Source organism: Nonomuraea sp. IBHARD001 (assembly GCF_056106265.1).
Genome location: NZ_JBWBBW010000002.1, coordinates 1 through 56,587 on the forward strand (window position 1 = coordinate 1; position 56,587 = coordinate 56,587).

Genomic DNA, 56,587 nt, shown 5'->3' on the forward strand with positions numbered 1-56,587 from the left:
ATGAACGCCGTCGACCTCGGCACGGTCTGGGCACGGGCGTTGGGCAACTTTCTCAACGAGAGCGTGCCCGTTCAGCAGCGAACCTGGCTCTCCATGGTCCGTCCGCTGGCGATGGCGGGCGACGACACCATCCTTCTGGGTGTCCCCAACGACTTCGTAAAAGACCTCATCGAGGGCAAACTACGCCCTTTGGTCGCACACGCGATCTCGCAGGAGCTCGGCCGGCCGATGCGGCTGGCGGTGATGATCGACACGACGGTCACCGAACGCCCTGTGGCCGAGCAACATCCACAGCCTGTGGGTAACGGCTATCCCCAATCCCCAGACGGCCAGCAAAGTTATGCACAGGCCGCTCCGCCCCAGCACTACGCCGCTTCCGAGCCAGTTCAGCGCTACTCTCCACAGGCCGCGCCGGGTCAGGTATCCACAGACTATCCACAGAGACCGTTCGGTTATGAACAGGCTCAGTCGTACCCACAGCCTGTGGACGGAGCCGGATCGGGCGAGCAGTATCCGGGTGCGCAGCCGCCCCAGCAGGCCCAGCAGCAGCTGTCCGCGACGCCCGCTCAGCAGCCGAACATCCAGCCCGCGCTGATGAACCAGCCGCTCCCGGCCAATAGGTGGGAGACCAAGGCCAGCAAGTCCAGCGAACCGGCCAGGCTCAACCAGAAGTACACCTTCGAGACGTTCGTCATCGGGTCCAGCAACAGGTTCGCGCACGCGGCGGCGGTCGCGGTGGCCGAGGCTCCGGCCAAGGCGTACAACCCCTTGTTCATTTACGGGGACTCGGGCCTTGGGAAAACTCACCTTTTGCATGCGATTGGGCACTATGCCCAGAGCCTGTACGACGGAGCCAGGGTGCGTTATGTGAGCTCTGAGGAGTTCACCAATGACTTCATCAACAGCATCCGCGACCACAAGGCCGACGGTTTCCGCAGCAGGTACCGCGCGATCGACATTCTGCTTGTGGACGACATCCAGTTCCTGGAGGGCAAGGAGCAGACGCAGGAGGAGTTCTTCCACACCTTCAACACGCTGCACAACGCCAACAAGCAGATCGTCATCTCCAGCGACCGGGCGCCCAAGCAGCTCATCACGCTGGAGGACCGCCTCCGCAACAGGTTCGAGTGGGGCCTGATCACCGACGTCCAGCCGCCCGAGCTGGAGACGCGCATCGCCATCCTCAGGAAGAAGGCCATCCAGGAGGGCCTGGCCGCGCCGCCCGAGGTGCTGGAGTACATCGCCAGCCGGATCTCCACCAACATCCGCGAGCTGGAGGGCGCGCTGATCCGCGTCACCGCGTTCGCCAGCCTGAACAGGCAGGGTGTGGACCTGCAGCTGGCCGAGGTGGTGCTCAAGGACCTCATCACCTCCGAGTCAGGCCCCGAGATCACCATCGCCACGATCATGGCCAAGACCGCCGAGTACTTCGGCATCACGATCGACGACCTGTGCGGCAGCTCCAGGAGCAGGGCGCTCGTCAACGCCAGGCAGATCGCGATGTACCTCGCCCGCGAGCTCACCGACCTGTCGCTACCCAAGATCGGCCAGCAGTTCGGCGGACGTGACCACACCACCGTCATGCACGCCGAGCGCAAGATCCGCTCTCTCATCGCCGAGCGCCGATCGATGTACAACCAGGTCAACGAGCTGACGATGCGCATCAAGCAGACGTCCAAGGCCCCTTAATACACAGCCTGTGGATAACTCTGTGGATCACCCGAAGAGCCCGGAACGCCGGGTTTACAAGATCGAAGCCGGATCGGGCCAAAAAAGTTATCCACAGAACCTGGGGATAAAGCTGTGGAAAGGTTGGGGAGAACCTGGGGACTACCGGTGGATGACTTGTGGACGGCCTGTGGGCAACGCTCCGACGGGTCCGCGACAGGGGTCTCTACCCTGTGGGTAACCGGTGGAAACCTCGTGGATAACCGGTGGACAAAGGCTCCATGATCTGGGGATGGCCTGTGTGTAAAGGTTCGTCGTCCACAGGGCGCGGAGTTGTCCCCAGGCGTTACCCACAGGGACGGTGGGTAACGCCACGCGGTGTGAGCTGGGAAAACTCAAGTCATCCACAGTATCCACAGCCCCTAAGAAGATGACTTCACAGATATCTAACCTAGAAACTCAAGACCCATAGAGGGGTTCCGCCCGAGCTTCGGTGCGGGACAGTGAACACTTGAGTCAGCGACGACAAGGACAAGCAGGAGGCTGATCGCCGTGATGTTCAGGATCGAGCGAGACGTGCTCGCCGAGGCGGTCGCGTGGACGGCACGCAGCCTTCCGGCTCGCCCGTCGGTGCCCGTCCTCGCGGGCATGCGCATGGAGGTGACCGAGGACAGGCGGCTGAAGCTGTCCGGCTTCGACTACGAGGTCTCGGCCGAGGTGACGCTGGAGCTGCAGACCGGCGAGCCCGGCGTGGTGCTCGTCTCGGGCAAGCTGCTCGCCGAGATCACCCGCGCGCTTCCCGCACAGCCTGTGGATTTCGTCGTCGAAGGCGCCAAGGCGGTGGTCACCTGTGGCAGTGCCAGGTTCACCCTGTTGACGATGCCTGTGGAGGACTACCCGTCCCTGCCGACGATGCCTCCGGCCGCCGGCCGCGTGAGCGCCGACGTGTTCGCCTCCGCCGTCGGCCAGGTCGCCGTCGCCGCGGGCAAGGACGACACGCTGCCCATGCTGACCGGCGTCCGGATGGAGATCGAGGGCGAGACCGTCACGCTGGCCGCGACCGACCGCTACCGCCTGGCCGTGCGCGAGCTGCGCTGGAGCCCCGGCCAGCCCGACTTCTCGGCGATCGCCATGATCCCCGGCCGCACGCTCGCCGACACCGCCAAGGCCCTCGGCACGACCGGCGCCGAGGTCGAGATCGCGCTCAGCTCCGCCGGAGGCACCGGCGAAGGCATGATCGGCTTCTCCAGCGCGGGCAGGCGCACCACCACACGCCTGCTCGACCCCGAGTTCCCCAAGTACCGCTCGCTGCTGCCGACGGAGTTCTCCTCGCACGCCGACCTGTCGGCGAGCTCGTTCGTCGAGGCCGTCAAGCGCGTGGCCCTGGTCGCCGAGCGCAACACCCCTGTGCGTCTGGCCTTCCGCGGCGGCGAGGTCGTGCTGGAGGCGGGTAGCGGCGACGAGGCGCAGGCCGTCGAGGTGCTGCCGGTCGAGTTCGAGGGCGACGACATCAACATCGCCTTCAACCACCAGTTCCTGCTGGAGGGCCTCGGCGCGATCGACTCCGACGTGGCCAGGCTGCAGTTCACCACCTCGACCAAGCCCGCCATCCTCACCGGCGGCAAGCCCACCGACGACGGCGCCACGCCCGACTACCGCTACCTGATCATGCCGATCCGCCTGTCCAGCTAGCCCAGGGCGCCCTCCTCGGCCTCGTTGTGGAAGGATCTCCCCCGCCTCGTCGTGCCTGCCGTACGGCGTGCGGGCTCTGTGGTTGCCGCTGAGGGGCGTGCGGGTGGTGTTCGCCCCCCTCGGGTGGGTGGCGGCGGTCCGGCGTGTCTGGGGGCCTCTCAGGCGGGTGCTGTGTGGAGATCGGTTGCGGGACCCGAGCCTGGGTAATGCGTGGGACGGGGCGTTGTGGAAGATGGAAACCCTGAGGGGGGTGCTCATATGCAGATCGGCATGATCGGGCTCGGCAAGATGGGCGGCAACATGGCCGAGCGGCTGCGCCGCGGCGGTCACGACGTGGTCGGGTACGACCGCGATCCGGCCGTGAGCGACGTCGGCAGCCTGAAGGAGCTCATCGAGCGCCTGGAGGCGCCGCGTGCCGTGTGGGTGATGGTCCCGGCCGGTGATCCGACGCAGCAGACCGTCAACGAGCTCGGCCGGCTGCTGAGCGAGGGCGACCTCGTCGTCGACGGCGGCAACTCCCACTATGTGGACGACCAGAAGCACGCCAAGGAGCTGTCCGCGCACGGCATCGGCTTCGTCGACTGCGGCGTCAGCGGCGGCGTGTGGGGCTTGCAGAACGGCTACGCGCTCATGTGCGGCGGCACCGACGCCGACGTGGCCAGGCTGATGCCGGTCTTCGAGACGCTCAAGCCCGAGGGCGAGGACGGCTTCGTGCACGCGGGCGCGGTCGGCGCCGGGCACTTCGCGAAGATGGTCCACAACGGCATCGAGTACGCCATGATGCAGGCGTTCGCCGAAGGCTGGGAGCTGCTGGAGGCCTCCGACGTCGTCGAGGACGTGCGCGGCTCGTTCAAGAGCTGGCGCACCGGCACCGTGATCCGGTCCTGGCTGCTCGACCTGCTGGTCAACTCGCTGGAGAGCGACGAGCACCTCGAGGAGCTGCGCGGGTACGCCCAGGACTCCGGCGAGGGCCGCTGGACCGTGCAGGCGGCCGTCGACCACTCGGTGCCGCTGCCCGCGATCACCGCCTCGCTCTACGCCAGGTTCGCCTCGCGTCAGGACGACTCCCCCGCGATGAAGGTCATCGCCGCGCTGCGCAACCAGTTCGGCGGGCACGCCGTGGAGAAGGGCGCCGACTCCCCCGGCGCCGATGTGGTTCCGCCGCGCGAAGCTCAGTGACGTCCTCTGCCGGGCCTTGTCCACAGGGCCCGGCGCCGTCATGCCGTTTTCCACAGGTGTGAGTCGCGTGTCCCCGGTGACGGGCGTGGCCCACTAACCTTCGTGGGATGCACGTTGCCCATCTGTCGCTGACCGACTTCCGGTCCTACCCGTCCGTCGAGCTGGGGCTCGAGCCGGGCGTGACGGCGTTCGTCGGGCCCAATGGGCAGGGCAAGACCAATCTCGTCGAGGCGCTCGGCTATGTGGCGACGCATGCGAGCCATCGGGTCGCCAACGACGCTCCCCTGGTCCGTCAGGGGGCCGCGCGGGCCATCGTGCGCTGCGCCGTCCACAGGGAGGACCGGCGGGCGCTGGTCGAGCTGGAGATCAATCCCGGCAAGGCCAACAGGGCCAGGCTCAACCGCTCGGCGCTGTCGCGGCCGCGTGACGCGATCGGCCTGCTGCGCACGGTGCTGTTCGCGCCCGAGGACCTCGCGCTGGTCAAGGGCGACCCTTCGGAGCGGCGGCGCTTCCTCGACGACCTGCTGGTGGCGAGGGCGCCGAGGTTCGCCGGGGTGCGCGCCGACTACGACAGGGTGCTCAAGCAGCGCAGTGCGTTGCTGCGCACGGCCGCTCAGGCCAGGCGCGGCCGTGGCGGCCCGCGCCGGGCCGAGAGCGAGTCGGCCTTCGCCGCGGCGGGCGCCGGAGACGTGCTCAGCACGCTGGAGGTGTGGGATCAGCACCTCGCCAGGCACGGCGCCGAGTTGCTGCGGGCCCGCCTCGATCTGATCGAGGAGTTGCGTCCTCTGGTCGCCGGAGCCTATGCCTCGCTGGCCCCCACATCGGCCGCCGCGACCCTCGCTTACCGGAGCACGTTGTCCACAGGGTCGGAAGATCATGAGGACGAAGTGGCCGATGAGAGCGGATCTTCTGCTATGCAGACGTTATCCACAGGCCTGGGGAAAACTCTTGAGGAGCAGCTGCGCGCCCGACTGCTGGAGATGCGTCAGAGCGAGATCGAGCGGGGCGTCACCCTCGTCGGACCGCACCGCGACGACCTGACGCTCGGGCTCGGCGAGCTGCCCGCGCGCGGCTACGCCAGCCACGGTGAGTCGTGGTCGTTCGCGCTGGCGCTCAGGCTGGCCGCCTACGACCTGCTGCGTGCCGACGGCGGCGACCCCGTGCTCATCCTCGACGACGTCTTCGCCGAGCTCGACAGCCAGCGCAGGAAGCGGCTGGCCGAGATCGTCGCGCCCGCCGAGCAGGTGCTCATCACCGCCGCCGTGGCCGACGACGTGCCCGGTGAGCTGATCGGCTCGCGGTTCGACGTGGCGGGCGGGAGCGTGACCCGTGTCAGGTGACGGCGGCCCGCCGTCCACACCTGTGGACAACTCCGAAGGCAATCCCGCCGCGCGCGGGGCGGCCATGGCCAGGGAGAAGCTGGCCCAGGCCAAGGCCGATGCCGCTAAGCGCGGTCAGCTCCCCCGCCGTGAGCCCCGGCGCAGGGCCGGAGGCGCCAGGCGTGACGCGAGCGACCCCCAGCTCTTCGGCCGCGCGATCACGGATCTGCTGTCCGACAGGGGCTGGGAGCGCTCGGCCGCGGTCGGTGGCGTGTTCGGCCGGTGGAAGGAGATCGTCGGCCCCGACCTCGCCGCCCACACCAAGCCGGAGACGTTCGAGGACGGCGAGGTGCTCATCGCCGCCGACTCCACGGCCTGGGCGACCCAGGTCAGGCTGCTGGCCCGCACGCTGGTGCGCAGGCTCAACGAGGAGCTCGGCGACGGCACGGTGCAGCGGGTCAAGGTCCGGGGGCCGCAGAATGCGCCGCGCCCGACCGGTGGATTGCGCGTGACCGGAAGCCGAGGTCCGGGCGACACCTACGGATGACCGCCTCTCCCAGGAGCGGCGCATCAGATCGCGTCTGACGCGATGACCCCCCTTCCTGTGGGGGGATGCTTGCCAAGGGGGAAAACGAGCGACAGGCCATCACAGGCGCGTTCAATGCCACTTTGGGGGCTGAGACCCGGTAGAATGAAAGCGGATTCCGGACACGTCCGCTTGCGCGTCACCCCCGGCCTGCTAGAGGCCGACTCCCCTGGGTGATCGCATCGGGGCACTCACGACGGTGACGGGCACGGCGGGGGCAGTTGGCGATGGTCGCTTCCCCGGCCGCGTGTCCGCGGCAGGAGGATTTCGCACTTGTCCTACGACGCTAGCTCAATCACCGTACTCGAGGGGCTCGAGGCAGTCCGCAAGCGCCCGGGTATGTACATCGGCTCGACCGGTGAGCGCGGACTGCACCACCTCGTCTACGAGATCGTGGACAACGCGGTCGACGAAGCCCTCGCCGGGCACGCCGACACGATCAACGTCACCCTGCTCGCCGACAACGGCGTGCGCGTGGTCGACAACGGTCGTGGCATCCCGACGGGCATCCACCCTGTCGAGAAGATCTCGGCCGTCGAGCTCGTTCTCACCACGCTGCACGCAGGCGGCAAGTTCGACGGCAAGTCCTACGCCGTCTCCGGCGGCCTGCACGGCGTCGGCTCCGCCGTCGTCAACGCGCTGTCCACCCGCATGGACGTCGTGGTCAAGCAGAACGGCAGCTACTGGCGCCAGACCTTCGACCACTCCAAGCCCGTCGCGCCGCTCGCCCAGGGCGAGGACACCGACGAGACCGGCACGACGATCACGTTCTGGGCCGACCCCGAGATCTTCGAGACCACCACGTGGAACTTCGAGACGCTCTCGCGGCGCTTCCAGGAGATGGCCTTCCTCAACAAGGGCCTGACGATCACGCTGGCCGACGAGCGGCCCGACCACGTCAACGGCGAGCCCGTCGAGGTGAAGTACCTCTACGAGGGCGGCCTGTCCGACTTCGTCAAGCACCTCAACTCCAAGAAGGAGCAGGCGCACGCGTCGATCATCGACTTCGAGGAGCACGGCGAGGGCATCTCCGTCGAGATCGCCATGCAGTGGAACAACTCCTACAGCGAGTCGGTCTACACCTTCGCCAACACCATCAACACGGCCGAAGGCGGCACCCACGAGGAGGGCTTCCGCGCGGCGCTGACGTCGATCGTCAACCGCTACGCGCGCGAGCAGAAGTTCCTCAAGGAGGGCAAGGACGACAACCTCTCCGGCGAGGACGTCCGCGAAGGCCTGACCGCGATCGTGTCGATCAAGCTGGCCGACCCGCAGTTCGAGGGCCAGACCAAGACGAAGCTGGGCAACACCGAGGCCAAGTCGTTCGTGCAGAAGGCCTGCAACGACCACCTGCGCGACTGGTTCGAGCGCAACCCCGGCGAGGCCAAGGACATCATCAACAAGTCCCTGCAGGCCTCGCGCGCCCGCCTCGCGGCACGCCAGGCCCGTGACCTGACCCGGCGCAAGTCGCTGCTGGAGTCGGGGTCCGGCCTGCCGGGCAAGCTGGCCGACTGTCAGTGGAACGAGCCTGAGAAGTGCGAGCTGTTCATCGTCGAAGGCAACTCGGCCGGCGGCTCGGCCAAGGGCGGCCGCGACTCGCGTTTCCAGGCGATCCTGCCCATCCGCGGCAAGATCCTCAACGTCGAGAAGGCCCGGATCGACAAGGTCCTGCAGAACACCGAGGTCCAGTCGCTGATCACCGCGATGGGCACCGGCGTGCACGACGAGTTCGACGTGTCCAAGCTGCGTTACCACAAGCTGATCCTGATGGCCGACGCCGACGTCGACGGCCAGCACATCACGACGCTGCTGCTGACGCTGCTGTTCAGGTTCATGCGCCCGCTGATCGAGGGCGGCCACGTCTACCTGTCGCAGCCGCCGCTGTACAAGATCAAGTGGGACCGCAAGGGCGAGGACGCCTCCTACGCCTACTCCGACCGTGAGCGTGACGCGGTCATCGAGGAGGGCATCGCCAGGGGCAAGCGCGACCCGCGCGCCCACGACGGCGTCCAGCGGTTCAAGGGTCTCGGCGAGATGAACGCCAACCAGCTGTGGGAAACCACGATGAACCCTGACACGCGCATCCTGCTGCAGGCCACGCTCGACGACGCGGCCCAGGCCGACGAGATGTTCAGCGTCCTCATGGGCGAGGACGTCGAGGCACGCCGCGCGTTCATCATCCGTAACGCGAGAGATGTCCGCTTCCTGGACGTGTAGCGCCGGCCGTACCGAGAAAAGGATCTTTTACACGTGACGGAAGTGAACACCCCGCCGGTGCCTCCGGAGCAGCGCATCGAGCCGGTCGACATTCAGACCGAGATGCAGCGCAGCTATATGGACTACGCGATGTCGGTCATCGTCTCGCGTGCGCTGCCCGATGTCCGTGACGGGCTCAAGCCCGTGCACAGGCGCGTGCTCTATGCGATGTACGACGGCGGCTACCGCCCCGACCGCGGCTACTTCAAGTGCTCGCGCGTCGTCGGTGACGTCATGGGTTCCTACCACCCCCATGGCGACACCTCCATCTACGACGCCCTGGTACGGCTGGCGCAGCACTGGTCGCTGCGGCACCCGCTGGTCGACGGGCAGGGCAACTTCGGCTCGCCCGGCAACGACCAACCGGCCGCCATGCGCTACACCGAGTGCAAGCTCGCGCCCATCGCCATGGAGATGCTGCGCGACATCGACAAGGAGACCGTCGACTTCCAGCCGAACTACGACGGCCGCTCCCAGGAGCCCGTCGTGCTTCCGGCCAGGTTCCCGAACCTGCTGGTCAACGGCTCGGGCGGCATCGCGGTCGGCATGGCGACCAACATCCCCTCGCACAACCTGCGCGAGGTCGCCGAGGCGGTCAGGTGGGCTCTGGAGAACCCTGACGCCTCCGAGGAGGAGCTGCTCGAAGCGGCCATCGCCAGGGTGAAGGGTCCCGACTTCCCCACGGCCGCGCTGATCGTCGGCCGCAGGGGCATCGAGGACGCCTACCGCACCGGCCGGGGCTCGATCACCATGCGCGCGGTGGTCGAGGTCGAGGAGGACAACAAGGGCAGGCACGCCCTCGTCGTTACCGAGCTCCCCTACCAGGTGAACCCGGACAACCTCGCACTCAAGATTGCCGACCTGGTCAAGCAGGGCAAGGTCACCGGCATCGCCGATGTACGCGACGAGAGCTCCTCGCGGGTCGGCCAGCGCCTGGTCATCGTGCTCAAGCGCGACGCCGTCGCCAAGGTCGTGCTGAACAACCTCTACAAGCACACCCAGCTGCAGGACACCTTCGGTGCCAACATGCTGGCGCTCGTCGACGGGGTGCCGCGCACGCTGCGTCTCGACCAGTTCATCACGTACTACGTGGCGCACCAGGTCGAGGTCATCGTCCGCCGCACGCGCTACATGCTGCGCAAGGCCGAGGAGCGGGCGCACATCCTGCGCGCGCTGCTCAAGGCGCTCGACCGCCTCGACGACGTGATCGCGCTGATCAGGGCCTCCGACTCGGCCTCGCACGCGCAGCAGGGCCTGATGAGCCTGCTCGACATCGACGAGGTCCAGGCGCAGGCCATTCTGGACATGCAGCTGCGCAAGCTGGCCGCCCTTGAGCGGCAGGCGATCCAGGACGAGTTCGACGTGCTGATGACGCAGATCGCCGACTACAACGACATCCTGGCCTCGGAGTCACGTCAGCGTCAGATCATCGGCGACGAGCTCGGCGAGGTGGTCGCCAAGTTCGGCGGCGACCGCAGGACCGAGATCATCGCCTACGACGGCGACATGTCGATCGAGGACCTCATCGCCGAGGAGGAGATGGTCGTCACCATCACCCGCGGCGGCTACGCCAAGCGCACCCGCACCGACCTCTACCGTGCGCAGAAGCGCGGCGGCAAGGGCGTACGCGGTGCGCAGCTGCGCCAGGACGACATCGTCGACCACTTCTTCGTCACCACGACACACCACTGGCTGCTGTTCTTCACGAACAAGGGCCGTGTGTACCGGGTCAAGGCCTACGAGCTGCCCGACGCCGGTCGCGACGCCCGCGGTCAGCATCTGGCGAACCTGCTGGCCATGCAGCCGGACGAGACGGTCATGGAGGTGCTGGACCTGCGCGACTACGACGCGGCGCCGTACCTCGTGCTCGCCACGCGCAGCGGGCTGGTGAAGAAGACCAGACTCTCGGAGTACGACTCCCCCAGGTCCGGCGGGCTCATCGCGATCAACCTGCGTGACGACGACGAGGTCATCGGCGCCAGGCTGGTGTCGGAGGAGGACGACCTGCTGCTCGTCTCGCGTGGCGCGCAGTCGATCCGCTTCACCGCGACAGACGAGGCCCTGCGTCCGATGGGCCGTGCGACCAGCGGTGTGATCGGTATGCGATTCCTCGACGGTGACGAACTTCTGGCCATGAATCGCCTGGCCGATGGCGAAGATGTGCTTATCGCCACCGAAGGCGGGTATGCGAAGCGAACCCCGATCGACCACTATCCGTTGCAAGGACGGGGTGGCAAGGGCGTGCTGACGGCGAAAATCGTCAGCGCCCGTGGCAAGCTGGTCGGAGCGGTCATGGTGAACCCCGAGGATGAGGTCTTCGCGATCACGTCCAACGGCGGTGTCATCAGGACCAGCGCCGGGGAGATCAAGCAGTCCGGCCGCCAGACCATGGGAGTGCGCTTGATGAATCTCGCTGAAGGCGACAGCGTGGTTGCCCTCGCGCGCAACGCCGAGTCGATGGAGACTCAGGTGGATGGCGAGGAAGACGGGGGAGGAGAGTAGGGCATGAGCGCCGCCAAGGGTGGACCCGCGAAAACGACGCCGACCGGCGAAACGCAGTCCTTCGACGCTGTGGACGAGGACAAGAGCGCCTCGGCCGCCGCAGGCACGAACGGCAAGGCTCCGGCCGCCAAGGGCCCTGGAGCCTCCGGCGGTCCGTCGTCGGACAACGGCTCCTCGTCCGGCAACGGCTCGGGCCCGAAGCCGCCGGTGGAGCGTGCGTCCACACCACTGAAGGAGTCGCCGGCATCGAGGGAGTCCGACGCCGGTGAGACGGTGCGCCTGCGCCCCTCGCTGACCTCGGAGGCTCCCCCGCCGCCCGTCGTCTCCTTCCCCGACAAGTCCAAGAAGTCGTCCTCAGGCGGCCCGCGACTCCCCCGCAAGGCCCACCTGGTCCTGCGGCGCATCGAGCCGTGGTCGGCCATGAAGTTCAGCTTCGTGGTCTCCCTGGTCTGCTTCGTCGTCCTGTTCGTCGCCGTGGCCGTGCTGTACGGCGTGCTGTCGGCGCTCGGTGTGTTCGACTCGGTCGTCCAGACGGTCAACCAGCTGACCAACGCCGACGGCCAGAACACCAGCACGATCGACATCGCCTCCTGGTTCGAGCCCGTCCGCATCCTGGGCTACACGGCCCTGATCGGCGCGGTCAACGTCGTCCTCATCACCGCGTTGTCCACACTCGGCGCGGTCATCTACAACATCGCCTCCGACCTGGTCGGCGGCGTCGAGGTCACCTTCAGCGAGGCCGAGTAGCCGTCCCGCTTGCGCCGTATCCTCCGGGGTACGGCGCAAGCTGGGTCCTGGAGGCGGTAAGCTTTTCCTCATCCGAACGAAACGGTTCGCGTTCCCCGCTGGGGATGCGGTAGCGTTTGGTGCGCGGGGCTATAGCTCAGACGGTTAGAGCGCTTCCCTGATAAGGAAGAGGTCCCAGGTTCAAGTCCTGGTAGCCCCACTCGTTTGACCAGCTTTGAGGCCAGATTCCGTGATCGCGGATCTGGCCTTTTGTCTTCTGGGTGGCTGTGCTGCCCACTCTGACGTGTGCAGGCGAATGTGCCGACCTTCCTGCGGCGAGATCCACCACGTTGCCCGAAGGGAAGCTACCTGGGGTGTGACGACCCCGAAGCGTCTGGGCATCGGACGCCGTGCGCACGCAGGTCTTCCGTACGTAGTTGGCGGGCTCTCGTATCGTCATGAGGAGTGATGGCGTTGTGAGTAGGGTGGTCGCGTTTCCATGTTCCGGTGGATCTCCCCGAAGTTTTTCAGCCTCGTCGACCCCGCCCGCTATGAGGAGGCGTTTTTCCGGGCATTGCTGAACAGAATGGCGAAGGCCGTGCCTGCGGCGCCGGAAGCGAGATCTGATCCATCGGCGCCGACGGCGCGTAGGTCCTTCAGTGGTCACTACGACATTCGGCGAGGAGCGGCAGCCTACTCCCCCATCGTCGGATCCTTGGCGGCATTCACAGTTCCGACAATCATTGTTCTTTTCACAATGGCACCGCACGACGATGTCAGAGTAGCTACCGCAGCCGCCTTGATTGTTGTCGCTATGCTGGCCGGCCTGGCGTCCGCCTTCGCCCTCGGGGCGGTTGGCGCGGAGACCGAAGAGACGCCGAACCTGATCCCGGCGACCATGCTGCTGGCTGTGGCCATCGTGATCGCACCGTGAATATCCTCGCCGCTTTCCAAATATTGGCCAGCATATACCTGCCGGTTACGGGCTTGCTGTTCTCCTTTGTCGCTGCCGGTGGCGGCTGGTTCGGCGTCTATTTTATTGCGCTAACAATCGCCGACGGCTGGAGAATCGAGCCAGGTGATCCGAACGTTCGTGCTTCCTTAGGTTGGTGGCATCGCCATCGGCGAATGCCCGGTACAGCATGCGGAGGGGCCGGGACGGCGAGGGCGTCCCGGCCCTTCTTGGCGATTTGCTAGTGGCAGTTCGTTCCTGGTGCGCAGGGTGTGCACTTGGTGAAGTCGGCCTCCCACAGGGGGCGGTCGATCTCGAAGCCGTTGTCGGCGATGACAAGGGCGGTCTTCTCCACCGACCCGTCGTACTTGAAGTCGATCTCCGGAACGTGGTGCAGGAAATGGCCGCCGAAGTGCTTTGAGCAGAAGTCGGCGTAGTTGCGGGTGTCGAGGATGAACTGGTGCACCCCTGTGTCCACCAGTGGGCCGCAGCCGATGCCGAGCCTCTGTCCCCACTTCTCCATCGCGGTGATGAGGTAGGCCACGGCCTGGCCGAAGACACGCTCGGCCATGACGCGGTCGAACGGGTGGTCGCGGGTCAGCAGCATGATCTGCCGTTCCCACACCTCGGGTGTGACGAATGCGCGCGGGTCGCGCCGGCCGTTCGTGGGCGGGGCGGTTGTCATGAGGACCTCCTTCGGCCGTGGGCCGCCTTGGCGTTCGCCGTTCGGCTGGTATGCCCTGGGCCTGCTTGTTCACCGTCCGTCGTGCCGACGGCGCGGATCAATGTCGTGCCCCGGTCAGATCATTGCCGTCGTCATTGCCCTGCCCGGCAATGTTCCGATCGCACACACCGGGTTACGCTCAAGGCCGGCCGCGCTGCTGGAAGGCGGTGCCCATGGCACGGACCAGGATCAGCCGCCCTCGGCGTGCCGAACTCGCCAGGGCGGCGCATCAGATCAGGGCGGCCGGGCAACGCTCCGGCTGGCCGGTGTCCCGCATCGCCGCGGCCATCCTGCACGAGCTCCCCCAGGTGCTGCCGTTGGAGGCGTGGCGGTGGGCCTATGGCTGGTCGCGTAGTCAGGTGGTCGAACAGGTCGATCGCTTCTACGTCACCCACCGGCTGGGCAAACCGGGCCTGAACGCCTCCATGCTGTGCCGCTACGAGCATGGCGAGATCACTCCGAGCCCGGTCTACGCTGCCGCGTTGTGCGACATCTACCAGGCCGCGCCCGCACAGCTGCAACTGCTGCCCTCGTGGCACCCATTAGCGATCATCCCGAGCGGGTACGGTGCCTGCACGGCAATGGCTCCGAATGGGAACGGGCGGTTCCGGATGACCGACAACAACGTCAGCCAGTTGGAAGCCTTGCGCGAGTCCGTCGCGCTCGCCCGCGAGACCGAGGGCCCGGCCGGTGGTCCACAGACGATTGCCACCTTGCAGGCCGCTATCGCCTACTACGACACCACCTACTCGCGCTGGCCCGTGGCCGTACTGGCCGATGAGGTGCACCGGACCCGTTCCATCGTCGGGCAGATGCTGCGGAGCAATCCGTCCGACAGCCTGCGCGCGGAACTGCTGGCGGGGGCGGGCTGGCTGAGTGCCCTGGTCGGGAACCTGGCTCTCCATCTGGCCGACCACGACGCCGCACAGATCCACCTGGCCACCGCTGCCCGGCTCGGCCATGCGGCCACCGATCGGCGCCTGAGCTGTTGGGCACTCGCGGCGCGAGCCTGCGTCTCGTACACCCAGCGGCGTTACCCGCAAGCGTTGGAGTTCGCCCACCAGGCGCAGAGTTATGCCGACACCCCGCTGCAGCGCGCGCAGGTCCTCGCGTGGGGTCGGCTGCGTGCGCTGGCGCACCTGCGTGACGGTCATGGCGCCGGCCGGGTCGCGCGTCAGGCTCAGGACGAGATGGCCGCGGCCGGAGAGGGTACTTCCGGCCGGTTCGGATTCGACGCGGCCGAACTGCTCCTCCATCTTGCCGAGGCGTCGCTGCTGCTCGGCGACTTCGCCGAGAGTCGTCGGCACGCCTCCGCCTCCCGGGCCGAGACCGCGATCGGTCGGCCGTCGTGGGCCGCGGCGACATTGGTGCTCGCCCGTGCCGAGGCCGGACGCGGTCGGCCCCATGACGCGGTCGGACTCGCCTATGAGGTACTCGACACCGTGCCACCGGCCGGGCTCAGAGATACCTCCCGCCGTCGGCTCGTCGCCCTCGATCATGAGTTGAACGCCATCGAAAGCTCGCCCGTACGTGAGCTTCACGATCGGCTTGTTGCCCTTCCGGCGCTGGGCCCGGCGGCGAGCACGAGCGACGAGCCGAATGGCGTGTAGCGAGGTCTGAGGTGGTTGAGCAGGAGGGAGCGTCTGTCTGTTCAGGTATGCGGGGCGGTGTGGATGCGCTGTACAAGGCCAGGGCCAGGGTTGTTGTGGTGAGGGCGGCGTTGAGGGGTGGCCAGAGGTGGGGGACTAGCCAGACCAGGAGGGCGGTGGTGGTGCTCAGGGTGAGGCAGGTGGCGAAGGGGCCGAGGGGGAGGCGGTGGGTGGGCATGGGGAGGGGTCCTTGGGGAGGGGGTTTGGGGGGTGTCTCTACGGTCTGGTGGGGAGGGGGGCGGGTTCAAGGTGGGTTGGTGAAGGCGGATGGAGGGGTGGGGGTGGCCAGGTGGCGGGGGGTGGTGTACAGGTGGGGTCCGGATGATTCCGAATGCCCGGGGTGGAGCCGATGGCCTCGATCGAACCGGAACGGATTCGCACCAGTCGGCAGTTGGCCGAGCAGTTGGCTGTGTTGTTCGACCGGGATCCTCGTGGGCTGCAGAGGCTGGCCGCCGATGCGGGGCTGGGAGCCTCGACGGTTCATGAGCTGATCACGGGGCGTACGGCGGTTCCCAGGGCGTCGACGCTGGAGATGTTCGTACGGGCATGTGGGCAGCGGGTGGAGCCGTGGTTGGAGGCCAGGGGGCGGGTGGCGGCCGCGGCTCGTACGGCTCAGGCCGAGCGGGCTCCGGCGGGGCCGCTCGGGCGGGTGATCAGAGGGCTGGACGAGCGGGACGCATTGGCACTTGAGGTGCATCAAGCCTTCGGAACCGATGGAACCGAAGGAACAGAAGGGGCGGTGTTGCCGGCGTACCTGTGGCGGGTGGGGTTTGATGACAGGTTGCGGGCGGCGGTGGCGGGGGCGGCTGTGCGGAGTCGGCTGGTGATGGTGGTGGGCGGCTCGTCGACGGGCAAGACGCGGGCCTGCTGGGAGGCGATCAGGGCGGTGCTGCCCGGCTGGCGGGTCTGGCATCCGTTGACGCCGGAGCGGCCGATGGCCGTGGTGGAGGCGTTGCGCGGCGGCGGGGTGACCGGGCGGGTGGTGATTTGGCTGAACGAGGCGCAGTTCTATCTGCAGGCGGCCTCTCCCGTGGGGGAGAGTGTGGCGACCGAGCTGCAGGCGCTGCTGGGTGATGCCTCGCGGGGGCCGGTTCTGGTCCTGGGTTCGATGTGGCCCGACTACTGGCGCCTGCTGACCGAGGCCCCGGCCGATGCCGTCGGGCATGATCCGCATCGGGCGGCCAGGGCGCTGCTCGGCGGCGCGGAGGAGATCACCTGTCCGCATCGCTTCACCGACGGGCAGCTGGCCGCCCTGGCCGGGACCGTCGAGGCCGACCCCCGGCTGCGGGCGGCCGTACGGCGGGCGGCCGGTGGGCAGATCACCCAGGAGCTGGTCGGCGGGCCGGAGTTGCTGCGCAGGTACCGGCATGCCGAGCCGGTCGAGCGGGCGGTGCTCCGGGCCGCGATGGACGCCCGCAGGCTGGGCGGCGGCCCGTACCTGACCGAGGCGTTCCTGCGGGACGCCGCGCCGGGGTACCTCGACGACGAGGACGCTTGGGACGAGGCAGGCGGGCAGGAGAGCTGGTTCGGGATCGCGCTGGATCGGCTGACCGCAAGGCACAGGCGGCTGCCGGGGCCGTTGACCGAGCACCGGCCTCGCCCTGGCCGGCAGCCTTTCCCGCAGCCGAGGTACCGGCTGGCCGACTACCTCGAACAGCACGGCCGGGAGGAACGCCGAGGCAAGCACCCGCCCACGACGTTCTGGGAGGCGGCGATTCGTCATGTCCATCCCTTGGCCGACCTGACGGCCCTGGCCGAGGCGGCGCAGCGGGGAGGCCATCACCGGCATGCCGATCGGCTCGCCGTACGGGCAGCCGAGACCGGCGATCCCGGCGTGCTGCGGAGGCTGTCGCAGCTGCGTGAGGAGGAGGGCGACCACGACGGCGCCGAGCGCCTCGCCCACCAGGCCGCGTGCGACGGCGACACCTACGCGCTGCGCATGCTGGTACGGATGCGCGAAGGGGCGGGCGAGCGGGAGGAGGCCGAGCGCCTGGCCCTGCAGTTCGCCCAGGCGGGGAACACCGACGCCTTGCGGATGCTGGTACGGCTGCGCAGGTGGGCGGGCGACGGGGAGAGCGCCGAGCGCCTCGCCCGGCAGGCTGTCGACGTCGGCGACACCGACGAGCTGGAGAGGTCGGTTCAGGCGCGGGAGCGTACGAGGGACCTGGCGAGTGCCGAACGGCTCGCCGGGCAGGCGGCCGATGCCGGAAATCCCGACGGGCTGCGGATGCGGGCCTGGCTGCGGGAGCTGGTGGGGGATCGGGAGGGCGCCGAAAGGCTGTATCGGCTGGCTGTCGACGCAGGCGACCCTGAGGCAATGTGGATGCTGGACCTGCTGCTGGGGCACAAGCCGGACACGGGTGAGGGTCCGACCGTCGCCGGGCGTCCTGTTCGGTTCGACCTGTCCGCCGAATGGAGGGCGGGCGTGCTGTGGGGCCGGTGAGACGGTTGCGCGGCGGCAGCGGGGGCCGCGGGGCAGGGCGTCGAGCCCGTGAGAGGGGTGTCCGGTGGCAGGGGCTGTGTGGCGTGGAGCCGGTGGAGGCACGGATGGCGGCAGTGGGAGTGAATGCACGCATGGCGGCAGTGGGACGGGGGTGTCGTCCCACTGCCGGTTAGCGAAGGGCTGCCTGGATGGCCAGGTCAGGTGACCAGGACTCGGTTGGCGACGCTGCCGACGCCCTCCACGGTGACCGTGACCACGTCTCCGTCCCGTACCAGGAGGGGAGGAGTGCGGACGAAGCCCACGCCGGGTGGGGTGCCGGTCAGGATGAGGTCGCCGGGCTCCAGGGTCAGGTAGCGGGACGCGTAGGAGATGATCTCGGCAACCGAGAAGATCATCTCTGCTGTGGAGCAGTCCTGGACGAGTTGGTCGTTGAGGTGGGTGGTGATGCGCAGGGACTGGGGGTCGGCGATGTCCTCGGCGAGTACCACGACGGGGCCGACGGGGCAGAAGCCGTCCGCCGACTTGCCGCGTAGCCATTGGCCGTCGGAGAACTGGGCGTCCCGTGCCGACAGGTCGTTGGCCACCACGTAGCCGAGCACGTGGTCGAGCGCCTCGTCGGGGGTGACGTGGCTGGCCCGGCGGCCGATCACGACGGCCAGTTCGCCCTCGTAGTCGAGTTCGCCCGACAGGTCGCCCGGTACTTCGACGACGGCGTCGTCGGCGAGCAGGGTGTTGGGGAACTTGGCGAACAGGAGGGGCCTCGCGGGAGGCTGTACCCCTGACTCGTCGGCGTGGTCGAGGTAGTTGAGGCCCACGCAGAGGATCTTCGACGGGTTCGCGACGGGCGCGAGCAGTTCGAGATCCTCGACCGCGACCGTGGCGCCGTCCGGCCCGGCACGCCAGGCCCCGGTGTGCAGCGCCTCCCGCAACACATCGGCCGCGGGATGGGCGGACTCGGTCGCGAGGACCGTCGCCCGGTCCTGCGCGATCCGGACGAGCACGACCTGCCCGTCGAGGCGGGCACGCGCCAAGCCTCGTACGCTCGTCGCCCGGTTCCGGCTGTGTGCCAGGTCCTGTACGGTCATCGGCTCACTCCGGCGATGCGCCTGGCCTCTTCGACGTTCGCGATCGGGCGGCCGATCTGCTTGGCCATGGTGACGGCGACCTCGACCAGTTCGGCGTTGCTGCGCGACAGCTCGCCGCCGGGCAGGTACGGGTTGTCCTCCCAGCCGACGCGGACGTGCCCGCCCATGGCGATGGCCAGCGGGAGGAGCTGCCACTGGGCGATCGGGTCCATGACGCTGATGTTCCAGTTCGTGTTGGGGGGCAGGTGCTTGACCATGTACATGAGGGCGTCGGGGGTGGGGGGCGTCCAGGCGCCGCCCTGCCAGCCGAAGAACAGGGTCGCCCAGGCCTTCTCCTTCAGCAGGCCCTGGCGTCGCACGTACTCCAGGTTCCAGAACGCCCCGGTGTAGAAGCACTCGATCTCCGGCTTCACGCCGTGCGCCTCGGCCGCTGTGACGAACTCGACGAGCTCGTCGCGCGGGTGCAGGGAGTACATCTCGTTGGCGGGCAGGGACGGGTCCGGCTGGAAGTACTCGTCGTGCACATTGAAGGCGTAGGACATCATGTCCGGCCGGAGCGACATGAGCTCCACCTTCTCCGGCAGCCGGGCGCTGGCGATGCCGAACTGCATGATCGGATCGGTGCCCACCGTCCTGATCTTCTCGGTGAGGCTCTTCCAGCCGTCAAAGTCGATCTTGGAGAGCTTCTTGCCGTCCGCCTGGATGGCGTCCTCCAGGTAGTGCACACCGTGGTGGTGGCACAGCGTCGCACCGGCGTTCACCGAGTCGATGTACTCCTGGCCGACCTTGTCGGTGTCCTCGATGGCCGGCATGCCCTTGTAGCCGGGGTAGGACATCGTGCTGTCGACGGTGACGGTGATGACAAGCGGATCCACGGGAAAATCTCCTTAAAAGATGAAACGAGGGGTCAGAAGGTGGCCGGGTCAGAAGGTGATGGGGGAGCCGGTGGACACCGACTCGTAGGCCTTCTCGATGACGTGCACCGCGTAGGCGCCGTCCTCGGGGGCGACGGCGGTCGGCTCGTCCTTGGCGATCGAGCGGGCGAAGCTCTCGATGCCGGCCGCGATCGAGTGGTACTTCCAGGTGCTCGGCTCGTAGGCCGTACCGGGCAGTGGTGTGCCCGCATGGTCGCGCTTGCCGCGAAACAGCATGGCCGGAGGGTTCTGGTGCTGGTCGACGACGATGAGGCCTTCGGTCCCGTGCACCTCGAGGCGTTCGTTCCACGGGCCGCCCGAGGTGAAGGTGGACTCCACCGAGAACAGCGCGCCCGAGCGCAGCCGGCCGCACACGACCGACCAGTCCTCGACCTGGCTGACGTCGACCAGCCGCTCGGCCATCGCACGCAGCGAGGCGATCTCGCCGAACATCCACTTCAGCAGGTAGAAGGAATGCGCTCCCGCGTCGATGATGGTGCCGCCGCCGGAGCCGTCCTGACGCCCCTTCCACAGGTGCGGGTTACCGAGCCGCCCGAACTCGTTGCCGCTGATCAGGGTACGGACGAGTGTCACGTCCCCGATCTCGCCGGAGGTCACGGCGTCGAGGGTGGCCTGGTACGCGGGGACGAACCGGGTGTTCTCGTTCACGGTGAAGGTGAGGCCGCGCTCGGCGGCGAGTGCGACGAGTTCGCGTGCGTGTGCCGGGTCGACGGTCATGGGCTTCTCGATCAGGACGTGCTTGCCCGCTTCGAGGAACTCGCGCGCGATCTTGTAGTGCGCGGTGTGGGGCAGGACGAGGTCGACGGCCTGGACGCGGTCGTCGTCGAGCAGGAGGCGGTAGTCGGTGCACGCCCGCGCGCCCAGCGCCTGTCCGGTGCTGGTGGCCACGTCCTGGTCGAGGTCGCAGACCACCACGGCCTCGAGGCCGTCCGCCCGCTGGAAGGCGAGGTGGTGGGCGAGTTGGTAGATCTCGCCGAGTCCGACGACGCCGAAGCGTACCGGTCCGGTCATGAGGCGGTGCCTCCTTCGAGGCGTTCGCGAAGGACACGCCGGTTGTGGGTGAGGGACTGCGACACGCGCGACTCGTGCCGGAACACGGCGACCGAGGCGATGCCGTCGAACCCGACCTCGTGCAGGGCGGCGAACACCTCGTCCCAGTCGATGTCGCCCTGGCCGATGTCGAGGTGCTGGTGGTTGCGCACACCGGGGCTCGAGGGGTTGAGGAAGGTACGTCCGGGCAGCAGGGTGTCGGCCAGATGGACGTGGTCCATGGTGTCGCCCGCGTAGGTGATGATGTCGCGGTTGACGTTCTGGAGGTGGCCGCGTTCGTCCTCCGTACCGGTCAGGTAGTAGGTGTGCGGCACGCAGTGCAGGTAGGTGACGTGGTCGCTCTGCAGGCCTCTGATGAAGTTCACGGCTTCGATGCCGGACTCCACCCAGTCGCCCGGATGCGGTTCGAGTGCGATCGTCAGGCCTTCTGCCTCCGCCAGCGGCAGCACCTCTTCGAGGGAGCGGCGCATCGCGGCCTCTCCGGCCTGGGGGGCGGTCGGGCGGCCGGTGAACTCGGAGTTGATCCGGTCGCAGCCCAGGTCGACGGCCAGTTGCACGGTCTGCTTCCAGTAGCCGACCGCCGCCTGCCGGATGTCCTCATCCGAGCTGCCCCACGCCTGCTCGATGAAGAGGGAGGCGATGCCCACGCCGTGGGTCTTCGACGCCTGCGCGATCTCGGTGATCTTGGCCTTGGACGCCCTTCTGCCGCCGTAGCTCGGCATCACGTCGGGGCGGGGGGAGAGCTCCAGGTGTTCGAAGCCCGCGGCCTTCACGGTCGAGAACACGGTGTCGATGGGCTGCGGGCGCAGCATCCAGGTATCGGTCGCGATCTTCATCTGTCTCCTTACCGGTCGTTGGGGATGGCTATGAGGACCCGGCCCCGCGCCTGTCCGCCGCGCAGGCGGTCGAGTGCCTCGTTGGCACGCTCCAGGGGGTAGGTCTCGTCGAGCGGTGGCGTGATCACGCCGTCGGCGAGCAGCCGGAGCGCGTCCTGCTGGTCGATGCGGTCGCCGTTGCGCGAGCCGATGATCTCCAGCTCGCGCTGGGCGATGACGGTCGTGCTGACGCCGGGGAAGTCGGGCTCCTCGCCGACGATCACGATGCGGCCTCGGCGGCGGACGTACCTTGAGGCATCGGCCGTCGAGTCCGCCGATCCGACCAGGTCGATCACCAGGTCGGCGCCGTCGGCCTGGCCGAGGTCGCCCGCGTGCGACTCGGCCCAGGCGTGCAGCTCCCGTACCCGGCCGGGTGCGGAGGCCAGGGCCGTGTGCCCGGCGCCGTTGCGGGCGGCGAGCGCGAGGTTGTCCGGCCTGACGTCGACGGCCGCTGTCGACACGCCGCCGTCGACCAGGAGCTGGACCAGCACCTGTCCGATGCCGCCCGCGCCGATCACGACCGCCGTGCGCACCGTTGTCACCGTGCCGCGGCGGTAGGCGTGCAGGGCCGTGACGATCGCACAGCTGGACAGCCCGGCGATACGCGGATCGAGCCCTTCGGGCACCTTCAGCAGGTTCGCGGCGGGCGCGGCGAAGTACTCGGCGAAGCCGCCGGGCAGGGTGACGCCCAGGATGCCGCGCAGGTGCAACGCCTGCGCGTCGGCCCCGGCCCGGGTGAAGCGGCACTCCGCGTCGGCGACGAACAGATGCGGCACGACCACATCGCCGATCTCGACCCCCGCCACCGCCCGGCCGCGTTCGACCACGACCCCGGCCGCCTCATGCCCCATGATGTGCGGAAATTTCGGGACGTAGGCCAAGCCGTCCTGGATGTGGAGATCGGTACGGCAGACGCCGCTGGACAACGTCCTCACCAGGACCTCGTCCGCCCCGATACGGGGGATGGGGACCTCGCGGATCTCCAACGGCCTGCCGATACCGGTCAGAACCGCGGCGCGCATGGTGCCGGACCCCGAAGCAGGCTCAGCAGCCCCAAGCCCAGGGGTGATCATCGCCACCGCTCCGCCCACCCGTCGAAGAAATGGGACGCGGCCACGGCGGTCGAGTCGTAGTACCCGTAGCACCCCTCGGTCGTCACCAGCGTCGGCAGTCGCAGATCGGCGATGCGCCCGCCCAGGAACCCGAAGTCCTCCGAATCGAGGCGAAGCAGCCCGAACCCCTGCTCACGCTGGGCGTCGTAGCCCAGGGCGAGGACGAGGTAGTCGGGTGCGAACCGCCCGATCGCCTCCAGCGCGCTCTCCAGGGCGGGGGCGTAGGCGTCGAAACCGGAGCCGGTGGGCAGCGGGAGGTTGAGATTGGTCCCGGGCGCGTTCGGACCGCCGGTCTCCTCGGCGAAACCGGCGACGTGCGGCCAGCCTTCGGCGTGGATCGAGACCGTCAGGACCGACGGGTCGTCGTACAGCACGGTCTGGGTGCCGTTGCCGTGGTCCTGGTCGATGTCGAGCACGGCGACCCGGCCGCCGCCGGACAGCTCGCGCGCCGCGATGGCCGCGTTGGCGAACACACACAGGCCGCCGCCCACGGTGGACAGCGCGTGGTGGCCGGGCGGACGGCTCGGCGCCAGCACCAGCGCGGGGCCGGAGCGCCCGGCGAGCAGGCGTGCGCCCTGCTGAGCCGCCGCCGCACTCTGCAGCGCGCCCGCACACACCGAGGGCGTGGCACGCGTGACCTCGTCGAAGAAGTACTGGATGTGCCTGCCTTCGAAGGTACGCGGCTCGGAGACCTTCAGTTCGGGAAGCGCGATGACGTTCAGCGGGAACCTCGTCGCGCCTTCGGGCCGCGCGCTTCCCTCCTTGACGAACTCGACATAGGCCGGGCTGTGCACACTCAGCGCCGCCGCACCTTCGTCAGGCTCGGGCGCGTGCCGTTCGGCGTCGGGGAAGGCCTGCCTGAAGGCCGCGAGCGTGGCCGTGACCGAGGTCGGATAGACGAGGTCAGGGAACTCCTGGTGCTCGACATAGGGCGAGGTCATCTCGGCGAGGAAGGGCGTGGTGCTCATGAGTTCCCCAATCGGCTCAGTGCCACCCGTACGGTGCGCACCAGCCAGGACGTGACGAACCTGAGGAGCACCGCGACCGCACCTGCTGCCAGCAGGACGACGGCCACCACGGCTGTCCTCGGGCTCACTTCGAGTTTGATGTCTTGGAACATCCGCAACGGCAGCGTCACCGCCGACGGCCCGGACATGAAGGTGGAGATGACGACGTCGTCGAACGCCGCCAGGAAGGAGAAGACGAAGGCGCTGGCCAGCGCCGGACGCAGTGCGGGCAGCAACACGTGCCTGAGCACCGACAGCGACCCCGCGCCCAGACTGCGCGCGGCGTTCTCCAGCCGAAGGTCGAGATTGCGCAGCGCCGCCGCCGTGATCGACACCGAGAACGGCAGCCCCAGCACCAGGTACGGCAGGACCAGCCCGGCCCGGGTGCCGACGAGGCCGTGCGGCGCGACGAGGACGAAGAAGCCGAGGCCGTAGATCATCGGAGGCACGATCAGCGGCATCGCGACCAGGATCGCGATCGGCAGCCGCCCGCGCCTCGGCCCCCGTACCAGACCGAAGGCCCCGAAGCTGCCGATGACGACACTGATCACGGCGGCGGTGCAGGCCAGGCCCAGGCTGAGGAAGGTGGAGCCGATCCACGCCTCGTCGGCGAAGTAGTCGGCGAACCACCGGGTGGAGTACGCGTCGGGCGGGAACGTCAGGTACGTCGCGTCGCTGAGCGACCAGACGGCCACCACGACCAGCGGTGTGACGAGCAGCGCCGCGCCCACGACCCAGCTGCCCACCAGGATCGGCAGCCGCAGCCTGCCGGCGGCGTCGAGAGCGGTGTCGAGCACACGCGCCCGCAGGTCGGCGCCGCGACGAGGGCGTCGCACCGTACGCGGGACGGCGCTCACCGGCTCGGCGCCCGCGACCGACAACGAGGGCGCGAGATACCGGAATAGCACGGCGAACAGGACGAGGACGACCAGCAGCAGCAGTACGGCCTGCGCCGCGGCCCCCGCCGGATCGACGAGGTTGGAGAACTGCACGAGGATGGACTGGGCGATGAGCGCGTCGCCCGGCCCGCCGAGCAGCGCGGGCGTCACGTAGAAGCCGAGCGTGCTGATGAAGACCAGCGCGGCGGCGGCCATGACGGCCGACGACGTGGCGGGCCGGTACACATGCCAGTGCGCGACGGCGGGCGAGGCGCCCAGGCTCTGCGCGGCGCGCACCGCGGCACGGTCGATGCCGCTCATCACGCTGTAGATCGGCAGCAGCGCCAGCGGCAGCAGGATCTGCACCGTTCCGATCAGCATGCCGGTCTGGTTGAACACCAGGTCGGGCGGCGTCCGCACCCCGATCGCCGCGAGCGCCCCCGCCACCAGCCCGTTCGGCGCGAGAATCGCGATCCAGGCGTAGGACCGGATCAGAATGCTGGTGAAGTACGGCACCAGCACCATGACCATCAGCACGCCCCGAAGCCGCCTGGGCACACGGGTGAGCGCATAGGCCATGCAGTACCCGAGCACGACGCAGATCGCGGTGGCGAGCGCGGCGATGACCAGGGTGCGGCGTATCGCCCGCCAGAAGACCGGCGAGGTCACCTGCTCGCGGTAGTTCTCCAGCGTGAAGCCCTGTTCCCCGCCGAAACTGTCGGCCAGCAGCGACAGCAGCGGCACGACGAACAGCAGGATCAGCACGGTGAGAAGTGGCAGGAGGGTGAGCCACCGGTGGTCCGGCCGGCGCCGTGGACGGGCAGCCGGACCACCGGTGAACTGCTTCGGAGGGCTGTCGACCGACATGGATCTCCTAGGTCGGGGTCGTCTCGGGAGCAGACGGGCCGAGGGCTACTGGGAGACCCACGCCTGCCAGCGCTCGATGGCGACTTCCTCGTTGGACTTGTCGCTGCCGGGCGCGGTGGCGGTCCACCAGGCGTAGTCCTGGGTCACGGCGGAGGCGACATTGTCGGGCGACGTCGGCAGCAGGGCCTTGCGGTCGGCGGAGAGCAGGTCGAAGGCGGCCGAGTTCGCGGGGGAGTAGGTGATCGCGTTGGCGAACTCCGCCTGGGGGCCGGGCTCCATCATGAAGGCCAGGAGCTTCTGCGCGTTCGCCGCGTTCTTGGCGCCCTTGAGCAGGGCCCAGTTGTCGTACTGGAGGATCGACTGCTTCCAGGTGCTGTTCACGGGGGTGCCCTTGTCGCGGGCGCCCGCGACGCGGCCGTTCCATGCGCTGGCGACGCTCACCTGGCCGCCGGTGAGCAGCTGGATGGGCTCGGCGCCCGTCTCCCAGAACTTCACCAGGTCCGGCTTGAGCCGGTCGAGGGCGGCGAACACGCGGTCGTAGTCGATCGGGTAGAGGTCCTTCGGCGCTACGCCGTCGGCCAGGGCCGCGATCTCGAACGTGGCGCCGCCCGCTCCCCAGGAGCCCGGTGCGAGGGAGCGCTTGCCGGGGTACTTGCCGACGTTCCAGAAGTCCGCCCACGAGGTCAGCGCCTGCTCGCCGAGCTTGCCGGAGCTCCAGGCGGGCACGACGGAGATGTAGTAGGCGGGCACCGCGTCGGCGGACGCCTGCACCGGGGCGATCGTGTCCTTGACCCCGGCCTTCCACACCGTGTAGTCGATGGGTTCGAGCGCCGAGCTGTCACGGAACCTCTTGAGCACCGCGCCGTTGGGGTTCACCAGGTCGAAGGCGGGAGCGCCTGCCTTGACGCCCGCGAGGACGACGGCGGCGTCGAACTCGCCCGAGCTGAGCACGACGTCCACGCCGGTCGCCTTCTCGAACGGGTCGAAGAACGCCTTCTTCATCGCCTTGCCCAGGTCGCCACCGGGATCGGGGACGACGACCTGACCGGCGGAGGGTGTCGCGCCCGTGTCGTCGCCACCGCCGCACGCGACGGTCGTGAACAGGGTGCCGATCGCCACCGCGGTTCCCAGCGCGCTCTTCCGAGAGAACTTCATCAGCCGAACCTTTCTGTCGTGCGGATCTATGACGCGCCGTGGTATCCCCGTGCCGCCCGGCTGTCCCAATGGACGGCGACCCGGTCGCCGACGGCCCATCGGGTCTCGCGCAGGTCGCCGAGCGACAGGCGTGCGTTCACCGTCCCGATCGCCGTCTCGACGACGTGCAGCGCGGTCGCGCCCTCGTAGAGCACCTCGCTGACCGTGCCGGGTACGGCCTGGCCTTCGTCCTGCGCCGGGGGGAGCAGGGCGATGTGCTCGGGGCGCACACCGACCTCGACGTCGTGGTCGGGCTTGAGCGTCTCGGCGTTGTCGACGTCGCGGTGCAGGCCGGGCCGGTCGCCGTCCAGGGCGACGCGGACCCGGCCGTCGGGTCCCGGCACGGTGCGGCCGGGGAAGAAGGTGGTCTCGCCGACGAAATCGGCGACGAAGGCGCTGGCCGGCCGTTCGTACAGGTCGGTGGGTGTGCCGAGCTGTTCGACGGCGCCGTCGCGCATCACCGCGACGCGGTCGGCCATGGTGAGCGCCTCGCCCTGGTCGTGTGTCACGTAGATGACGGTCGCGCCGAGGTTGCGCTGCAGCCGCTTGATCTCGACGCGCATGTGCTCGCGCAGTCGCTTGTCGAGCGCGCCGAGCGGCTCGTCCATGAGCAGGAGGGCCGGGCGGAACACGATGGCGCGGGCGAGTGCGACCCGTTGCTGCTGGCCGCCGGACAGCTGGTCGGGGAAGCGGGTCTCGTACCCGTCGAGCTGCACCAGTTCAAGGGCGTGCTGGATGTGGCCGCGCTGTTCGCGCGAGGACATCCGTCGCATGCGGAGCGGGAATCCGACGTTCTGCGCGACCGTCATGTGCTTGAACAGCGCGTAGTGCTGGAAGACCACGCCGATCCCGCGCTTGTGCGGCGCCAGGCGTGCGACGTCCCTGCCGTCGATGCGGATCGCGCCGCTCGTGGGCTGCTCGAACCCGGTGAGCATGTTGAGCAGCGTCGTCTTTCCCGCGCCGGAAGGGCCCAGGATCGCCAGGAACTCACCGCGACGGATGTTCAGCGAGATACCGCGCACCGCCTCGACGGCTCCGTACCTCTTCGACAGGCCGTCCAGCTCGACCTCTCCGCCCGTCGCGATCTGGTCGACGATCCGGACGCCCTCCGTTACCTCGGACATCCTCAACTCCTCGGTAAAGTTGCAATCAATGCAACGTGTATGGCTGAGAACCTAAGCAGCCTCGCGAGGTGTGTCAAGGGGGTCGTCCGCGTCTGGGCAGCACGTACGTGGTCGTTGGGGGTGGGTTGGGCGACGCTTCGAGCGCTTTCCCGTCTCAAACCAGGCGTGGTACGTTGCTCGCATCGCAACACATCTCAGTGCTCGGCATGCTCGCAGCACGGGGAGCAGATTCCGAGAAAACACTCAGTCCAGGATCTTGGTAAGGAGAGAATCATCTCTATGCCAGACAACCGATCACGGGACAACAGCGATCCAGGGGGCATGTCGCATATCCGGCGCGGCCTCATGGTTCTCGAGCAGCTGGCCACCAAGTCCGCGACAGCGGCCGAGGTGGGCCGGCTGGTCAACGTGAATCGCAGCAGTGCCCTGCGGATCCTCAGCGATCTCGTGGACGCCGGCTACGTCGCACGCGACGACGCCACCAAGGAGTTCGCCATCCGCCCCGAGCGGTTCTACGGGCTGATCGTCAACCACCCCGCACACGAGCAGCTGATGGAGCAGGTCGGACCGCTTCTCAAGCGGCTGACCGGCGAGACGGGCGAGGCCTCCCTCTTCGCCGCGCCCGCCAGCGGCAACATGGTCTACGTGCAGTACCAGCCTTCCTCCGAGGTGCTCACCCTGCGGGAACGACTCGGCACCGTGCGCCCCATCCACTGCTCCGCCGTCGGCCGCGCCTACCTGTCGACCCTCGACGCCCCCGCGCTGGACGAGGTCCTCGGCACGCTGAACTACTCCGGCGGCACCGACCACGCCCCCAAGGGCCCCCTGGAGCTGCGCCAGCGCGTGGACGAAGCCCGCGAAAGGGGCTTCGCCCTCGACATCGACGAGACCCTCGTCGGCGCCTCCTGCGTCGCCACCCCCCTGAACCACAGCGGCAAGTGCATCGGCTCGATCGCCCTGTCGGGCCCGACCGCCCGCATGCCCCACGACCGCCTGGTCGAACTCGGCGCTTTCCTCGTGCACGAACGCGCCCACACGTTCTGAACGCGTTCGCCGTCCAGGGGTCAGTCCCGGTCGAGCAGAGGGCGGTTGCGGTCCCATGGCGGCAGGTGGCCCGACTGTTCGGCGCGGCGGCGGGCCAGGGCGGACAGGGCCTCAAGGGCGATGCGGCTGCCGAGCATGGCGGTGATGTCGGCGTGGTCGTGGTCGGGGGAGACCTCCACCACCTCGACGCCGACGATCGGCAGTTCGTAGGCGAGGCGGCGCACGGCGTCGAGGAGTTCGCGTGAGGTCAGGCCGCCGGGTTCGGGGGTGCCGGTGCCGGGCGCCATGCCGGGGTCGACGACGTCGACGTCGATCGACAGGTACACGCCGTCGCAGTCGTCGAGTGCGATGCGCGAGGCCTCGTCCAGGCAGGTGTTCAGGCCGCGTTCGACGACCTCGGTCATCTCGTAGGAGCGCATGCGCCGCTCGGCCATCCAGTCGAGCGTCTCGGGACCCGGCCAGTAGCCGCGCAGGCCGATCTGCAGGAACCTGTCGCCCCTGGCCGCGCCCGACTCGATGAGGCGGCGCATCGGCTGGCCGTGGCCGACGAGCGAGCCGAACGAGCTGTCGCCGGTGTCGGCGTGCGCGTCGAAGTGCATGATCGAGACGCGTCCCCAGCCGACCGCGCGTGCCACGCCGGTGACGTTGGGCAGGGCGATCGAGTGGTCGCCGCCCAGCACCAGCGGGATCTTCCCGGCCGAGGCCACGGTGTGGACGGCCGACTCCAGCGCCGAGTGGGCGCGGTGGGCGTCCCCGCTGAACATCTCCACGTCTCCCGCGTCCTTCACACCCAGCTCGCGCAGGCCGTCCACGCCCAGGGCCAGGGAGGGGCGTATGCCGTCGTGCCCGAGGTAGCAGGCCTGGCGGATGGCGCGAGGGCCGAAACGCGTGCCCGAGCGGTAGGAGGTGCTGCCGTCGTACGGTGCGCCGAGTATGACGACCTGGGCGTCGTCCCAGGTCGCCGGCTCGTCGAGATCGCAGGCAGGCACACCGAGAAAGGTGAGGTCAGGGCCGTACATGGCGCCGTATCGAGTCATACAAGGCATCCTCACAGCGGGAGCCGCCGACCGGAACGGCGGGGTTGTGGACACCGGCTCCATAGCGGCCATGGATGGTGCGCCCCCGTCGCTACAGCAGCGAGTCGGCCCCGGCGCAGATGAACCCGGCCGTGCTCGACGGCTGCGTGGCGTACAGGCGGTGCTGGGCCACGGCCAGGGACTCGGCGGCCGAATGCCCGGCGACCAGCAGCCGGTGCATGTCGATCATCAGGGCGGCGGTCTCGGTGTCGGGCACGGACACGACGGAGGCGACGATCGTCCGGGTGCCGAGCGCGAGGAAGGTCGTACTGAGTCCCAGCAGTTCGTCGCCCGCCCGTACGACCGGTCTGCCGCTGTCGCAGGCGGCCAGGATCACCATGCTCGGCGCACGGCGCAGCCGTTCCAGGTCGTAGACGGTGAGCCGGCCGTCGGCCAGCCGCAACGAGGAGAACAGCGGATTGCCCCGGCGCAGCAGGCCGTGCGCGGCCAGATGGGCCAGGCGGGCGCCGTCCATCGCGGCGAGCACCTCCTCGACGCGTGCGGCGGCTCCGCTGATGGCGGCGGTGGCGTGGATCTCGGCCACGACGCGCGCCTCCTCGTCGGCATGCGCCAGGCCGGGCCCGGAGGCGACAGTGACCGGACCGCCGGTGCCCGGCGCCGAGCGGGCGCTGTGCCACAGGGTCGCCGACGGCGAGACGGTGACGGCCCTGCCCCGGCACGAGGGCAGCACCGACCAGGCGAGCGTCTGCAGCGCCCCGGTCGGCACCACGACCAGCGGACGGTCGCCCAGCTCCTTGGCCATGGGCAGCATGAGGATCTCGTCCAGCCGCGCGGCGGCATGCTCGAGCAGCGCGCGGGCGGCCTCCCTTCCCGGAGAGGACGGCGGGCCCGCCTGCCTGACGGTCATCCGCCGCAACGCGAAGGGGATGCGCTCGACGAGATCGCGCACGGGAGCCGCCGGGCCGAGCGCCCGCAGCGACAGCCGCCCGTCCACCAGCGTGATCGCATGCAGCATGCCGTCCTGCTCGACGTACTCGACCAGGGCGTGCCCGCCCAGCGCCTCGGCCAGGACGGCGGGCCTGACCGGAGTGTGCCCGGCCGTGCCGCCACCGGCGGGCAGCTTGCGGGAGTAGTCGCGGATGGTCCGCTCCAGCGCGATCTGCCGCCGATCGGCAGGCCCGGGAGCACGGCGCTGCTCGGCATCGCGTACGGCGGCGCGCAGCTCGGCCAGCCAGCGCAGCAGGAGCGGATCGTCAGGCGGACGGGCGCGCGGCAGCAGCAGATGGGAGGCCCTGCCCTGTTCGGCCCAGCTGAAGACCGTGCGCGCCGTGCCCTGCTCCATGGCCATGCGCAGCCCGAGCTCGGCCAGCTCCACCCGGAAGCGTGTGCTGTGCGCCCGTAGATCGGTCGCGCCCAGCGTCGCACGGTGATCGTCGAGTATGCGCAGGCCCGCGCGTGTCGCACTCAGCGCGCCCGGCCGATCGCCGTTGGCCAGGCGGAGCAAGGCCTCGGCGTACCATCCTCTGGCCCGGGGAAGCGCGGGTCCGCGCAGCCGGGTGCGTGCCGCTTCGGCCAGGTGACGCAGGCCGTCCTCGCGGTGTTCGCGTACGAGCAGCCTGGCCTCGACCGCCTCGGCGCTCCAGCCGCACGCGGCGAGCTCCTGCCCGGCCCTGGCGAGCGCTCCGGTCACGGCGGGGCTCACCGGTGTGCGGGCGGCACGCGAGCGCAGCACCACGAACCTGGCCAGCTCGGCCCAGCCCCGCCGCCGCTGCCTGGCGAACTGCGCCGCGGCGAGGCTGGCCTGCCGCACGGCACTGTCGTGGTCGCCCTGGAGCGAGGCCACGTGCGCCAGGCGCAGCCGTACCTCAGGCAGGCTGATCGCGCGTTTTCTGCGGGCCAGTTCGGCGACGGCCTCCTCGGCGGACTCGCGGGCCTCGGCGAGCAGGCCCACCGACAGCAGCAGCTCGCTGCGGTCGGTGAGCAGCGAGGCGAGCTGGTGGGTGCCGAGTGCGCGAAAGCGCCCTTCCGCCGCCTCGAAACGGGCCAGCGCCGTGGGCACGTCGCACCGGAGCGAGGCCAGCCAGCCCATGTTCAGCCACACGACCGCGAGCGAGAGGTCCAGGCGCAGCCCACGGCACAACTCCTCGGCCTTGAGCAGGTCGGACTCGGCCGCGGCGAACTCGCGCTGGTAGCCGCGTACGATCGCCCGGTTGGACAGCACCCGCTGCAGCCACAGGTGGTCACCGGCCCGCCGCAGCGCGGGTACGGCGACGCGGTAGCCGGCGAGCGCGTCGCCGTAGCGGCCGAGATGGTTGTACACGGCCGCGCGCTGGGCCTCGGCCCTGGCCCGGCCGGCGCCGTTCAGCTGGGACCTGGCCAGGTCGATCTCGTCGAGCGCCCGCAGGGACAGCCCGCGTGAGCTCAGGACGAACGCCAGTCTGAGCCGCGCCTCGGCGGCCAGCGCGGGCGAGCGCGCCCTGCGGGCCAGGCTCATGGCGGCACGCAGGTGCGCGGCGGCGGTGGACAGCTCGACGACGTGCACGGCGGCCACGCCGAGCGCCCTTTCGGCGACGGAGGCGAGGGCCGGTCTGCCATCGGCCCTGGCGAGCTCCGAGACCTGCGTCGCGACCGTCATCAGCCGTGCCGGGTCGTCCTCGGCGAGGCGGAGCAACTCGTCAGGGTCCACTCTCGAAGGGTCGCGGAATCGCAGCGAAATGCATGTATCAGCGAGGCGACAGTGCTCCTCCGTATGGGCAGAAACGTGAATCGGCCCGGAGGGACGACCTATGCCTGTCAACGAGCAGAACACCTTCATCAGCGATATCGAGACCTTCTACAACAACGAGCTCATCGTCGACACGGGCGACTGGGACAGCGTCCATGACGTGATCACACGCTGGGCGGGCGCGGCGCCCGGGCAGGCGTGCTCGGTGGACGGGCACAGCGACGTGCTCGGCCTGAAGCTGATCACGGTGACGGCGCTCCCGGCCGTCGCGGCCGAACTGCGCCGCGACCCCGAGCTGACGGACGCGGCCCAGCAGGCGAGCGAGCGGATCTACCCGGGCAGGCCGGTGTCGGACCTCGACCTGCTGCTGCACGCCCTGCGCGCCGGAAATCCCCGCGTCGTCGCCGGCAAGCACCGCCTGCTGCACAGCATCGAGGGCGAGCCGTACACGGGTGGGGCCAACAAGATCCCGATGCGCACGCGTGAGGGCGGGGCCAGGCCCGTGCTCCCGGCGCGTGACACGGCCGAGGGCAGGAGGATCCGCGTCGGCGTCCTCGACAGCCCGATGGCACACCATCCCAAGCTCGCCGGGCGCTACCTCGCCGACACCGCCGACCTGCTGGTCGAGCGGGCCAGGCAGTCGATGCTGGCGGGGCACGCCGTCGCGGTCGCCGGGATCATCGCCGAGAAGGCGCCGGGGGCCGAGCTGATCGTCAGGCAGGGCCTGGACGAGAGCGGTGTCAACGCCTCCTCCTGGGACGTCGCCACCAAGATGGCGCGTTTCCTGAAGGACGACGTGCAGGTGCTCAACCTGTCGTTCGCCGGGTTCACCGCCGACGACGACCCCCCGCTCGTGCTGCAGAGGGCGGTCGAGCGGCTGAAGGACCGGATCGTACTCGTCGCGGCCGTGGGCAACCACGGGGAGGTCAAGGTGTCCTCCACGACCCCGCTGCCCGCCGTCACCAAGCGGTCCAAGGCCTTTCCCGCCGCGTGCGCGGGTGTGGTCGGCGTGGGGGCGACCGGGGGCGGAGTGCGGTCGAGGTTCAGCCCTGACGTGCCGTGGGTCTCGCTCGTGGCCCCTGGCGAGGACGTCGACTGCCTCTATCTCACGGGCGACGTCGTGCTGCCCGAGCACGACGAGGCGGAGCCGTACCACGGTGGGGCCGCCTGGAGCGGCACCTCGTTCGCGGCGGCGGCCGTGAGCGGCGCCATCGCCGACCTGGCCCGCGCCGAGCACGCCTCCGCGAGCGAGGCGCGTGACCACCTCCTCCGCAGGACGGCCGTGCTGACGGCTGCCTCGGAACGCCATCAGGACATCAGACCACCCGAAACCGGGTGATCCGAAGCGCTAGGAGTCTGGATGCGGGATGACCCGGAAGTCATCGCGTTGGTCGTAAGGGCACGCAAGGGTGACCGCGCGGCCTGGGACGAGATCGTCGAACGCTATTCGCCATTGGTGTGGGCCATGTGCCTGCGCCACCGACTGACCAGGCCGGACTCCGACGACGTGGCGCAGGTGGTGTGGCTGCGCCTGGTGGAGAACCTCGACACGCTGCGCGAGCCCGCGGCGCTCTCCGGATGGCTGGCCACGACCGCGCAGCGCGAATGTCTGCGCGTGTCCAGGGCATTACGCAAGCTCCAGGGTGCGGAACAGGCCCTGGATTTCGATCCGGGAACGGAGTCCGCCGTGATCGATCAGGAACTCGAACGGGCCGAGCGCCATGCCGCGCTCCTGCGTGCCCTCGCCCAGTTGCCCGCCCGGTGCCGCTGCCTGCTGGAGCTCTGCCTGCGGGAGGAGGCTCTGCCGTACGCGGAGATCGGTGAGAGGCTCGGCGTTCCGGTCGGCGGGATCGGGCCCACACGCGCGCGTTGCTTGGCCAAGCTGCGCCGCATTTTGGAGGGAAACGGCGATGCCGGACAGATCTGAGCGCTGGAGCGACGAGCGGCTGCTGGCCGAACTGGCCGCGGCGCTCGGCGAACGGCGGCGGGTTCCGCCTGACGTGGTCGAGACGGGCAAGGCCGCCTTCGGCTGGCGGGCCTTCGACGCCGAGGTCGCAAGGCTCGTGGAGGAGTCGGAGAGCACGGCTGCCCCCGTGTTCAGGGCGGAGACGGCGACGCCTTCGGCGATGGCGTTGCGCTCGGCGCATCTGCTCATCGAGCTGGAGGCCGTCGACGACGCGCTGACCGGCCAGCTCGTACCCGCGCAGGCGGCCCGCATCGAGGTACGCACGCTCGCGGGCGTCGAGCGGGAGGTGACGGCCGACGAGGTGGGCGGATTCTGTGTCCGCCCGGCGCCACGCGGCGCCTTCCACCTGTACGTCCACGCCTCGGGCGGACTGCAGGTGTGCACGACCTGGGTGACCTTCCACGACAGCCACGCCTAGCGGCGTCAGGGGAACCGCTCTACTGCCAGCGCGGCGATCTCGGGACACCGGCGCAGCTTGGCCAGGCATCGGGCGCGGGTCGGCCCGATGGAGCCGATCGGCATGCCCAGCTCCGCCCCGACCTCGGCGTAACTCGCCGCCGGGAGCTCGATGAGCAGACACAGCAGCCGACGGCAGTGCGGATCGAGCCCGCCCAGCCCGGCGAGCAGCGCGGCGGCCGTTTCGAGCCGCTCCAGCGCCGCGTCGGGCGCCGGTTGCCCCCCGTCGCGGACGAATGCGAACGGCACGGCCCGCCCGACGCTCCTGCGGCACTCACGCCTGGTCACGGTGACCAGCCAGCCCGGAAGCGCCGCAGGATCGCGCAGCCGATGGACCTGCTCGACCAGCGCGAGCCACACCGTCTGCGCCACGTCCTGCGCCTCGGACCTCGACAGGCCGTGCCTGAGACAGATGGCCCACAGCAGGGGCGAGTAACGCTCGACCAGCGCGCCCCAGGACTCCTGATCACCGGCGCACACCCGGCCGACCAGCGCCGCGACCGAGAGATCCTCGCTCATCCCGCCATCTTCGTACGGGCACGCCCCGGGCGAAAGCCGCTCGGCCGCAGCCGGACAGATGTATCAGCGGGCCGATCGCCCGCCTCCTCCAAGGCAGCCAACAGCTCACAGGAGGAAGCACCATGACAGACAAGCCCACACCTCGCGCCAAGCCGGTGACCGAGCCGGAGAGCGATGTGGCACTGCCCGAACAGCAGGAGGCGGCGGCCGAGGTCGTCGCCACGATGGAGACCGCACGCGAGCTCGGCGTCGCCATGGCCGCCGCACAGCCGCTCACCGTCGGCGAGACGGCGGCCAGCTCGGAGGTGGCCGACGAGATGGAGGGGAACGGCGTCGCGTTCGGCGCGTTCGTCAAGAGCGTCGGCCTCGCCGTCGCCGCCGCCCAGTCGGAGCTCGACAAGAACCTCAGGGAGACGGCCAAGGCGCTGTCGGAGACGCAGATCGACGTCATCGCCGTCTTCGAGCAGCAGATCAACGACGACGACGGCACCATGGCCAAGGGCGAGGTCCACATGCAGAAGCTGCCCTTGATCAACTACCTGATGCCGACGGCCTACCAATGGTCACGCGTCTACCTCGAGGCCGACGCGAACGTGCACGAGTTCAACTCACGCAGCGGCATCAGCGTCCAGCAGAGCGCCTTTCGCGCGGGCGGCTCGATGCGCGGCAGCATCGGCCTGTTCGGCGGCGGGCTGAGCGCGTCGGCGAGTTCGTCCTTCAGCACCTCGCGGGCGGGCGTCGACTCCTCCTTCAGCCAGGACGCCGCCGCGGGCAAGCTGCACATGGAGGCCACGCTCGAACCGCGTGCCGACGTGGAGCTGCCCAGGCCGTTCGTGCTGCAGAAGGGCCCGAGGCTCGAACTCCAGGTCGGCGCCAGGACGGATGTGCACCAGGACGGCGACGCCACCAAGCCGGTCGTCGCGCGCAAGGCCGTGGTCACCGCACTGCTCAGGAAGACGAACGGCGACCCGCACGGCAACAAGAACCTGTCGGTCGGCATCAGCGAACCGACGCTCAACTACACCAGCACCGGCGAGACCGACGCCCGGGGCGAGATGGCGATCGAGATCACCAGGAAGATCGTCGCGCCGGACCAGGACCAGCCGGCGCAGGCCGTGGTCAGGGTCAGCTTCGGCCTGGTCAGCCAGTCGGCCGGGATCACACTCTAGGAGGGGTGGCATGAGCGCGCTCACCGAGTTCCACGGCGTCCAGGACAGCGTCACCTGGCGGCTGGCCGCCTCCGGCGTGGAGATCGGCGGCGCCGGTGTCGAACGCACGCAGGGCCGTCCCGTCACGGTGACCCGGGTCTGGGAGGCCTACTCCCGGCAGATCAACGCCTCGGCCAAGGCGTATGCGATCCCGGCCGAACTGATCGTGGCGTGCGTCTGCACCGAGTCGGGCGGCGATCCCGGCGCGGTCAGGCAGGAGCCCGGGTACACCTCGGACGAGGCGACGCCGCACCGGGTGAGCGCCGGACTCACCCAGACGCTGATCTCGACGGCCAGGCAGACGCTGCGGATCAGCCTGGACCGGGCCTGGCTGCTGGTGCCGGGCAACTCCATCACGGCGGGCACGGCGTTCATGGCCGCGCAGGCCAGGCTCACCTCGCTCGACCCGCCGCTGGTGGCCGCCGCCTACAACGCGGGGCGGCTGGCCTACCAGGGCGGCGCGGGCAACCGCTGGAAGCTGCGTCAGTACCCGATCGGCACGGGCGCGCACGTCGACCGCTTCGTCCGGTTCTTCAACGACGCGGTCGCCGTGCTCGCCGGACATGCCACCCGGCCCGCGGTCGGCATCGGCGTCCTGCTCGGCGGCGGCCCGACCCCGGTCAGGCGAGGCGGCGGCGCGGTCGCCGAGCCGGTCGTCCGCTGGGCCGAGCGGGCCGACCGTGCGGTGGTGCCCGGTTACGCGCTCACCGTGCTGACCGACGTGCTGCGCGCCGCCTCGCTGACGGACGTCCTGGTCACCAGTACCCAGCGCACGCCCGCCGACCAGGCCAGGGTCATGTACGACAACTGTGAGCGGCACGGCGTCGCGGCGCAGAAGGAGCTCTACGGCAGGTACGGCGACCAGGTCATCGACGTCTACACCGCCTCCAAGGCGGCAGGCCGTGCCCCTGACCGGATCAAGGCCGACATGACACACAAGATCCTCGATGTCGGGCCGAGGAACGTATCGCCGCACACCGCCGATCCCCGCACGCTGGCCGTGCTCGACATCGCACCGAGCTCCGTGCGCGACCGTGCCGCGTTCGAACGCGCGGTCAAGGCCGACCCGAGGGTGCGCCGGCTGCTGCAGCCGCCGCAGGACCCCGCCTACCACCTTGAGATACCGAAACCGGAGTGACGACATGAGCGTGGCACTGACCAAGCTGCTGGCCGCACTGGGCGGCGGGATCGTCGACGCGCAGATGGAGCTGGACGAGCGAGGGCTCGACAGCCTGGACGCCTTCGGCGAGACCGGCGTGCCGCCCACCGTGCTCACCTGGTCGTCGGTGCGCGTGCGGGTCCCGATGGCCGTCCGGCTGCTCCCGGGCTCCGTGCACCTGTCCGGCTCGCCCGGCGGCGACGCCCTGCTCACCGTGGGCCTGGCCTACCTGCCCGCCGAACAGGAGGAGTCGTGAGAGGCACCGTGCTGAACCGCGCCGACCGGTCGGGTGTGGCCGCCGCGGTGGTGAGCGCCTGGAGGGTCGGCGATCGTCCAGGCGAGGGGGAGCCGCTCGCCGTCGCCCGCACCGGGCCGGACGGCGGCTTCGGGCTGACCCTGCCGGGCGACGACCGCGACGTCGTGCTCAGGACGTACCTGGGCAAGGGCGCGGCCGATCTGGATCGGCGTGCGCTGGCCTCGGTGCTCCAGCTCCCCGCGCTGGACGACCCGATCCGCGGCCGGTCGCCGGTCGTCTGGCTCGAACCGGTGCGCGACGGCCTCCGATGGGTGTTCGGACGCGCGCTGGTCGACGGCGAGCCCGTGGCCGAGCGGCTCGCCCTCGTGGCGGCGGGCCCGGCGGGCGTCAGGCAGGAGACGACGACGGCACGCGGCGGCCGGTTCGCTGTGCGGATCGCCGCCGACGAGGACGCCGAGCTGCGCCTCTGGCTCGGCGGCAAGGGCGAGCGCGTGGGCGCCTGGCGGGTGGCGAGCGGCGAGACGGAGGCCGACGTGGTCTTCGCCGAGGCCGGGCGGTGCCAGGTGACCGGCCGCGTGTCGCGCGAGAGCGACGGATCGGGCGCGCCGGGACTGCGGGTGGAACTCCTCGACCGGGCCGGGCGCTGGCCCAACCCCGTCGGGACGACCACGACGGACGGCACCGGGGCCTTCGTCCTCACCTTCCCGCACCTGCTCGACCCGCTGCCCGAGCCCACGTTCGCCGTCTGGGCGCGCGACGAGCGGATCGCGGTGGCCGACCGGCAGGCCGCCTGGGAGGGCACGCTGCTGCGCGGCGTCGAACTGGCACTGGCGGGATCATCGGGCAGGCCGCTGGCCTACCGGCTCGACGCGCAGGCGCTCGACCGGGCCAGCCGCAGGCCGGTGGCCGGGCTGCGGGCCGAGGTGTGGGACGGCGACTTCACCACGATGCTGAAGCAGGCCGTCACCGACGGCGACGGGCGGCTGTCGATCGGCGTGCCGCCCGCCGGTTCGGGCGGGCCGCCCGAGCTCGGGCTGCGGATGTACCGCGACGCCGTACGCGTGGTGGAGCAGCGGGTCTCCGTCTCGGCCTGGCGTGGTGACCTGGCCTCGGTGTTCTGCGAGGTGGACCTGCCCGCCGCCGCGCCCGAGGCGTACCGGGTCGTGGGCAGGCTGGTCGACCAGGTCACCTGGACGGGGGTGGCGGGGCTGCGCGTCGAGGCGTGGGACCCGGCGCCCAGGCCGGGCGGCATGCTCGGCGCCGCCGCGCACACCGCACGCGACGGGACCTTCGAGCTGGCCCTGGCCTCCGGCGTGCGCCCCGATCCGTTCTTCCGCGTCTACGCGGCCGACGCGCTCGTCGCGACCGTCACCGCCGAGGTGTCCTGGGACGGCTCGGGCATCGGCTCGGTCCTGGTGCAGATCGCGGCCGTGCCCGGCCAGGACGGCGAGGTCGTGCTGCACGAGCTGGGCGAGACCATCGCCACGGCCGTCAACCGCATGCAGGGCGAGCTCGCCCGCTACCCGAGCACGATGGGCGCGTACGTGGTGGACGAGCTCGACCTCAGTGTGCCCGTGGCCGTGCAGCTCGACCGGCTCGGGCAGGTACGCGCCAAGGTGGTCGACCGGGCGCCCGCCGACGAGCAACTCGGCCGGATCAGGATGCGGGTGCGCCCGGTGCTCGGCGCCCAGCTGCCTGCGGCCGACCGGCTGGACCAGCCGCTGTCGGCGCTCGCCGAGCTGAGCACGGAGGCGATCGCCAGGCTGAACACGTTGCGCGTCTACTCCGTCGAGGACCTGGCCCGGCTGGCCACCACACCGGCGGGTTCGGCCTCGCTGGCCGCGCTCGGACTCGGCGTCGAGCTGAACGCCCTGCTCGACAAGGTGGCGCTGCTCGCCCTCGACGCCCTGCCCAGGCCCGTGCGTGAGGCCCTGGTCGCCCTGGGGGTCACCGGCGTTCGCGGCTTCGCCTTCCATCCCGATCCGGTCGCGCTCGCCGCCTCGCTCGGGGCGCGACTCGGCCAGGAGATCACCGCGGACGCCGTGCGCTCCTGGCAGCGCCTGGCCCGCGACCGGCTCACCATCGCGCTTCCGCGCACGGAAAGGACCGACGATGAACACCTGTGAGGGGCCGCTCGGCCGGGTGACGCCCCGGGACTGGCGCCACGTCGAGCGCTACCCGTACTCCGCCGTGGCGCCCGGCTCCGTGCCCGCCGTGGAACGCGCCCTGCCGCTGCCCGCCTTCCGACGGCACTACGACCAGCGCGAGGAGGGGGCCTGCGTCGGGTTCTCGGCCTCGTGGGCCATGTCCATCCTCAACCGGTCGCTCTACGACGCCCGCTGGCTCTGGGACCGGGCCAAGGAGGCCGACGAGTGGCCGCACACCAATCCGGGCGACGAAGGCGGCACGTCGGTGCGCGCCGCCATGGACGTCCTGCGCGAGCGGGGCCACTGCCGCCTGTTCAGGGGAAGGCGCGGGGAACCGGCCCTCACCGAAGGCATCGCGGCCAATCGCTGGGCCGCAACCGTCGACGAGGTCCGCACCTCCATCGCCTACGGCACACCTGTCGTCCTGGGCTGCACCTGGTACGCCGCCTTCGACACGCCGACCGCACGAGGCCACGACGGCCACTGGATCGGCGACGGCGACCTCGGCCGCGTCCGAGGCGGGCACGCCATCTGCGCCTACCGCGCCTCCGACCGCCGCCAGGCTGTACGCCTGGTCAACTCCTGGGGAAGCGACTACCCCCTGGTCTGGCTGCCGTACACGACCCTGCAACGCCTGATCGACGAGGAGGGCGAGGCGGCCCTGGTCACCGACCGGTAGACATCGCCCGCACATCGCCGATGTATCAACCGGGCCCGCGATGCTCATCCCTGTCACCACGACAGCGAAGGAGCACGGCGATGAAGGCCACGACCAGGACGTTCGAAGGGTTCTCCGACGAGGAGCGCGCGGCGATGAAGGCGCACGCGCAGGAGCTCAAGGCCACCGCGCGCCGGGGCGGCAAGGCGGACGAGGAGGCCGACGTGCTCGCGAAGATCGCCGAGATGGAGGACGCCGACCGCGTCATCGCCGAGCGCATCCACGCCATCGTCGCCTCCAGCGCCCCATCCCTCAGGCCGAAGCTCTGGTACGGCATGCCCGCCTACGCCCGGGACGGCAAGATCGTCTGCTTCTTCCAGCCCGCGCCCAAGTTCAAGGCACGCTACGCCACCCTCGGCTTCCAGGACGTCGCCGCCCTCGACGACGGCACCATGTGGCCCACCTCCTACGCCCTGACCACCCTCACACCCGCCGACGAGGCCCGCATCGCTTCCCTGATCGAGCGCGCGGCGAGCTGAGGCGAAGCGGGGCTCACCCCAGCGCCGCGAGCCCCGCCCGTACCGCCCCGGCGTGTTCGTCCAGCACGGGCCGCGCCTGAACGCGTTGGTCCGCCGACACGCGGAACCCGTCGCCGGGGAAGCGCGGGATCACGTGCAGGTGGAAGTGGAAGACCTCCTGGAAGGCGGCCTCGCCGTCGGCCAGGAAGAGGTTCACGCCCTCGCACCGCAGACCGGAGCGGCGCAGGGCACGGGCCATGCGGTGGCCGATGCGCCAGGCATGGGTGCTGGTGGCCTCGTCGAGGTCCTCCAGGCCCACGGCATGCACGCGGGGGATGACGAGCAGGTGGCCCGGCGTGACGGGCGCGATGTCCTGGACGCTCCCGTCCTGCTGCGCCGGATCACCCCGTCGAGAAGCAGGTCATGACCGCTCGCCGCTCACCGGCCTGCCGTGAGCATGGCGTCGGCGAACGCGTCGCCGCTCATCCGGGCGATCTCGTCGAGCGTCTGCGCCGGCCGTACGGTGGACAGGGTGAGCAGGCCGTCGGGGGTCGTGGTGAAGGCGTGGACGGCGGGGTAGGGCAGGCTGTTGTAGGACCACGGGGTGGAGAAGTAGTACGCGCCGGTGTCGTGCAGGACGACGATGTCGCCCTCCTCCAGCTCGGGCAGCTCACGCGCGTGTGCCACCACGTCGCCGGCGAAGCAGCAGGGGCCCGCGACGTCCTGGGCGAGGAGGGGGCCCTCCTTGGCCAGGCCCTTGGCGTCGTAGGCGCTGACGCGCAGGGGCCAGGCGCCGGGCATGAGCACGGTCCTGGTCGCGACGTGCGCGCCCGCATGGGTGATCGCGATGCGCCGTCCGCCCGCGTCCTTGGTGTACTCCACCAGTGCCCCGATGAAGCCGTTCTTGGCCAGCAGCGAACGCCCGAACTCGGTCACCAGGTCGTAGCCGAACAGACCGGGCACGGCCTCGCGCAGGGTGGCGACGTACTCGGCGTAGGTGGGGGTGGTCTCGTCGTCGGCGAAGTTGACCGGCAGGCCGCCGCCGATGTCGATGCTGGTGATCTGCCTGCGGCCGATCGTGGCGTTGATCTCCTCGGCGAGCTCGTACGTCGCGGCGATCCCGGCGGCGATGAGGTCGAGCGGGCAGCCCTGCGAACCGACGTGGGCGTGCAGCCTGGTCAGCCACGGCCTGGCGGCGAACGCGGCCACCACGGCCTGCCTCGCGCCCGGGTCGCACAGGGCGACGCCGAACTTGGAGGTGGCCGTCGCGGTGCTCATCGCGCCGATCGCGCCGCTGCCGACCTGCGGGTTGACCCGCAGCCCCACGACGGAGGCACTGGTGTCCTCGCGCAACGCGTCAATGCGGCGGAGTTCGTCGAGGTTGTCGGCATTGACGGCGACGCCGAGTTCGAGCGCCTGGGCGAGCTCGGCACGGGTCTTGGCCGGGGAGTCGAACACGATGACCGCCGGGTCGAACCCGGCGTCGAGCGCGATCCGCAGCTCGCCTGGACTGGCCACCTCGCACCCCATGCCCTCGGCGGCGAGCAGCCGCAGCACGGGCACGAGCGAGGCGGCCTTGGCCGCGAACGTGTGCAGCACCCCGGGCCCGAAGGCCTCACGCAGATCGGCGACGGAGGCGCGCACGCCGTCGGTGTCGAGGAAACCGGCGACGAGGTGCTCCTCGCCGAGTGCTCCGGTGTCGAGGGCGTGGCGGACGACGTCGGCGACCTTGCTGGCAATCACGTACGGACTCCTGGGTGGGGGAACTCCATCGAGGTTCGGGCATCGGCCCTTTCGGCGTCTTCAGGTGACGGGCCAAAGCCGACCATGCGATTTGTCCGCTTCGCTAAGCCTCGTCCACCAGTCGGACGGTCAGGGTGAGCAGCAGGCGCGTGTCCGGGTCCTCCAGGTCGACGCCGAATCGCTCCTTCGCCCTGCGCAGCCGGTAGCGCAGCGTGTTGGGATGCAGCACGAGCCGCCTGGCCGCCGCGCCCACGTCGCCCGCCGCGTCGAGGTAGGCCGCGATCGAGCGGATCAGCTCGCCGCCCGCCGCCCGATCGGTCCTGACCAGGTCGTGGATGGCGCCGCTGCCGTGTTCGAGCACCGGTCTGACGGCGTCGAGCACCCGCAGCACGTCCACCGCCGGTGCCACCTCGGTCGCCAGTGCGTGCCGCCGCCCCTCGAAGCCGCCGCGTTCGCGCAGCACCCGTACCACCAGCTCGGCCTCCTGCCTGGCCAGGTGCGCCAGCATGGGCGAGGCCACCGGCGAGCTCGCGCCCACCCACACGGTCCCCGCGCCCGGGATCGAGGCGGCCAGCGTGTCGAGCTCCCTGGCCAGCAGTCCCTGCGCGTCCGCGTCGGCCAGCGGCAGCAGGACCACCACGCCTGACTCGCGTCTCAGCACCCTGGCGGCGGCCCGGTGCGAGGCCGCCTGCAGCCCCAGCACACCCAGCACCCGGTCGGCCGCCGCCCCTTGCGGCCCTTCGTGCTCGGCCACGACGACCGCGCACCGCATCCCCGGCGAGAGCCCCAGCGACCAGGCGTGCGTGCTCATGTCGCCCTCGCCCGTCACCAGAGCGCGCAGCGCGTGCTCCTCCCTGCGCCTGGCCCCGCTCTCCCGCAGCCGATGCTGCAGCAGGTACGGCACCGCCACCTCGGCCGCCCTGCGCAGCGCGCCCGCGGCTTCGGAGGTCAGGGTACGGCCGTCGGCGGCGGCCCAGATCGAACCGAGCATCTCCCTGCCGCTGCGGATGGCGACGATCAGCCGCTGCGGCGTGTCGCCGTCGGCCGGTCGGTCGATCACCTCGCTCGACGACCACAGCGTGCGCAGCAGCCCGCTGGCCCGCAGCTCCTCCACCCGCCAGTCGGGCACCTTGCCGCCCAGGATCGTGGACAGGCGCAACTCGTCGGCCTCGGGTCTGGTCGCCGAGTGGGCGAGCACCCGGAACCGGGTGTCCTCGATGGTGATCGACCCGCCGGTGAACTCGGCCAGCACCGAGGCCAGCGCGGCGAGCCCGCCTCCGGCCGTGGCATCGGCCATCCGGTCGCCGCGTCCGGCCTCGGCGTAGGACAGCGCGGAGCGCAGCAGGGCGGCGACGTCGTCCCAGTCGGCCCATTCCGCCCGTGCGAGCAGCGCTATGCCGTACTGCTCGGCCAAGGCGAAGGTCTCGTCGGACAGGTCGTACTCGGCGCGGACGACGACGGCGGCGGCGTCGCGCATCGCGGCCTCGCGGACGCCGATGCCGGTGGCCAGGACGACCCTGCCCGCGTGCGAACGGGCAGGGCCCTCGTCGCCGATGAGCATGCCCTCGATCCTGACGTCCTCGCCCGAGGGCGCCAGGAGCAGGCGAAGCACGCCCGCCTGGTCGAAGGCGAGCAGCTCACGCAGCGTGACCCACTTCATGGCTGGAGGATACGCACACCCCGAAAAGCACATTCGGGTGCGGTGCTATCCAGGCTCAGATCAGCTTGTACTCGCTGAGCAACTGGCCGATCTCGGTCTCGTCCAGCTTGCGCAGCAGGTGCCCGCGCAAGGCGTCCGGACCGGGCAGACGCAGCTCCTCGCCGTCGCGCAGCCGGCTGGACGCGGCCAGCAGCGCGCGCACGTCGTAGGTGGAGCCGAACACCTCCGGCACCCCGCGCTCGATCCCGAGCAGCTGGTAGACCGCCTCCATCGGGGTGCGCACCGAGTACTCGGTGGTGAAGATGCAGTCGCGGGTGCTCTCGGCGAACTGCCCGATGAAGGCGAAGTTCACCGCGCCCTCCGGCACCACGTCAGGCCGGTCGCCCGCCTTGCGCGGCATGAAGAACGACGTCACGTACGGCATCATCACCGGGACGCACTTGGCGCCGTTCGCGGCGAGGTCGGGAATCTGCTCGATCGGCACGCCGAGGTGGTAGAGCCATTCCTGGGTGATCTCCTCGCCCGTGCACTCGCTCATCGTCTTGTTCACGAAGTCGCCAGGCACGTCGACGAACAGGCTGTACAGCCAGACGACGATCTGGTCCTTCGGCTGCTGCTTGAAATGCGGCTGCCGATTGACCGTCCAGCTGAGCAGCCAGCTCGAATCACGCACGGTCACGATGCCGCCGGTGACGACCTTCCCGCTGAACGGGTCGCGCTTGCACACGCGCTGGATGTGACGCGGGATGCGCTCGTCGAGCGTGGTGACGGTGGCCGACTCCCATTTCGTCTGTGGGATGTGCGAGCCGAACACGTCCGGGCGGCCGAAGGACGGGTCCTTGGCCGCGATGGCACGCCACAGGTCCCAGGCCGGGGCCGGGCCCTCGTTCAGGCGCGCGGGCGTGTGCTGGTCGCCGTTGTCGGAGTTCTCGGTCAGTGAGCCGATCGTCATGAACAGCAGGTCGTCCGGGCCGAGGTCGACGCCTCCCGGTTCGCCGTCGCGCTTCCAGTGCAGGTGCGAGGCCTGCTTGCTGTTGCCGCGGAAGGTGAAGTCGACGTCGGTCACCTCGGTGCTGAAATGGAACACCACACCCTGGTCGAGCAGCCAGGTGTAGAGCGGCAGCACCAGCGACTCGTACTGGTTGTACTTGGTGAACTTCAGCGCCGAGAAGTCCGGCAGGCCGCCGATGTGATGGATGAAGCGATGCAGGTAGAGCTTCATCTCCAGCGCCGAATGCCATTGCTCGAAGGCGAACATCGTGCGCCAGTACAGCCAGAACGTACTGCTCAGGAAGTCCTCGCCGAACACCTCGTCGATGCGCTTGTCCTCCATTTCCTCGCGGGTGGCGAGGAATACCTTGACGAGGTTCTTCTGCGCTTTGTCGTTGAGGGCGAACAGGCCGTTGGTGTGGGCGTCCTGGCCCTGTTTCTCGGTGACGCGCTGGAGGGAGAAGTTCGGGTCGTCCTTGTTCAGCCAGTAGAACTCGTCGAGCACACTCGCGCCCTCGATCTCCAGCGAGGGAATCGACCTGAACAGGTCCCAGAGGCATTCGAAATGGTTCTCCATCTCGCGCCCGCCCCTGACCACGAACCCCTTCTCCGGCTCCTTGATCCCGTCCAGCGCTCCGCCCGGCAGCCGCAGCCGCTCCAGTACGGTGATCCGCTCCCCGGCCATCCCGCCGTCCCGGACGAGGAACGCCGCCCCCGCCAGCGACGCCAGCCCCGCCCCCACGAACCACGCCGTCTTCCCGTCCACACCTTCCGGTTTACGCGGCCGCGCAAAAGCCTCATAGTTCCCACTGCTGTAGTACATTCCGCCCCCGATCACCCACCGTGTACGTGATCTTCCTGCCCGTGGGCGTATGGACTCACACAGGGGCGGAGTGTCCTTTCGTCTGCTTCGTGGAGGAGTGTTTCGGATGACATATGAGCCGCTGGGGAGCATGGTGGCGCGCGTGGTCGGGCGGGACGAGGACGTGCTCGGGATCGCGGAGTTCGAGGACGGGGACGGCGTCGCATTGATCTTCATGCCATCGCCCGACGACCCGGACGAAGGGGACATGAACACCTACTGCATCGTCCGAGAGGACCAGCGCACGACGTACGGCGGGCTGACGGGTGTCGCGTTCGAGGACGGTGGGGTACGGCTGGGGTTCACGCCGGAGGCGGCGGAGGACCTGGGGGTGCGGGAGAGCGTCTGGGTGGAGCTGCGGGTCGACGGCGAGGCGGTGGAGGTGTTGCGCAGGAGCCTGCGCGAGATGGCTGGCGAGGCGGTCGCGTGAAGGCGAGATGGCTGGCGCTGCTGCCGATTCTCGGGCTGGGGCTGGCGGTGTTGGTGCCGGTCTGGCGGGACGACGGGCGGCTGGATGACTTCTACCAGCGTTTCCACGACCGTCCCCGGCCTCCGCAGACGCAGGACCACTTCTACCGGGAGGGCGACGCGGTCTTCGGCAAGAACCTGGTCGGCGGCAGCGGTAGCTCCTGCGACTACCGCGTGCGGATCACCATGCGGACCGGGCTGACCCCGCAGGAGATCCAACGCCACTACGAAGGAGTGACGGTCGCCGGAGTCGAGAGCAAGGCGACGATCTCCCTGTACTTCGAACCCCAGGACAAGGGCGGACGCGTCATCGTCGAGGCGTACGACTCGCACGACTGGGACGGCGATTGGCGCTGCTACTAGACGCGGAAGCGGGGGAGCATCGTGCGGAAGCTGGTCGTGGTGGGTGTGGTGCTGGCGGTGTTGGTGCAGGGGTGTGGGTGGTACTTCGGGCGGTTCGAGAGGTCGATGGGGGAGATGGAGAAGGCCGCGATGAGCCTGCGGAAGGAGGGGGCGGAGATCAAGGGGCCGGTGCGGATCGGGGAGATCATGTTCGACCACGTCTACAGAGAGGACGGGCAGGTGCTCTTCGTGGAGAGCCACGGCCACGCGTATGAGCCTTCGGGCTATCTGTGGCGGCCGGGCGGTGAGGAGCCGGTGAACAACGCGGATCCGGCGGCGGGGCTCATGATCGTGCATGAGCGGGGCGACTGGCACTGGTGGCGGGAGAGCTGGTGAAGGTGGGGCGCAGCAGGGGGTGGCGCATGGTTTTGCTGGGCTTTGTGCGAGCATGGGCGGCGTAGGCGACGGCGGAACGAGGAAACCGGTGTGAATCCGGTGCGGTCCCGCCACTGTGATCGGCGAGCGGATCCCGAACGAGCCACTGCCCATACGGGTGGGAAGGCCGGGACGAGCCCAGACCCGAGAGCCAGGAGACTCACGCGGTCGCCTCCTCACAGAAATTGGGGCGGATCTCCCCAAGAGAGGAACGGTGGTCGCCGTGCCGACTGGCATGAGGTCCTTCGGGCTGTCCGCGTCACGGGTCCCTTCTTCGATGATCCGGCTCATCGCCCCCGCTCTACGGGCTCGCCCGTGAGTGAAAGGACCCGTCATGACGACGAGCCGACGCTCGCTCCTTGCCATCCCCCTGATCGTCACAGCCATGCTGGCCTCCGCCTGCGGCGCCACCGGCCAGACCAGCGCCACGCCTCCCACGCCCCCCACGGCCGCCGCGCCCTCGGCGCTCGCCGGGTTCCCGCTGACGATCACCAACTGCGGCGTGAGCAGTACCTTCCAGCGTCCGCCGCAGCGCGCGGTGACGCTCAACCAGCACGCGACCGAGATCATGCTCGCCCTCGGCCTGGCCAAGTCGATGGTCGGTACGGCCTACCTCGACGACAAGGTCCTTCCTGAGTTCGCGAGCGCGTACCAGGGCATCAAGGTGCTGGCCAAGGAGTACCCCTCCTACGAGGTGCTGCTGTCGGCCGAGCCCGACTTCGTGTACGCGGGGTTCGCCAGCGGGTTCGACGAGAAGTCCGGCCGCAGCCGTGAGGCGCTGACCAAGGCCGGGATCCCCTCCTACGTCAACCTCGAGCAGTGCCCCGAAGGCCCGGTGAACGCGGCGCTGATCGAGGAGGAGATCCGCACGATCGGCAAGATCTTCGCCGTGCCCGAGCGCGCCGACGAGCAGGTCGTGCTGATGCGCACGGTGCTCGACGGGGTGAAGGCCAAGCTCGACGGCGTCGACCCGCTGAAGGTGTTCGTCTACGACAGCGGCGAGAAGACCGCCTTCACCGCGGGCGGCGCGGGAATCGGCAACGAGATGATCAAGCTGGCCGGGGCGGGCAACATCTTCGCCGACGTGAACAAGACCTGGGCCGACGTCTCCTTCGAGCAGGTCGCCGACCGCTCGCCCGACGTGATCGTCATCTACGACTACGGCGACCAGCCCGTGGCCAAGAAGAAGGAGTTCCTGCTGGCCAACCCGGCGCTCAAGGACGTGCCCGCGATCAAGAACAAGCGGTTCGCGGTCCTGCCGTTGTCGTCGGCGGTGCTCGGCGTGCGCGTGCCCGAGGCCGTGCGCTCGCTGGCCACGCAGATCCACCCGGATCGGTTCGCGTGACCAAGCTCGTCACGGCACGCGCCGCGCGCCTGCCGTACCCGGTCGTGCTGGTGGTGCTCGGTGGGGTGCTGGTGCTCGCGGGTACGGCGGGCGTCGCGGTCGGGTCGGTCGGCGTGCCGTTCGGCGAGGTGTGGGCGATCGTGCTGCACCGCGTGCATCCGGCGCTGGTCGAGCCGGTGTGGACGGCGGTCAGGGAGACGATCGTGATGGACGTGCGCGTGCCCAGGATCCTGCTGTGCGGGGTCGTGGGCGCGGGGCTGTCGGTGTGCGGGATGGCCCTGCAGGCGCTCGTCCGCAATCCGCTGGCCGATCCGATGCTGCTCGGCGTCTCCTCCGGGGCTTCGGTGGGGGCGGTCGTGGTCATGGTGTCGGGCGTCACCGTGCTGGGGGCGTTCTCGCTGCCGGTCGCGGCGTTCGCGGGGGCGCTGGGCGCACTGGTCGCGGTGTACTTCCTCGCGCGGGCCGGAGGGCGGATGACCACCGTGCGGCTGGTGCTGGCGGGAGTCGCCACCGCCGAGGTGCTTTCGGCCGTGGCCAGCTATCTGATCATCACATCCGGCGATCCACACAAGTCCGACTCGGCACTGCGCTGGATGCTGGGCGGGCTCGCGGGCACGACCTGGGAGCTGGTCTGGATCCCCATGGCGGCCGTACTGCTCGGCACCTGCGTGCTGCTGGGCGTCTCGCGTCCGCTCAACCTGCTGCTGGCCGGGGAGGAGGCGGCATCGGCGCTCGGGCTGAACGTGCACAGGTTCAGGGGCTGGCTGTTCGTCCTGGTCGCCCTGATGATCGGTGCGATCGTCGCGGTCAGTGGGGCGATCGGCTTCGTCGGCCTGATGATGCCGCACGTCGTACGCCTGCTCGTCGGGGCCGACCACCGCAGGGCGCTTCCCGCGGTGGCGGTGCTCGGCGCGGCGTTCCTGATCGCGGCCGACCTCGCGGCGCGGACGCTGATCGCACCCGAGGAGATCCCGATCGGCATCCTGACCGCACTGGCGGGCGGTCCCTTCTTCCTGTGGCTGATGCGGCGAAAGGCGGCACGATGACCGACACCCCGGCCGCCCTGCTGATCGACGGCGTCGGCGTCGTCGTCGACGGCAGGCCGCTCGTACAGGACGTCCGTGTCGAGGTGGCGCCCGGCGAGGTCGTCGCACTCGTCGGACCCAACGGCGCGGGCAAGTCCACCCTGCTCAGAACCCTGTACCGAGCCGTGCGCCCGACATCCGGCCGGGTGACGCTCGACGGCGACGACGTCTGGCGGATGAGCGGCAAACGCCTGGCCAGACGCCTGGCCGCGGTGCTGCAGGAGGCGCCCGGCGAGTTCGAGCTGACCGTGTACGACGTGGTGGCGATGGGCCGCAGCCCGTACAAACGCGCCTTCCAGGGCGACGACCAGCACGACCGGGAGATCGTACGGGAGGCGCTGGCGGGACTGGACGTCACGGAGCTGGCCGACGCGCCCTTCGACCGGCTGTCGGGAGGGGAGAAGCAGCGGGTGCTGATCGCCAGGGCGCTGGCCCAGCGGGCGGGCACGATGGTGCTGGACGAGCCGACCAACCACCTGGACCTGCGCCACCAGCTCGACGCCCTGCGCCTGGTACGCGGGCTCGGCGTCACCGCGGTGGTGGCGCTGCACGACCTCAATCTGGCAGCCGCCTTCTGCGACCGTATCTGCGTCATGGCCGGTGGACGGCTGGTCGCGGCCGGGCCGCCGGTCGAGGTGCTGACGGCCGAGCTGCTGGCCGAGGTCTACCGGGTCGAGGCCGAGGTACGCCCGCACCCGCTGACCGGCGTCCCGCAGGTCAGCGTGGTGCCGGGATGACGCGCGCGGCCCCGGCCGAGGTGGTCGCCTCGGCCCTCGCCGACGTCGCCGGGCTCGGCACCTTCTTCGCCCTGCCCGTCGGCGTACGCGGCGAGGGCTGGCGGCCGGTGCCGCCCGGCCTGCCGCACCTGGTCGCCGAACGCATCCGCAGGTACGGCTCGCCCGAGCACCGCATCGCCGCCTCCGTCGTCCAGCTCGGCCACGCGGCGAGGCTGTGGGCGCCTCTGCTCGGCTGCGCCGTCCTGCACGGCGTCGTGCCCGACCTGTCCGACCTGCACCAGGAGTGCGCGGGCCCGGCACTGGGCCTGCCGGAGGCGAAGGGCTGGTACGCGCCCGCCGAGCCCGAACTGGCCGCCCTGCTGTACCGCACGGTCATGACCGAACGCCTGGCCGCGACCGCCGAGGCCCTGACCGTGAAGGTCGCACCGAGACTGCTGCACGGCAACGCCGGATCGGCGCTCGCGGAGGCGGCACGCGACGTGCTCGCGGCCAGGCCAGACCGGCGTGCGGCGCTGACCGGGCTGGTCGACCGGCTGCTGGCCACCGGCGACCTCCGCGGCACCGGCGCGTTCACCGGACCGGCCCTGACCTTCCGAAGGCGCAGCTGCTGCCTGTACTACCGGGTGCCGGGCGGCAGCCGTTGCGGCGACTGCACCCTCGACCGGTAGACCCTGCGACTGCGAGGCCTGACGACCATACGCACTCGCAGATGCCAGGTGAGGCGGCGGTAAGGTGGACCCCGTGACGACGTTCCGGATCAGCGAGGCCGCCGACCTGCTCGGTGTCAGCCCCGACACCGTACGCCGATGGGTCGACGGCGGACGGCTGAGCGCCCACAGGGACGAGCACGGCCACCGCACGGTCGCCGGAGCCGATCTGGCGGCGTTCGCTCGCGGTCAGATCGAGGCGGAGAGCGGCACGGGGCAGTCGTCGGCGCGCAACAGGTTCCGCGGCATCGTCACCGAGGTGATCAGGGACGCGGTGATGGCCCAGGTGGAGATCGCCGCGGGGCCGTTCCGGGTGGTCTCGCTGATGAGCAGGCAGGCGGCCGACGAGTTGAAGCTCGAGGTGGGCGTGGTCGCCGTCGCGGTGATCAAGTCGACCAATGTCGTCGTGGAGGTCCCCGGCGGGTAGAGGAGCCGGACGTGCGCGAGGTGCCGACCGAGACGGCGAGGCCGACGTGATCAAGGGCAACACATGATCAAGGGCCAACGTGATCAGGGGCAGGGCGTGATCAAGGGCAGGCTGCCCTGGGTGCTGGTGGCGCCCGCCGTGCTCGGCATGGCCTTCCTGGTGCTGCCGCTGGCCGGACTGCTGATCAAGGCGCCCTGGTCGACGCTGCTGCCGCGCCTGGCCGAGCCGCAGGTGCTGGAGGCGTTGCGGCTCTCGCTCGTCACCGCCACCCTGGCCACGGCCATCTGCCTGGTGCTCGGCGTCCCGCTGGCGTGGCTGCTGGCCAGGGTCGCCTTCCCCGGGCGGCGGGTGGTGCGGGCGCTCATCACGGTGCCGCTGGTGCTGCCGCCCGTGGTCGGCGGTGTCGCCCTGCTGCTGGTGCTCGGGCGGCGCGGGCTGGTCGGGCAGTGGCTGTACGAGTGGTTCGGCCTGTCGCTGCCGTTCACCTCGGCCGGTGTGGTGGTCGCCGAGGCGTTCGTGGCCATGCCGTTCCTCGTGATCAGTGTGGAGGGCGCGTTGCGGGCCGCCGACCAGAGGTACGAAGAGGCCGCGGCCACGCTGGGCGCCTCCCGGCTGGTGACGTTCAGGCGGGTGACGCTGCCGCTGGTGGCGCCCGGCGTGGTGGCGGGTGCGGTGCTGTGCTGGGCCAGGGCGCTCGGCGAGTTCGGCGCGACGATCACCTTCGCGGGCAACTTCCCCGGCCGGACGCAGACGATGCCGCTCGCGGTCTATCTCGCGCTGGAGAGCGAGCCCGAGGCGGCCATCGTGCTGAGCCTCGTGCTGCTGGCCGTCTCCGTCGTCGTGCTGGCCAGCCTGCGCGACCGATGGGTGAGCACGCCATGACACTGGAGGCGAGGCTGCTGGTCAGCAGGCCGGGCTTCACCCTGGACCTGTCGTTGCGCGTGGCCGCCGGTGAGGTCGTCGCGCTGCTCGGGCCCAACGGGGCGGGCAAGAGCACCGCGCTGCGCCTGCTGGCCGGCCTCACCGCACCGGCGCGTGGCGGCCATGTGACGCTCGACGGCGAAAGGCTCGACGACGTCGCCGCCGAGGGGCGGCCGATCGGCATGGTGTTCCAGGACTACCTGCTGTTCCCGCATCTGTCGGCGCTCGACAACGTCGCCTTCGGCCCGCGCTGCAAGGGGGCCTCCAAGGCCGAGTCCAGACGGGTGGCGGCCGAGTGGCTCGACCGGGTGGGCCTGGCCGAGCACGCCTCGGCCAGGCCGGGCCGCCTGTCGGGTGGTCAGGCCCAGCGGGTGGCCCTGGCCAGGGCGCTTGCCGTACGTCCGAGGTTGTTGTTGCTGGACGAGCCGCTGGCGGCGTTGGACGCGCACACCCGGCTGGAGATCCGCTCGCGGTTGCGGGGGCACCTGGCCGACTTCGGCGGGGCCACCGTGCTGGTCACGCACGACCCGCTTGAGGCCATGGTGCTGGCCGATCGGCTGGTCGTCATCGAGGGGGGCGCCGTCGTCCAGGAGGGCAGGCCGGTGGAGGTGGCCCGGCGGCCGCGCACCGACTACGTGGCCAGGCTGGTCGGGCTGAACCTGTACCGGGGACAGGCCAGGGGGCAGCACGTCGAGGTGGGCGAGGTGGTGTTCAGCACGGCGGAACGGCTGGAGGGCCCCGCCTTCGTCGCGTTCTCACCGTCGGCCGTCGCCCTCTACCGTGTCCGGCCGGACGGCACGCCGCGCAACCTCTGGCAGGCCACCATCGACGGCGTCGAACGCCACGGCGACAACATGCGCGTCCATCTGGCCGGGCCGATCGCCGCCTCGGCCGATGTGACGCCCGCCGCGGTGGCCGAACTCGACCTTTCGCCGGGGCGACACGTATGGGCGTCCGTCAAAGCTACCGAGACTCATGCCTACCCGGCATGACACCATGGACAACACGAATCCCCCCTGATCAGGGGGGACCCATGACACAACCGACCTCTTCCGCCTCGGCCGGGTTCGGCGCCAGGATCCGGGCGGTGCCGCCTCGGTTCTGGCTCGTGCTCGTGCTGATCGTGCTGGCTGTGATCTTCATTTCGCAGAACAGGGCGACGGTGACCGTCGAGTGGCTGATGATCTCGGTCAGCTCGCCCCAGTGGATCGCCCTTCTCGTCGCCGTGCTGGTCGGCGTGCTGATCGGGCTGCTGCTCAGGCGGCCGGAGAAGGGGCGTCGAGCCTGACGAGCATCTTGCCGGTGTTGCCGCCGCGCAACACCGCGAGCAGGGCGGCGGGCGCCCGGTCCAGCCCGGTCACCACCGTTTCGCGCGTCCTCAGCGAGCCGTCGGCCAGCCAGGCCGAGGCCTGGGCGACGTACTCGGGGAACAGATCCAGGTGGGAGGTGACCAGCATGCCGCGCAGGGTGGCCTCCTTGGTCGCCGCCCGGAACAGATTGGCCGGGCCCGGCACGGGCGAGGTGGCGTTGTAGCCGCTGATCGCACCGACCATGGCGATCCTGCCGCCCTCGCGGATCGCGCCGATCGCCGCCTCCAGGTGGTCGCCGCCGACCGCGTCCAGGTAGACGTCGATGCCTTCGGGCGCCGCCTCGGCCAACTGGTCGGCGATCGGCCCGGCGCGGTGGTCGAGGCCGACGTCGTAGCCGAACGTCTCGACGACCTCCTTCACCTTCAGCGGGCCTCCGGCCGAGCCGATCACATTGGAGGCGCCGAGCCGTCCGGCCAGCTGGCCCGCGACGCTTCCCACGGCTCCGGCCGCCGCCGAGACGAACACGACGTCGCCCTGCCGTACGGGAGCGGTCCTGGTCAGCGCCGCGTACGCGGTCAGGCCGGGTGTGCCGAGCACGCCGAGGTAGGCCTGGGCGGGGGCCAGGGTCGTGTCGACGACGGTCGCGGCGGCGGCGTCGAGCACGGCGTGCTCACGCCAGCCCAGGAAGTGCGTCACGGTGGCCCCGACCGGCACGCCCGCGGCGCGGGAGGCGACGACCTCGCCGACCGCACCGCCGTCGAGCGCCTCCCCGAGCCGGAACGGCGGAATGTAGGACGGCACGTCGTCCATCCGGCCGCGCATGTAGGGATCGACGGACATCCAGGTGTTGCGGACGAGGATCTGGCCGTCGGCGAGCTCCGGGATCTCGGTGTCGGCCAGGACGAAGTCGCTCTGCGCAGGCTCGCCGACCGGACGGGCGGCCAGGCGGATCTCGTACGACATGGTGTGCTCCTCAGCAGGTGATCGCGTGCGGGGGACATTGCGTGTGGGGAACATCGCGTGTGGGGAACGATGCCGGGAAGCGGTTCCGGAACGATTCCGGTCCGTTGACGGCCGCCCGATACCGTGGCCCGTATGCGTTTCGGGGTGCTTGGTCCGGTCACCGTCTGGACGGACGCGGGAGAGCGGGTCAGGATTCCCGAGGCCAGGGTCAGGGCCCTGCTGGCCGACCTGCTCGCCCACGAGGGCCGGATGGCGGGCACCGACCGCCTGGTCGACGACCTGTGGGGCGACGACCCGCCCGGCAACCCGACCGCCACCCTGCGCAGCAAGATCTCCCAGCTCCGCAAGGCCCTGGGCGACGCCGAGCCCGGCGGCAGGGACCTGCTGGTCTACCAGGCGCCCGGCTACCGGCTCGACGCCCGGACCGACGCCGCGGCCTTCACCGCGCTCACCGCACGGGCCAGGGCGAGCGACGACCCCGCGGCCAGGGCCGGCCTGCTGACCGAGGCGCTGGCGCTGTGGCGCGGGCCCGCCTATGCCGACCACGCCGACGCCGAGTACGTCAGGGTGGCGGCGGCCGGGCTCGAAGAGGCCAGGCTGGTCGCCGTCGAGGACCGCGCCGAAGCCGTTCTCGCGCTCGGTGAGCACGACCGGCTGGCCGCCGAGCTGGCCCCGGTCGTCGCCGTGCACCCGCTGCGGGAACGGCTGCGCGCCGCCCATCTCACCGCGTTGTACCGTGCCGGTCGCCAGAGCGAGGCGCTCGCCGGTTTCGCCGACATCCGCGACCGGCTGGCGGGTGAACTCGGCCTCGACCCCGGCGCCGACCTGGCCGCACTGCACCGCGCGATCCTGCGTCACGACCCCGCGCTCGGCGGCTCGGGCCGCAGAAGGCCGGGCAATCTGCCTTCGGCGCTCACCGAGCTGATCGGCAGGAACGCCGAGCTCGGCCGGGTCGCCGCCGCGCTCGACGCCGCCCGCCTGGTGACGCTCACCGGGCCCGGCGGTGTGGGCAAGACCAGGCTCGCGATCGAGGCGGCGGCGGCCGGGCCCGGCGAAGGGGCCTGGCTGGTCGAGCT

General features: G+C 70.1%; 51 protein-coding genes, 1 tRNA gene and 1 riboswitch (1 of these 53 cut by a window edge). Of the genes, 34 read left to right on the top strand and 18 right to left on the bottom strand.

Annotated features, from left to right (window positions below; translation table 11 throughout):
• The 10 genes from dnaA (at nt 1) to ACTWNK_RS02070 (ending at nt 12,862) form a co-directional block, all read left to right on the top strand.
• Nucleotides 1-1,689: a chromosomal replication initiator protein DnaA gene (dnaA, locus tag ACTWNK_RS02025; RefSeq protein WP_474301769.1), complete on the top strand. Its 1,689-nt coding sequence runs from the start codon at nt 1-3 to the stop codon at nt 1,687-1,689.
• A 531-nt stretch (nt 1,690-2,220) separates the two neighbouring features.
• Nucleotides 2,221-3,360 carry a DNA polymerase III subunit beta gene (gene dnaN / locus ACTWNK_RS02030; RefSeq protein WP_474301770.1) on the top strand — a complete coding sequence of 380 codons (1,140 nt, stop codon included), beginning with the start codon at nt 2,221-2,223 and terminating at the stop codon, nt 3,358-3,360.
• A 258-nt stretch (nt 3,361-3,618) separates the two neighbouring features.
• Entirely contained in the window at nt 3,619-4,539 is a 921-nt protein-coding gene (gene gnd, locus ACTWNK_RS02035; protein ID WP_474301771.1) for a phosphogluconate dehydrogenase (NAD(+)-dependent, decarboxylating), read from the top strand.
• A gap of 107 nt (nt 4,540-4,646) precedes the next feature.
• The gene (recF, locus tag ACTWNK_RS02040; RefSeq protein ID WP_474301772.1) at nt 4,647-5,879 is read left to right on the top strand and encodes a DNA replication/repair protein RecF; all 1,233 of its coding nucleotides are present in this window, start codon (nt 4,647-4,649) and stop codon (nt 5,877-5,879) included.
• Complete coding sequence (locus ACTWNK_RS02045) at nt 5,869-6,405, top strand: DciA family protein (RefSeq protein ID WP_474301773.1); 537 nt, start codon at nt 5,869-5,871, stop codon at nt 6,403-6,405. Before recF ends, ACTWNK_RS02045 begins: the two co-directional genes overlap by 11 nt.
• A 333-nt stretch (nt 6,406-6,738) precedes the next feature.
• Entirely contained in the window at nt 6,739-8,661 is a 1,923-nt protein-coding gene (gene gyrB / locus ACTWNK_RS02050) for a DNA topoisomerase (ATP-hydrolyzing) subunit B (protein WP_474310815.1), read from the top strand.
• Between the two features lie 33 nt (nt 8,662-8,694).
• A complete protein-coding gene (gyrA, locus tag ACTWNK_RS02055; protein WP_474301774.1) occupies nt 8,695-11,202 on the top strand; it encodes a DNA gyrase subunit A in 2,508 nt (835 codons plus the stop codon).
• Between the two features lie 3 nt (nt 11,203-11,205).
• The gene (locus tag ACTWNK_RS02060; RefSeq protein ID WP_474301775.1) at nt 11,206-11,949 is read left to right on the top strand and encodes a DUF3566 domain-containing protein; all 744 of its coding nucleotides are present in this window, start codon (nt 11,206-11,208) and stop codon (nt 11,947-11,949) included.
• A 125-nt stretch (nt 11,950-12,074) separates the two neighbouring features.
• Nucleotides 12,075-12,148: transfer RNA gene (locus ACTWNK_RS02065), tRNA-Ile, on the top strand.
• Nucleotides 12,149-12,427: 279 nt separating this feature from the next.
• A complete protein-coding gene (locus ACTWNK_RS02070) occupies nt 12,428-12,862 on the top strand; it encodes a hypothetical protein (RefSeq protein ID WP_474301776.1) in 435 nt (144 codons plus the stop codon).
• A gap of 259 nt (nt 12,863-13,121) precedes the next feature.
• On the opposite strand, the gene ACTWNK_RS02075 is transcribed toward ACTWNK_RS02070, so the two are convergent.
• Nucleotides 13,122-13,565: a glycine-rich domain-containing protein gene (locus ACTWNK_RS02075; RefSeq protein WP_474301777.1), complete on the bottom strand. Its 444-nt coding sequence runs from the start codon at nt 13,563-13,565 to the stop codon at nt 13,122-13,124.
• Nucleotides 13,566-13,777: 212 nt separating this feature from the next.
• On the opposite strand from ACTWNK_RS02075, the gene ACTWNK_RS02080 reads away from it, so the two are divergent.
• Nucleotides 13,778-15,214, top strand: coding sequence for a helix-turn-helix domain-containing protein (locus ACTWNK_RS02080; RefSeq protein WP_474301778.1), 1,437 nt, complete (start codon nt 13,778-13,780; stop codon nt 15,212-15,214).
• Between the two features lie 388 nt (nt 15,215-15,602).
• The gene (locus ACTWNK_RS02085) at nt 15,603-17,696 is read left to right on the top strand and encodes a hypothetical protein (RefSeq protein WP_474301779.1); all 2,094 of its coding nucleotides are present in this window, start codon (nt 15,603-15,605) and stop codon (nt 17,694-17,696) included.
• Nucleotides 17,697-17,893: 197 nt separating this feature from the next.
• Here the strand turns inward: ACTWNK_RS02085 and ACTWNK_RS02090 are convergent, their stop codons facing one another.
• Genes ACTWNK_RS02090 through ACTWNK_RS02130 form a run of 9 tightly spaced genes read right to left on the bottom strand, consistent with a single transcriptional unit; the run spans nt 17,894 to nt 27,823 of the window.
• Nucleotides 17,894-18,727 (bottom strand): fumarylacetoacetate hydrolase family protein, encoded by an 834-nt coding sequence (locus ACTWNK_RS02090; RefSeq protein WP_474301780.1) that lies wholly within the window; start codon nt 18,725-18,727, stop codon nt 17,894-17,896.
• A 50-nt stretch (nt 18,728-18,777) separates the two neighbouring features.
• Nucleotides 18,778-19,656 carry a beta-keto acid cleavage family enzyme gene (locus ACTWNK_RS02095; RefSeq protein WP_474301781.1) on the bottom strand — a complete coding sequence of 293 codons (879 nt, stop codon included), beginning with the start codon at nt 19,654-19,656 and terminating at the stop codon, nt 18,778-18,780.
• 48 nt (nt 19,657-19,704) lie between these two features.
• Nucleotides 19,705-20,727, bottom strand: coding sequence for a Gfo/Idh/MocA family protein (locus ACTWNK_RS02100; RefSeq protein WP_474301782.1), 1,023 nt, complete (start codon nt 20,725-20,727; stop codon nt 19,705-19,707).
• Nucleotides 20,724-21,602: a sugar phosphate isomerase/epimerase family protein gene (locus ACTWNK_RS02105; RefSeq protein WP_474301783.1), complete on the bottom strand. Its 879-nt coding sequence runs from the start codon at nt 21,600-21,602 to the stop codon at nt 20,724-20,726. Before ACTWNK_RS02105 ends, ACTWNK_RS02100 begins: the two co-directional genes overlap by 4 nt.
• An 8-nt stretch (nt 21,603-21,610) precedes the next feature.
• Nucleotides 21,611-22,663 carry an alcohol dehydrogenase catalytic domain-containing protein gene (locus ACTWNK_RS02110; RefSeq protein WP_474301784.1) on the bottom strand — a complete coding sequence of 351 codons (1,053 nt, stop codon included), beginning with the start codon at nt 22,661-22,663 and terminating at the stop codon, nt 21,611-21,613.
• A 47-nt stretch (nt 22,664-22,710) separates the two neighbouring features.
• A complete protein-coding gene (locus ACTWNK_RS02115; RefSeq protein WP_474301785.1) occupies nt 22,711-23,721 on the bottom strand; it encodes an arginase family protein in 1,011 nt (336 codons plus the stop codon).
• Entirely contained in the window at nt 23,718-25,505 is a 1,788-nt protein-coding gene (locus ACTWNK_RS02120) for an ABC transporter permease (RefSeq protein ID WP_474301786.1), read from the bottom strand. Before ACTWNK_RS02120 ends, ACTWNK_RS02115 begins: the two co-directional genes overlap by 4 nt.
• Nucleotides 25,506-25,550: 45 nt before the next feature.
• Nucleotides 25,551-26,660 carry an ABC transporter substrate-binding protein gene (locus ACTWNK_RS02125; RefSeq protein WP_474301787.1) on the bottom strand — a complete coding sequence of 370 codons (1,110 nt, stop codon included), beginning with the start codon at nt 26,658-26,660 and terminating at the stop codon, nt 25,551-25,553.
• Nucleotides 26,661-26,686: 26 nt separating this feature from the next.
• Nucleotides 26,687-27,823, bottom strand: a complete 1,137-nt coding sequence (locus ACTWNK_RS02130; RefSeq protein WP_474301788.1) for an ABC transporter ATP-binding protein — start codon at nt 27,821-27,823, stop codon at nt 26,687-26,689.
• Between the two features lie 345 nt (nt 27,824-28,168).
• Here ACTWNK_RS02130 and ACTWNK_RS02135 point away from each other — a divergent pair, with 345 nt between their 5' ends.
• On the top strand, nt 28,169-28,867 hold the full coding sequence (locus tag ACTWNK_RS02135; RefSeq protein ID WP_474301789.1) for an IclR family transcriptional regulator: 699 nt from the start codon (nt 28,169-28,171) through the stop codon (nt 28,865-28,867).
• 20 nt (nt 28,868-28,887) lie between these two features.
• On the opposite strand, the gene speB is transcribed toward ACTWNK_RS02135, so the two are convergent.
• Together speB and ACTWNK_RS02145 are read right to left on the bottom strand one after the other, a co-directional pair.
• Nucleotides 28,888-29,904 (bottom strand): agmatinase, encoded by a 1,017-nt coding sequence (gene speB, locus ACTWNK_RS02140; protein ID WP_474301790.1) that lies wholly within the window; start codon nt 29,902-29,904, stop codon nt 28,888-28,890.
• Between the two features lie 91 nt (nt 29,905-29,995).
• Nucleotides 29,996-32,590: a CHAT domain-containing protein gene (locus ACTWNK_RS02145; protein ID WP_474301791.1), complete on the bottom strand. Its 2,595-nt coding sequence runs from the start codon at nt 32,588-32,590 to the stop codon at nt 29,996-29,998.
• Nucleotides 32,591-32,690: 100 nt separating this feature from the next.
• Here ACTWNK_RS02145 and ACTWNK_RS02150 point away from each other — a divergent pair, with 100 nt between their 5' ends.
• The 3 genes from ACTWNK_RS02150 to ACTWNK_RS02160 are packed head-to-tail and all read left to right on the top strand — an operon-like array spanning nt 32,691 to nt 35,013.
• Nucleotides 32,691-33,968: a S8 family serine peptidase gene (locus ACTWNK_RS02150; RefSeq protein WP_474301792.1), complete on the top strand. Its 1,278-nt coding sequence runs from the start codon at nt 32,691-32,693 to the stop codon at nt 33,966-33,968.
• Nucleotides 33,969-33,989: 21 nt separating this feature from the next.
• Nucleotides 33,990-34,556, top strand: coding sequence for an RNA polymerase sigma factor (locus tag ACTWNK_RS02155; protein WP_474301793.1), 567 nt, complete (start codon nt 33,990-33,992; stop codon nt 34,554-34,556).
• Nucleotides 34,540-35,013: a hypothetical protein gene (locus ACTWNK_RS02160; protein ID WP_474301794.1), complete on the top strand. Its 474-nt coding sequence runs from the start codon at nt 34,540-34,542 to the stop codon at nt 35,011-35,013. Before ACTWNK_RS02155 ends, ACTWNK_RS02160 begins: the two co-directional genes overlap by 17 nt.
• A 5-nt stretch (nt 35,014-35,018) precedes the next feature.
• Here the strand turns inward: ACTWNK_RS02160 and ACTWNK_RS02165 are convergent, their stop codons facing one another.
• Nucleotides 35,019-35,570 (bottom strand): RNA polymerase sigma factor, encoded by a 552-nt coding sequence (locus ACTWNK_RS02165; RefSeq protein WP_474301795.1) that lies wholly within the window; start codon nt 35,568-35,570, stop codon nt 35,019-35,021.
• 122 nt (nt 35,571-35,692) lie between these two features.
• Here ACTWNK_RS02165 and ACTWNK_RS02170 point away from each other — a divergent pair, with 122 nt between their 5' ends.
• The 6 genes from ACTWNK_RS02170 to ACTWNK_RS02195 all read left to right on the top strand — a co-directional run bounded on the left by ACTWNK_RS02170 (nt 35,693) and on the right by ACTWNK_RS02195 (nt 41,537).
• Nucleotides 35,693-36,739: a hypothetical protein gene (locus ACTWNK_RS02170; protein ID WP_474301796.1), complete on the top strand. Its 1,047-nt coding sequence runs from the start codon at nt 35,693-35,695 to the stop codon at nt 36,737-36,739.
• Between the two features lie 10 nt (nt 36,740-36,749).
• The gene (locus tag ACTWNK_RS02175) at nt 36,750-37,916 is read left to right on the top strand and encodes a transglycosylase SLT domain-containing protein (protein WP_474301797.1); all 1,167 of its coding nucleotides are present in this window, start codon (nt 36,750-36,752) and stop codon (nt 37,914-37,916) included.
• A 4-nt stretch (nt 37,917-37,920) separates the two neighbouring features.
• Nucleotides 37,921-38,193 (top strand): hypothetical protein, encoded by a 273-nt coding sequence (locus ACTWNK_RS02180; protein WP_474301798.1) that lies wholly within the window; start codon nt 37,921-37,923, stop codon nt 38,191-38,193.
• Nucleotides 38,190-40,319: a hypothetical protein gene (locus ACTWNK_RS02185; RefSeq protein ID WP_474301799.1), complete on the top strand. Its 2,130-nt coding sequence runs from the start codon at nt 38,190-38,192 to the stop codon at nt 40,317-40,319. The genes ACTWNK_RS02180 and ACTWNK_RS02185 overlap by 4 nt, the downstream gene beginning before the upstream one ends.
• Nucleotides 40,306-41,019 carry a C1 family peptidase gene (locus ACTWNK_RS02190; RefSeq protein WP_474301800.1) on the top strand — a complete coding sequence of 238 codons (714 nt, stop codon included), beginning with the start codon at nt 40,306-40,308 and terminating at the stop codon, nt 41,017-41,019. The genes ACTWNK_RS02185 and ACTWNK_RS02190 overlap by 14 nt, the downstream gene beginning before the upstream one ends.
• Nucleotides 41,020-41,099: 80 nt before the next feature.
• On the top strand, nt 41,100-41,537 hold the full coding sequence (locus ACTWNK_RS02195; RefSeq protein WP_474301801.1) for an iron chaperone: 438 nt from the start codon (nt 41,100-41,102) through the stop codon (nt 41,535-41,537).
• 13 nt (nt 41,538-41,550) lie between these two features.
• On the opposite strand, the gene ACTWNK_RS02200 is transcribed toward ACTWNK_RS02195, so the two are convergent.
• From ACTWNK_RS02200 to ACTWNK_RS02215, 4 genes are all read right to left on the bottom strand, one after another.
• On the bottom strand, nt 41,551-41,886 hold the full coding sequence (locus ACTWNK_RS02200) for an HIT family protein (RefSeq protein ID WP_474310816.1): 336 nt from the start codon (nt 41,884-41,886) through the stop codon (nt 41,551-41,553).
• A gap of 68 nt (nt 41,887-41,954) precedes the next feature.
• Nucleotides 41,955-43,259, bottom strand: coding sequence for a type III PLP-dependent enzyme domain-containing protein (locus ACTWNK_RS02205; RefSeq protein WP_474301802.1), 1,305 nt, complete (start codon nt 43,257-43,259; stop codon nt 41,955-41,957).
• A 103-nt stretch (nt 43,260-43,362) separates the two neighbouring features.
• On the bottom strand, nt 43,363-44,919 hold the full coding sequence (locus tag ACTWNK_RS02210; protein ID WP_474301803.1) for a PucR family transcriptional regulator: 1,557 nt from the start codon (nt 44,917-44,919) through the stop codon (nt 43,363-43,365).
• A 55-nt stretch (nt 44,920-44,974) separates the two neighbouring features.
• On the bottom strand, nt 44,975-46,948 hold the full coding sequence (locus ACTWNK_RS02215; protein WP_474301804.1) for an oleate hydratase: 1,974 nt from the start codon (nt 46,946-46,948) through the stop codon (nt 44,975-44,977).
• Here ACTWNK_RS02215 and ACTWNK_RS02220 point away from each other — a divergent pair.
• The 11 genes from ACTWNK_RS02220 (at nt 46,839) to ACTWNK_RS02270 (ending at nt 54,526) form a co-directional block, all read left to right on the top strand.
• On the top strand, nt 46,839-47,201 hold the full coding sequence (locus tag ACTWNK_RS02220; RefSeq protein WP_474311148.1) for a hypothetical protein: 363 nt from the start codon (nt 46,839-46,841) through the stop codon (nt 47,199-47,201). The genes ACTWNK_RS02215 and ACTWNK_RS02220 overlap by 110 nt on opposite strands.
• Complete coding sequence (locus ACTWNK_RS02225) at nt 47,198-47,602, top strand: hypothetical protein (RefSeq protein ID WP_474301805.1); 405 nt, start codon at nt 47,198-47,200, stop codon at nt 47,600-47,602. Before ACTWNK_RS02220 ends, ACTWNK_RS02225 begins: the two co-directional genes overlap by 4 nt.
• A 21-nt stretch (nt 47,603-47,623) precedes the next feature.
• Entirely contained in the window at nt 47,624-47,977 is a 354-nt protein-coding gene (locus ACTWNK_RS02230) for a hypothetical protein (RefSeq protein ID WP_474301806.1), read from the top strand.
• Nucleotides 47,978-48,002: 25 nt separating this feature from the next.
• Nucleotides 48,003-48,198: riboswitch (cobalamin riboswitch) on the top strand.
• A 152-nt stretch (nt 48,199-48,350) separates the two neighbouring features.
• Nucleotides 48,351-49,361, top strand: a complete 1,011-nt coding sequence (locus ACTWNK_RS02235) for an ABC transporter substrate-binding protein (protein ID WP_474301807.1) — start codon at nt 48,351-48,353, stop codon at nt 49,359-49,361.
• Nucleotides 49,358-50,407 (top strand): FecCD family ABC transporter permease, encoded by a 1,050-nt coding sequence (locus ACTWNK_RS02240; protein WP_474301808.1) that lies wholly within the window; start codon nt 49,358-49,360, stop codon nt 50,405-50,407. The genes ACTWNK_RS02235 and ACTWNK_RS02240 overlap by 4 nt, the downstream gene beginning before the upstream one ends.
• Nucleotides 50,404-51,183 (top strand): ABC transporter ATP-binding protein, encoded by a 780-nt coding sequence (locus ACTWNK_RS02245; RefSeq protein WP_474301809.1) that lies wholly within the window; start codon nt 50,404-50,406, stop codon nt 51,181-51,183. Before ACTWNK_RS02240 ends, ACTWNK_RS02245 begins: the two co-directional genes overlap by 4 nt.
• The gene (locus tag ACTWNK_RS02250; protein WP_474301810.1) at nt 51,180-51,851 is read left to right on the top strand and encodes a (2Fe-2S)-binding protein; all 672 of its coding nucleotides are present in this window, start codon (nt 51,180-51,182) and stop codon (nt 51,849-51,851) included. Before ACTWNK_RS02245 ends, ACTWNK_RS02250 begins: the two co-directional genes overlap by 4 nt.
• Before the next feature lie 73 nt (nt 51,852-51,924).
• Nucleotides 51,925-52,317: a TOBE domain-containing protein gene (locus tag ACTWNK_RS02255; RefSeq protein ID WP_474301811.1), complete on the top strand. Its 393-nt coding sequence runs from the start codon at nt 51,925-51,927 to the stop codon at nt 52,315-52,317.
• 63 nt (nt 52,318-52,380) lie between these two features.
• Complete coding sequence (locus tag ACTWNK_RS02260) at nt 52,381-53,199, top strand: ABC transporter permease (RefSeq protein ID WP_474301812.1); 819 nt, start codon at nt 52,381-52,383, stop codon at nt 53,197-53,199.
• A complete protein-coding gene (locus tag ACTWNK_RS02265; RefSeq protein ID WP_474301813.1) occupies nt 53,196-54,230 on the top strand; it encodes an ABC transporter ATP-binding protein in 1,035 nt (344 codons plus the stop codon). The genes ACTWNK_RS02260 and ACTWNK_RS02265 overlap by 4 nt, the downstream gene beginning before the upstream one ends.
• A gap of 41 nt (nt 54,231-54,271) precedes the next feature.
• A complete protein-coding gene (locus ACTWNK_RS02270; protein WP_474301814.1) occupies nt 54,272-54,526 on the top strand; it encodes a lipopolysaccharide assembly protein LapA domain-containing protein in 255 nt (84 codons plus the stop codon).
• On the opposite strand, the gene ACTWNK_RS02275 is transcribed toward ACTWNK_RS02270, so the two are convergent.
• A complete protein-coding gene (locus tag ACTWNK_RS02275; protein WP_474301815.1) occupies nt 54,495-55,511 on the bottom strand; it encodes an NADP-dependent oxidoreductase in 1,017 nt (338 codons plus the stop codon). The genes ACTWNK_RS02270 and ACTWNK_RS02275 overlap by 32 nt on opposite strands.
• A 132-nt stretch (nt 55,512-55,643) precedes the next feature.
• Between ACTWNK_RS02275 and ACTWNK_RS02280 the strand changes: the two genes are divergently transcribed.
• Nucleotides 55,644-56,587: the 5' portion of an AfsR/SARP family transcriptional regulator gene (locus ACTWNK_RS02280; RefSeq protein WP_474301816.1), read on the top strand. It continues 2,143 nt past the right edge of the window; only the first 944 of its 3,087 coding nucleotides appear in the window; its start codon is at nt 55,644-55,646; the stop codon falls past the right edge of the window.

What these genes read in the sequence shown, in the direction of transcription:
- dnaA (WP_474301769.1), top strand. Translation starts at nt 1, where the DNA reads ATGAACGCCGTCGACCTCGGCACGGTCTGGGCACGGGCGTTGGGCAAC.
- gnd (WP_474301771.1), top strand. Translation starts at nt 3,619, where the DNA reads ATGCAGATCGGCATGATCGGGCTCGGCAAGATGGGCGGCAACATGGCC.
- recF (WP_474301772.1), top strand. Translation starts at nt 4,647, where the DNA reads ATGCACGTTGCCCATCTGTCGCTGACCGACTTCCGGTCCTACCCGTCC.
- ACTWNK_RS02060 (WP_474301775.1), top strand. Translation starts at nt 11,206, where the DNA reads ATGAGCGCCGCCAAGGGTGGACCCGCGAAAACGACGCCGACCGGCGAA.
- ACTWNK_RS02070 (WP_474301776.1), top strand. Translation starts at nt 12,428, where the DNA reads ATGTTCCGGTGGATCTCCCCGAAGTTTTTCAGCCTCGTCGACCCCGCC.
- ACTWNK_RS02075 (WP_474301777.1), bottom strand. Translation starts at nt 13,565, where the DNA reads ATGACAACCGCCCCGCCCACGAACGGCCGGCGCGACCCGCGCGCATTC.
- ACTWNK_RS02080 (WP_474301778.1), top strand. Translation starts at nt 13,778, where the DNA reads ATGGCACGGACCAGGATCAGCCGCCCTCGGCGTGCCGAACTCGCCAGG.
- ACTWNK_RS02085 (WP_474301779.1), top strand. Translation starts at nt 15,603, where the DNA reads ATGGCCTCGATCGAACCGGAACGGATTCGCACCAGTCGGCAGTTGGCC.
- ACTWNK_RS02100 (WP_474301782.1), bottom strand. Translation starts at nt 20,727, where the DNA reads ATGACCGGACCGGTACGCTTCGGCGTCGTCGGACTCGGCGAGATCTAC.
- ACTWNK_RS02105 (WP_474301783.1), bottom strand. Translation starts at nt 21,602, where the DNA reads ATGAAGATCGCGACCGATACCTGGATGCTGCGCCCGCAGCCCATCGAC.
- ACTWNK_RS02110 (WP_474301784.1), bottom strand. Translation starts at nt 22,663, where the DNA reads ATGCGCGCCGCGGTTCTGACCGGTATCGGCAGGCCGTTGGAGATCCGC.
- ACTWNK_RS02115 (WP_474301785.1), bottom strand. Translation starts at nt 23,721, where the DNA reads ATGAGCACCACGCCCTTCCTCGCCGAGATGACCTCGCCCTATGTCGAG.
- ACTWNK_RS02120 (WP_474301786.1), bottom strand. Translation starts at nt 25,505, where the DNA reads ATGTCGGTCGACAGCCCTCCGAAGCAGTTCACCGGTGGTCCGGCTGCC.
- ACTWNK_RS02125 (WP_474301787.1), bottom strand. Translation starts at nt 26,660, where the DNA reads ATGAAGTTCTCTCGGAAGAGCGCGCTGGGAACCGCGGTGGCGATCGGC.
- ACTWNK_RS02130 (WP_474301788.1), bottom strand. Translation starts at nt 27,823, where the DNA reads ATGTCCGAGGTAACGGAGGGCGTCCGGATCGTCGACCAGATCGCGACG.
- ACTWNK_RS02135 (WP_474301789.1), top strand. Translation starts at nt 28,169, where the DNA reads ATGGTTCTCGAGCAGCTGGCCACCAAGTCCGCGACAGCGGCCGAGGTG.
- speB (WP_474301790.1), bottom strand. Translation starts at nt 29,904, where the DNA reads ATGACTCGATACGGCGCCATGTACGGCCCTGACCTCACCTTTCTCGGT.
- ACTWNK_RS02150 (WP_474301792.1), top strand. Translation starts at nt 32,691, where the DNA reads ATGCCTGTCAACGAGCAGAACACCTTCATCAGCGATATCGAGACCTTC.
- ACTWNK_RS02155 (WP_474301793.1), top strand. Translation starts at nt 33,990, where the DNA reads ATGCGGGATGACCCGGAAGTCATCGCGTTGGTCGTAAGGGCACGCAAG.
- ACTWNK_RS02160 (WP_474301794.1), top strand. Translation starts at nt 34,540, where the DNA reads ATGCCGGACAGATCTGAGCGCTGGAGCGACGAGCGGCTGCTGGCCGAA.
- ACTWNK_RS02165 (WP_474301795.1), bottom strand. Translation starts at nt 35,570, where the DNA reads ATGAGCGAGGATCTCTCGGTCGCGGCGCTGGTCGGCCGGGTGTGCGCC.
- ACTWNK_RS02170 (WP_474301796.1), top strand. Translation starts at nt 35,693, where the DNA reads ATGACAGACAAGCCCACACCTCGCGCCAAGCCGGTGACCGAGCCGGAG.
- ACTWNK_RS02175 (WP_474301797.1), top strand. Translation starts at nt 36,750, where the DNA reads ATGAGCGCGCTCACCGAGTTCCACGGCGTCCAGGACAGCGTCACCTGG.
- ACTWNK_RS02180 (WP_474301798.1), top strand. Translation starts at nt 37,921, where the DNA reads ATGAGCGTGGCACTGACCAAGCTGCTGGCCGCACTGGGCGGCGGGATC.
- ACTWNK_RS02190 (WP_474301800.1), top strand. Translation starts at nt 40,306, where the DNA reads ATGAACACCTGTGAGGGGCCGCTCGGCCGGGTGACGCCCCGGGACTGG.
- ACTWNK_RS02195 (WP_474301801.1), top strand. Translation starts at nt 41,100, where the DNA reads ATGAAGGCCACGACCAGGACGTTCGAAGGGTTCTCCGACGAGGAGCGC.
- ACTWNK_RS02210 (WP_474301803.1), bottom strand. Translation starts at nt 44,919, where the DNA reads ATGAAGTGGGTCACGCTGCGTGAGCTGCTCGCCTTCGACCAGGCGGGC.
- ACTWNK_RS02220 (WP_474311148.1), top strand. Translation starts at nt 46,839, where the DNA reads ATGACATATGAGCCGCTGGGGAGCATGGTGGCGCGCGTGGTCGGGCGG.
- ACTWNK_RS02215 (WP_474301804.1), bottom strand. Translation starts at nt 46,948, where the DNA reads ATGAAGATCAATGCGACGCCGTCCCCGTCCTCGAACTCCGCGATCCCG.
- ACTWNK_RS02235 (WP_474301807.1), top strand. Translation starts at nt 48,351, where the DNA reads ATGACGACGAGCCGACGCTCGCTCCTTGCCATCCCCCTGATCGTCACA.
- ACTWNK_RS02245 (WP_474301809.1), top strand. Translation starts at nt 50,404, where the DNA reads ATGACCGACACCCCGGCCGCCCTGCTGATCGACGGCGTCGGCGTCGTC.
- ACTWNK_RS02250 (WP_474301810.1), top strand. Translation starts at nt 51,180, where the DNA reads ATGACGCGCGCGGCCCCGGCCGAGGTGGTCGCCTCGGCCCTCGCCGAC.
- ACTWNK_RS02260 (WP_474301812.1), top strand. Translation starts at nt 52,381, where the DNA reads ATGATCAAGGGCCAACGTGATCAGGGGCAGGGCGTGATCAAGGGCAGG.
- ACTWNK_RS02265 (WP_474301813.1), top strand. Translation starts at nt 53,196, where the DNA reads ATGACACTGGAGGCGAGGCTGCTGGTCAGCAGGCCGGGCTTCACCCTG.
- ACTWNK_RS02270 (WP_474301814.1), top strand. Translation starts at nt 54,272, where the DNA reads ATGACACAACCGACCTCTTCCGCCTCGGCCGGGTTCGGCGCCAGGATC.
- ACTWNK_RS02275 (WP_474301815.1), bottom strand. Translation starts at nt 55,511, where the DNA reads ATGTCGTACGAGATCCGCCTGGCCGCCCGTCCGGTCGGCGAGCCTGCG.